At 35.6% G+C, this 44047-nt stretch carries 37 protein-coding genes and 4 tRNA genes; 19 read left to right on the top strand and 22 right to left on the bottom strand.

What is annotated here, in order from left to right; genetic code table 11:
• Nucleotides 1–1166: 1166 nt before the first annotated feature.
• From V6255_RS13795 to V6255_RS13750, 10 genes are all read right to left on the bottom strand, one after another.
• The gene (locus tag V6255_RS13795; RefSeq protein WP_341628678.1) at nt 1167–1790 is read right to left on the bottom strand and encodes a flagellar protein MotX; all 624 of its coding nucleotides are present in this window, start codon (nt 1788–1790) and stop codon (nt 1167–1169) included.
• 164 nt (nt 1791–1954) lie between these two features.
• The gene (locus tag V6255_RS13790; protein ID WP_341628677.1) at nt 1955–2719 is read right to left on the bottom strand and encodes a phosphoadenylyl-sulfate reductase; all 765 of its coding nucleotides are present in this window, start codon (nt 2717–2719) and stop codon (nt 1955–1957) included.
• The gene (cysI, locus tag V6255_RS13785; protein WP_341628676.1) at nt 2712–4463 is read right to left on the bottom strand and encodes an assimilatory sulfite reductase (NADPH) hemoprotein subunit; all 1752 of its coding nucleotides are present in this window, start codon (nt 4461–4463) and stop codon (nt 2712–2714) included. The genes V6255_RS13790 and cysI overlap by 8 nt, the downstream gene beginning before the upstream one ends.
• Nucleotides 4463–6262 carry an assimilatory sulfite reductase (NADPH) flavoprotein subunit gene (locus V6255_RS13780; RefSeq protein WP_341628675.1) on the bottom strand — a complete coding sequence of 600 codons (1800 nt, stop codon included), beginning with the start codon at nt 6260–6262 and terminating at the stop codon, nt 4463–4465. The genes cysI and V6255_RS13780 overlap by 1 nt, the downstream gene beginning before the upstream one ends.
• A 278-nt stretch (nt 6263–6540) precedes the next feature.
• Entirely contained in the window at nt 6541–7167 is a 627-nt protein-coding gene (locus tag V6255_RS13775; RefSeq protein WP_341628674.1) for a glutathione S-transferase, read from the bottom strand.
• Between the two features lie 439 nt (nt 7168–7606).
• Nucleotides 7607–8218 (bottom strand): TIGR04219 family outer membrane beta-barrel protein, encoded by a 612-nt coding sequence (locus V6255_RS13770; RefSeq protein WP_341628673.1) that lies wholly within the window; start codon nt 8216–8218, stop codon nt 7607–7609.
• A gap of 30 nt (nt 8219–8248) precedes the next feature.
• On the bottom strand, nt 8249–8704 hold the full coding sequence (locus tag V6255_RS13765) for a copper chaperone PCu(A)C (RefSeq protein ID WP_341628672.1): 456 nt from the start codon (nt 8702–8704) through the stop codon (nt 8249–8251).
• Nucleotides 8701–8910, bottom strand: a complete 210-nt coding sequence (locus V6255_RS13760; protein WP_025565347.1) for a hypothetical protein — start codon at nt 8908–8910, stop codon at nt 8701–8703. Before V6255_RS13760 ends, V6255_RS13765 begins: the two co-directional genes overlap by 4 nt.
• A 78-nt stretch (nt 8911–8988) precedes the next feature.
• Nucleotides 8989–9489: an acetolactate synthase small subunit gene (ilvN, locus tag V6255_RS13755; protein ID WP_341628671.1), complete on the bottom strand. Its 501-nt coding sequence runs from the start codon at nt 9487–9489 to the stop codon at nt 8989–8991.
• Complete coding sequence (locus V6255_RS13750) at nt 9482–11206, bottom strand: acetolactate synthase 3 large subunit (protein WP_341628670.1); 1725 nt, start codon at nt 11204–11206, stop codon at nt 9482–9484. The genes ilvN and V6255_RS13750 overlap by 8 nt, the downstream gene beginning before the upstream one ends.
• Before the next feature lie 518 nt (nt 11207–11724).
• Here V6255_RS13750 and prfB point away from each other — a divergent pair.
• The 4 genes from prfB to V6255_RS13730 all read left to right on the top strand — a co-directional run bounded on the left by prfB (nt 11725) and on the right by V6255_RS13730 (nt 16266).
• A protein-coding gene (gene prfB, locus V6255_RS13745) for a peptide chain release factor 2 (protein WP_341628669.1) occupies nt 11725–12823 on the top strand; the annotation gives its coding sequence in 2 pieces (ribosomal slippage) (nt 11725–11799 and nt 11801–12823; 1098 coding nt in all).
• A gap of 92 nt (nt 12824–12915) precedes the next feature.
• Nucleotides 12916–14433 (top strand): lysine--tRNA ligase, encoded by a 1518-nt coding sequence (gene lysS / locus V6255_RS13740; protein WP_341628668.1) that lies wholly within the window; start codon nt 12916–12918, stop codon nt 14431–14433.
• Nucleotides 14434–15043: 610 nt separating this feature from the next.
• The gene (locus V6255_RS13735) at nt 15044–15304 is read left to right on the top strand and encodes a hypothetical protein (RefSeq protein WP_341628667.1); all 261 of its coding nucleotides are present in this window, start codon (nt 15044–15046) and stop codon (nt 15302–15304) included.
• Between the two features lie 197 nt (nt 15305–15501).
• Nucleotides 15502–16266, top strand: a complete 765-nt coding sequence (locus tag V6255_RS13730) for a DUF6969 family protein (RefSeq protein ID WP_341628666.1) — start codon at nt 15502–15504, stop codon at nt 16264–16266.
• Between the two features lie 137 nt (nt 16267–16403).
• Here V6255_RS13730 and V6255_RS13725 read toward each other — a convergent pair whose 3' ends face one another.
• Complete coding sequence (locus tag V6255_RS13725; RefSeq protein ID WP_341628665.1) at nt 16404–16871, bottom strand: GAF domain-containing protein; 468 nt, start codon at nt 16869–16871, stop codon at nt 16404–16406.
• 218 nt (nt 16872–17089) lie between these two features.
• On the opposite strand from V6255_RS13725, the gene V6255_RS13720 reads away from it, so the two are divergent.
• From V6255_RS13720 to V6255_RS13710, 3 genes are all read left to right on the top strand, one after another.
• Entirely contained in the window at nt 17090–17377 is a 288-nt protein-coding gene (locus V6255_RS13720) for an EF-hand domain-containing protein (RefSeq protein WP_341628664.1), read from the top strand.
• An 886-nt stretch (nt 17378–18263) separates the two neighbouring features.
• The gene (locus V6255_RS13715; protein WP_341628663.1) at nt 18264–19727 is read left to right on the top strand and encodes an ATP-binding protein; all 1464 of its coding nucleotides are present in this window, start codon (nt 18264–18266) and stop codon (nt 19725–19727) included.
• Nucleotides 19728–20286: 559 nt separating this feature from the next.
• Nucleotides 20287–20955: a response regulator gene (locus V6255_RS13710; protein ID WP_341628662.1), complete on the top strand. Its 669-nt coding sequence runs from the start codon at nt 20287–20289 to the stop codon at nt 20953–20955.
• 396 nt (nt 20956–21351) lie between these two features.
• Here V6255_RS13710 and rplI read toward each other — a convergent pair whose 3' ends face one another.
• The 4 genes from rplI to rpsF are packed head-to-tail and all read right to left on the bottom strand — an operon-like array spanning nt 21352 to nt 22779.
• A complete protein-coding gene (rplI, locus tag V6255_RS13705; RefSeq protein WP_341628661.1) occupies nt 21352–21804 on the bottom strand; it encodes a 50S ribosomal protein L9 in 453 nt (150 codons plus the stop codon).
• A 16-nt stretch (nt 21805–21820) separates the two neighbouring features.
• The gene (gene rpsR, locus V6255_RS13700) at nt 21821–22048 is read right to left on the bottom strand and encodes a 30S ribosomal protein S18 (RefSeq protein ID WP_160063801.1); all 228 of its coding nucleotides are present in this window, start codon (nt 22046–22048) and stop codon (nt 21821–21823) included.
• A 9-nt stretch (nt 22049–22057) separates the two neighbouring features.
• Complete coding sequence (gene priB, locus V6255_RS13695; protein ID WP_025563296.1) at nt 22058–22363, bottom strand: primosomal replication protein N; 306 nt, start codon at nt 22361–22363, stop codon at nt 22058–22060.
• An 8-nt stretch (nt 22364–22371) separates the two neighbouring features.
• A complete protein-coding gene (gene rpsF, locus V6255_RS13690) occupies nt 22372–22779 on the bottom strand; it encodes a 30S ribosomal protein S6 (RefSeq protein WP_025563297.1) in 408 nt (135 codons plus the stop codon).
• 258 nt (nt 22780–23037) lie between these two features.
• Between rpsF and V6255_RS13685 the strand changes: the two genes are divergently transcribed.
• The gene (locus tag V6255_RS13685) at nt 23038–24372 is read left to right on the top strand and encodes a DUF481 domain-containing protein (RefSeq protein ID WP_341628660.1); all 1335 of its coding nucleotides are present in this window, start codon (nt 23038–23040) and stop codon (nt 24370–24372) included.
• Nucleotides 24373–24557: 185 nt separating this feature from the next.
• Here V6255_RS13685 and rlmB read toward each other — a convergent pair whose 3' ends face one another.
• Together rlmB and rnr are read right to left on the bottom strand one after the other, a co-directional pair.
• A complete protein-coding gene (gene rlmB, locus V6255_RS13680) occupies nt 24558–25298 on the bottom strand; it encodes a 23S rRNA (guanosine(2251)-2'-O)-methyltransferase RlmB (RefSeq protein ID WP_341628659.1) in 741 nt (246 codons plus the stop codon).
• 139 nt (nt 25299–25437) lie between these two features.
• Entirely contained in the window at nt 25438–27969 is a 2532-nt protein-coding gene (gene rnr, locus V6255_RS13675) for a ribonuclease R (protein WP_341628658.1), read from the bottom strand.
• 208 nt (nt 27970–28177) lie between these two features.
• On the opposite strand from rnr, the gene V6255_RS13670 reads away from it, so the two are divergent.
• The 7 genes from V6255_RS13670 (at nt 28178) to V6255_RS13640 (ending at nt 34960) form a co-directional block, all read left to right on the top strand.
• Nucleotides 28178–28254, top strand: a tRNA-Arg gene (locus tag V6255_RS13670).
• Between the two features lie 70 nt (nt 28255–28324).
• Nucleotides 28325–28400 (top strand) — tRNA-His (locus V6255_RS13665).
• Between the two features lie 145 nt (nt 28401–28545).
• Nucleotides 28546–28622 (top strand) — tRNA-Pro (locus tag V6255_RS13660).
• 208 nt (nt 28623–28830) lie between these two features.
• A tRNA-OTHER gene (locus V6255_RS13655) sits at nt 28831–28926 on the top strand.
• 818 nt (nt 28927–29744) lie between these two features.
• A complete protein-coding gene (locus V6255_RS13650) occupies nt 29745–30611 on the top strand; it encodes a hypothetical protein (RefSeq protein ID WP_341628657.1) in 867 nt (288 codons plus the stop codon).
• Between the two features lie 445 nt (nt 30612–31056).
• Nucleotides 31057–32808, top strand: coding sequence for a sensor domain-containing diguanylate cyclase (locus V6255_RS13645; RefSeq protein WP_341628656.1), 1752 nt, complete (start codon nt 31057–31059; stop codon nt 32806–32808).
• 1231 nt (nt 32809–34039) lie between these two features.
• Nucleotides 34040–34960: a porin gene (locus V6255_RS13640; protein WP_341628655.1), complete on the top strand. Its 921-nt coding sequence runs from the start codon at nt 34040–34042 to the stop codon at nt 34958–34960.
• Between the two features lie 1314 nt (nt 34961–36274).
• Here V6255_RS13640 and V6255_RS13635 read toward each other — a convergent pair.
• Entirely contained in the window at nt 36275–36823 is a 549-nt protein-coding gene (locus tag V6255_RS13635; RefSeq protein ID WP_341628654.1) for a peptide-methionine (R)-S-oxide reductase, read from the bottom strand.
• Between the two features lie 1056 nt (nt 36824–37879).
• Here V6255_RS13635 and V6255_RS13630 point away from each other — a divergent pair.
• Together V6255_RS13630 and V6255_RS13625 are read left to right on the top strand one after the other, a co-directional pair.
• Nucleotides 37880–38059: a hypothetical protein gene (locus V6255_RS13630; RefSeq protein ID WP_341628653.1), complete on the top strand. Its 180-nt coding sequence runs from the start codon at nt 37880–37882 to the stop codon at nt 38057–38059.
• 579 nt (nt 38060–38638) lie between these two features.
• The gene (locus V6255_RS13625; RefSeq protein ID WP_341628652.1) at nt 38639–39547 is read left to right on the top strand and encodes an aldo/keto reductase; all 909 of its coding nucleotides are present in this window, start codon (nt 38639–38641) and stop codon (nt 39545–39547) included.
• A gap of 200 nt (nt 39548–39747) precedes the next feature.
• Here V6255_RS13625 and V6255_RS13620 read toward each other — a convergent pair whose 3' ends face one another.
• Together V6255_RS13620 and V6255_RS13615 are read right to left on the bottom strand one after the other, a co-directional pair.
• Nucleotides 39748–40014 (bottom strand): LysE family transporter, encoded by a 267-nt coding sequence (locus V6255_RS13620; RefSeq protein ID WP_341628651.1) that lies wholly within the window; start codon nt 40012–40014, stop codon nt 39748–39750.
• Nucleotides 40011–40358, bottom strand: a complete 348-nt coding sequence (locus V6255_RS13615) for a LysE family translocator (protein WP_341628650.1) — start codon at nt 40356–40358, stop codon at nt 40011–40013. Before V6255_RS13615 ends, V6255_RS13620 begins: the two co-directional genes overlap by 4 nt.
• Before the next feature lie 107 nt (nt 40359–40465).
• Here V6255_RS13615 and mobB point away from each other — a divergent pair, with 107 nt between their 5' ends.
• Nucleotides 40466–40996, top strand: coding sequence for a molybdopterin-guanine dinucleotide biosynthesis protein B (mobB, locus tag V6255_RS13610; RefSeq protein WP_341628649.1), 531 nt, complete (start codon nt 40466–40468; stop codon nt 40994–40996).
• Between the two features lie 108 nt (nt 40997–41104).
• Here mobB and V6255_RS13605 read toward each other — a convergent pair whose 3' ends face one another.
• Nucleotides 41105–41851, bottom strand: coding sequence for a tRNA-uridine aminocarboxypropyltransferase (locus V6255_RS13605; protein ID WP_341628648.1), 747 nt, complete (start codon nt 41849–41851; stop codon nt 41105–41107).
• A 627-nt stretch (nt 41852–42478) separates the two neighbouring features.
• A complete protein-coding gene (locus tag V6255_RS13600; RefSeq protein ID WP_025564678.1) occupies nt 42479–43114 on the bottom strand; it encodes an alternative oxidase in 636 nt (211 codons plus the stop codon).
• A gap of 485 nt (nt 43115–43599) precedes the next feature.
• Between V6255_RS13600 and V6255_RS13595 the strand changes: the two genes are divergently transcribed.
• Nucleotides 43600–43935 carry a DUF1971 domain-containing protein gene (locus tag V6255_RS13595; RefSeq protein WP_341628647.1) on the top strand — a complete coding sequence of 112 codons (336 nt, stop codon included), beginning with the start codon at nt 43600–43602 and terminating at the stop codon, nt 43933–43935.
• Nucleotides 43936–44047: the final 112 nt, after the last annotated feature.

Raw genomic sequence — 44047 nt, 5'->3', positions numbered from 1 at the left:
ACATTGAATGACACGTTTTTAGTTAAACAATATTCAAAAAAGAGAGCTTAGGCTCCCTTTTTTTATGCCTGTAGAAAAGTTGAAAGTCTGCATTTCGCAATCCGCGAAGGTGGTGCTATACCAAGTGCATGTAGGTACTGGTGTTGTTTCTACTATCATCGAGTTCTTGTCGAAACATATAATTACACGTTTTTAGTTAAACAATATTCAAAAAAGAGAGCCTAGGCTCTCTTTTTTTATGCCTGTAGACGTGTAGAAAAGTTGAAAGTCTGCATTTCGCAATCCGTGAAGGTGGCGTTATATCAAAGTACCTTTCGGTGCAGGTGTTGTTTCTACTCTTTGATTTTTTGACCTTGGGGCGCTGACTTTAGTCTGCAGGGATTCTGGTGTTAAGATTTGTTCTTTTGTTCTTTTGATCTTGGTAACACGAATAATTAATTGAATAATCTATCTAATACCAATCACACTAATTAAGTTATCTATTTTACTTATTAAAATAACTTATTTCTTCGTTGTAAATTTCGTAAAGGGAACAATCATTTAGCTCAAATTTCGCCTTGAACTAAGTCATTTTTCCTGCGCAAAATTTAGATCACTTATTTAATGTAATCGGTATAACAATCAACACAAAAAAATCTGCAAGCTGAAAACAGGGCCGTGGAGTTCCTCCGCTCATAACACTAGGCTGTCGCCTAATTCACCATGCGCCCGAAAGTCAACTGTCTTGAAAAACACCGAACATTGCAACTTTTTGAAAGTCGCTGAACGGTTTGAGCTTTTGACCTCGGGGCGCTGACTTTAGTCTGCAGGATTTTTTGTGTTGGTTTTGGTTTGTTAACTTTCTTATTACAGGGTCAAAAGCAACACATGTAAACATTAAAGCCTGCAAGCTGAAAACAGAACTCGTAGAGCTGCTCTTGTTGATTTTATGTTTTAAGATAATTAAGTGTTGGGCGGCAGCTTGTTTTTGCATTAGGAGTGACTTTAGGTGCACTATATGCGACATTAAAACATTAAAACATTAAAACATTAAAACATTAAAACATTAAAACATTAAAGAAAGCTGAATGAATGATAACGAGTTAAAATTCGTTATCATTCTTGGTAATTTATATTGTTATATTTTGATTTTTTCTTGTTACTTATTACTTTTATAAAGTAATAAGTTAATCATTGTAATCTTTTCGTGCATTAGCAATGGCGTAGCCGGGCATCTTTTTAGCTAATTTAGCTAATAACCTTTCCGCTTCTTTTTTGGTTTTTGGATTTACAATGATGCTGCTATTTAACGCTCTGTATGCATCTTCATAATCAAGTGGACTGCCATAACCTTGATCGAGTAATTTGATATAACTGATTTTTGCAGGTAAGTAACCTTGTAATGCGGCTTCTCTGAAATACCTTGTGGCTTTATCTTTGTCTTTAATAACCAAAGTACCGTTATTGTAATAACGCCCTAATTGTTCTATCGCTGCCAATAAACCTTGTTTAGCGGCTTGATCTATATAATACATGCCTAACGTTGCATCACGCTCTACACAAACACCCCAGGCAAGCATATCACCCCATAAAAATACGTAAGAGGGTTCTTGTATTTTTAGCGCATGTGCTTCGATATCTTGTACTAATTGGCAATCATCTGCTTTGACTCTTTGTAAATGCTTATTTTTTTTAATCAGAGAATTGAGTTCATCTTGGGTATATACCTGTATCACTTCATAATCTTCAGCGATGGCTGTTACGCTATTTAATAAGCTAAATATTAGTAGTGATTGTATTATTTTTTTCATATAAACCCTTGGCTTTGATACTTTATCAAAATATTCATTATAGTTATTGATATTAAGTTATCGGCAACTAACCTTTTTTCTTAAGTAAAAAACAGGCAAAAAAAAGCCCCTAATATTATTAGAGGCTATTTATAGCAATCTTATTTAATCAATATCGAAAGTAATTAAATACCACTACCTTGTTCTTCAATAGGGTCTTCGTGTAATCCACACTCACGTTTTAAGCCAAAGAAGCGTGTTTCTTCTTCACTCATGCCTAATTCTAGTGGGCGTGATGTTTGTACATCGCCAACTGAAACATAACCTTGCTCCCATAGTGGGTGATAACTTAAACCGTTTTCTTCTAGGTAGTAATGTACTTCTTTATTACTCCAGTCGATAATAGGTAAAAATTTAAAGCAGTTATTTTGAATACTTAAAACGGGTAAATCTTCACGGCTTGATGATTGTGAACGACGTAAGCCAGAGAACCATGTTTTAGCATTTAATTCTTTTAGTGCCCGTTTCATCGGTTCAACTTTATTGATCAAATTGTACTTAGTTAAACCATCTACGCCTTGATCCCATAATTTACCATAACGAGCTTCTTGCCATGCAGAGCTTTGTTTTGCACTGTAAATTTTTAGGTTTAAGTTAAGTTGCTTTGTTAAGTCATCAATAAATTGATAGGTTTCAGGAAATAAGTATCCCGTATCAGTCAAGATAATTGGGGTATCGGCTTTTACACTGGTGACCATGTGTAAACAGACGGCGGCTTGAATACCAAAACTTGATGATAAAACAAATTCACTTTCTAAATTGTCGATCGCCCATTGAACACGCTGTTGAGCGGTCTGTTTTTCTAATAACTGATTAACTTCAGCTAAAGCAGCAGTCTGCTCGCCTTTAGATAATGTTAATAGATGGGCAAGATCTAACCTATTAGGCATGGAAATCCCTAGCTGAAATGACGACTTCAGCGACAATACCTGCGCGGATAACAAAATCACCGAAAGCTTCACCTTCATTGCGTTCTGCAGACCAACGAGCACTTAATGCGTCTATTTCGGCTAATATTGTTGATTCATCAACATTTTCTTTATAGATTTTAGGCACTCGAGTACCAGCTAAATCTGCACCTAGATACATGTTATATTTACCTGGACCTTTACCGACTAAACCGATTTCAGCCAACATTGCACGACCACAACCGTTCGGACAACCAGTCACACGTAGGATGATACTTTCGCCTGCTAAGTTGTTCTTTTCTAGAATCGCTTCAACATCATCAACAAGACCTGGTAAGTAACGCTCTGCTTCTGCCATTGCCAATGGGCAAGTAGGGAAAGCAACACAAGCCATTGAGCTCATACGTTGGTTCGATACTTTATCGCTGATTAAACCGTGCTCACGTGCGATTTTTTCGATTGTCGCTTTATTCTTAGGAGCAACGCCAGCAATAATTAAGTTTTGGTTTGCTGTTAAACGGAAATCACCTTCGTGAATTTTAGCGATTTCTCGCATACCTGTTTTTAACTGCTTACCTTCAAATTGATCTGCCGGGAAGTCAAGAATACGACCGTTTTCGATAAATAACGTTAAGTGTTCTTTACCATCAATCCCTTTTACCCAACCAAAGCTATCGCCACGGTGTGTAAATTTATAAGGACGAGAATCTTCAAATTTAATACCTGCACGCGCTTCAACTTCTTCGCGGAATGCATGTGCACCTACACGGTCTAATGTGTATTTCGTTTTAGCATTTTTACGGTTAACTCGGTTACCCCAGTCTCGTTGCGTGGTTACAACAGCTGCTGCTATGTCTAATGCTTTCTCTTTAGGAATAAAACCAAAGTCATCAGCACAACGTGGGTAAGTCGAATTGTCACCATGAGTCATGGCTAAACCACCACCTACAAGCACGTTAAAACCAATTAATTTACCGTCTTCACTAATTGCAACAAAGTTTAAATCATTGGCATGAAGATCGATATCGTTGTTAGGCGGAATCACTACCGTTGTTTTAAATTTACGTGGTAAGTAGTTGCTACCTAAAATTGGCTCAATAACGTCATCTTCTGTTGTTTCAACGCGTTCTTCATCTAACCAAATTTCGGCGTAAGCACGAGTCTTTGGTAGTAAATGTTCACTTAACTTAGTCGCCCACTCGTAAGCTTCTTGATGCAGCTCTGACTCAACTGGGTTAGAAGTACAAAGTACGTTACGGTTAACATCGCCAGCCGTTGCAATTGAATCAAGACCTACACTATTAAGTGTTTGGTGCATTAATTTAATGTTTGGCTTTAGTACGCCGTGAAATTGAAACGTTTGACGCGTAGTTAAACGAATGCTGCCGTAAGATGTATGATCATCAGCAAATTTATCAATCGCTAACCATTGCTCAGTATTAATAATACCGCCAGGTAAACGTGCTCTAAGCATTACGTTGTGTAATGGCTCAAGTTTTTGTTTTTGACGTTCAGCACGAATATCGCGATCGTCTTGTTGATACATACCGTGGGTACGAATCAATTGGAAATTATCTGGAGTAAAACCACCCGTCATACGATCTTGAAGATCTTCTAAAATAGTACCGCGAAGATAATCACTCTCAGCTTTTAAACGCTCATTGTCGGCATGTTTACCTTCAACAATCAGTACAGGGTTTTCAACTTTTGGTAAATCGTTGCTCATTAGTAAACATCCTTCTGGTAACGCTTGTTAGATCTAAGTGATTTTAAATAATCTTCTGCTTGTTCAGTACTTAATTTGCCGTGCTCCGCAATGATGTCTAACATGGTTTGGTGAACATCTTTTGCCATGCGGTTAGCATCGCCACATATGTATAAGTGTGCGCCACGTTCTAACCATGCGAATACTTCGCTAGCGTTTTCTTTTAAACGGTCTTGTACGTAAATTTTTTCAGCTTGGTCGCGTGAGAAAGCAACGTCCATTTTCGTTAACAAACCCGATTTTAAGTAATTCTGCCATTCAACTTGGTATAAGAAGTCTTGTGTGAAGGTTTGGTCACCAAAGAACATCCAGTTATCACCTGTTGCATCACGTGCTTCACGCTCTTGCATGAATGCTCTAAATGGCGCAACACCTGTACCTGGTCCGATCATAATAACAGGAGTGTCATCTGATGCAGGTAGACGGAAGTTATCGTTATGCTCAACAAAAACGCGTACTTTTTGGCTTTCTTCTAAACGGTTCGATAAGAAACCAGAAGCGCCACCTGTACGTGTTTTATCGTTAGCATCATAGCTCACTACACCTACAGTTAAGTGAACTTCTTCTTCTACTTCAGCTTGTGCCGAAGCGATAGAATATAGACGAGGTGTGATTTTACGTAAGGCGTCAACGAAAGTTTGTGCATCAACATCTGCTTTAGCTTGGTTAACAACATCGATAATTTGATGGTTACCTGAGAACTCACGTGCAGCATTTTTATCATTTGCGATAGCTTTTAGTTTATCGTCACCAGATTTCTCAGCCCAAAACTCAATAAATGAAGGCGCTGTTTGGGTAATTTCTAGTTGCGTTAATAGCGCTTCTTTTACGCTAAACTCTGTATCTTCACCAGAAATGCTTAAACTTATTTTGTCATCAGCGCTGTAACCTAATTCAGCGATTAGCTCATCAACCAATGCTTCATCGTTTTCAAACCAGACACCTAAAGCATCACCAGTTTGATAAGTTAAACCTGACTCACCTAAATCAATTTCTATGTGGCGAACGTCTTTCGCTGAATCGCGACCAGTAATTTTTTGGCTTAATGCAAACTCAGCAGCATACGGGTTCTGTTTAGAGTACTGACTTGCTGTGCTTGGTGCTGCAATACCTGCAACTGGTACAGATGTTGTTACTTGTGCCATTTCACCTTTTAAGGTTGTTACAACACTTGAGATCCAAGCTTCGCTTTCAGTCTCATAATCAACATCACAGTCAACGCGAGGTGCTAATTGACTTGCGCCTAACGCTTTTAAGCGTTCATCAAAGTCTTTACCTGTTTGACAGAAAAATTCGTAACTGCTGTCACCTAATGCTAATACGCTGTATTTTAGTTCAGGTAATTTAGGTGCTTTTTTACCTAATAAGAATTCGTGGAACTCAATCGCATCATCTGGCGCTTCACCTTCACCATTAGTACTAGCAACAATTAATAAATGAGTTTCATTTTTTAATGCTTTTGCTTTGTAGTCAGCGGTGTTTTTAAGGACCACATTAAGGCCTGCCGCTTTTGCGCTTTCAGCAAGTTGACTCGCTACACCTTTCGCATTACCTGTTTGTGATGCGTAAAGGATAGTTAACGTTTGACCTGCACTTTGTGTAGGAGCTGCAGCTGTTACTGGACCTTGGCTTACGCCTGCTAGGTAACCACTAACCCATGCAGTTTGTACTGCATCTAAGCCTGCTGTTGCTTGTTGCAACTGAGCCAGTTGAGACTCTGATAAAGGCGATGTTAAAGCCGATAAATTGTTAAGTGCCATGAAGTAATTTCCACTATTACATTAAGATGATTGGAGTTTACGCGAGCTTAGAACTAACACAAAAGAATAAAAGTTACTCTTTTATAACTAAATGCTATTTAAAAAGTGTGGTTAATAATCATTCGTATTTGGGTGTTTTTTTAGAGAGGGAAGTTGAAGACGATTATGCTTAATGTTGACCCCATTATAAATCTATTTAAAATGGGGCCAAGTCATTTTTTATTAATATACAGGGTTAAAAGTTTGATGCTATCAACCCATTAATATTTTCAAAAAAACTATATCGTTGTTTCTGCATCTAATTCGATTTCATTTGAGCGAGTAAAAGCAGGGTGGGTTGCTAATTGTTGAATATAAGTGGCTATGTTTTTATATTTATCTAATTCGCCATTGTTTTGAACTAACTCTGCAATGAATGACATCATGATGTCTGCACCAGTTAATTGGTCTGAGACTAAATAACGTTTACCTTGCAATGATTGATCGAAGAAACTAATTACTTTTTCAGTTTCTATATCTGCATATTGAGCTAAAAAGTTAGTTTCACAGCCATCTTTTGCAACAAACATTTTTAGTAACAAAGGTAAAATAGCAGAGCTCTCTGCAAAGTGTAGCCATTGAGAATATTCTACATATTCTTTTGTACCACGTGTTGGTGCTAATTGACCGTCTGCGTATTTATCAATAAGGTATTCAGTAATAGCCCCTGATTCTGCGATAACTAAACCATCATCTTCAATCACCGGTGATTTGCCTAACGGGTGAACTGATTTAAGCTCTGGTGGCGCAAGAAAACTGACGCTATCACGTTGGTATGGGACAATTTCATAGCTAATATTAAGTTCTTCTAATAACCAAATAATGCGTTTAGAACGTGATTTATTTAAATGATGTAATTTGATCATGATATTCCTAATTTTTATAATGGTTGATAATGTAAGAGAGAGTTGCTCAAAACTCTTTTATTCTACAATCCATTGCTGCCTATCAATGTAAACTCATCATAACGTTATTCAATACTTTTATATATCCACAAACAGAGTCATTGACTAATACCAATCACACTAATTAAGTTATCTATTTTACTTGTTAAAATAACTTATTTCTTCGTTGTAAATTTCGTAAAGGGAACAAACATTTAGCTCAATTTTCGCCTTGAACTAACTCATTTTTTCTGCGCAAAATTTAGATCACTTATTTAATGTAATCGGTATAACTATTTGGACGAGCCCAATTATCAGCCTCGGCATTCACGCCTACATCGCATGTGGACTTTAAACAAAAGGCCACAAATAGATAGCTATTTGTGGCCTTTAAATTTAATGTGTTATTTTTTAGTAGTGCTTAGAAATGAACTTCTACACCTGCAAATAAACCATCGATTTCTTGTTTGTTAGAAGTATGGTCTAAATCTAATTCTTGTACTCGGTAACCTGTACGAACAGCGACATTTAATAAGCTTGAATCAGGATTAAACGTATAAGCCAATCCAATTTCAGCACTCAATGCATCATCATCAGTTACTGAACCACCAATTACTTCTGCAAAAGCATGCATACTTACACCGGGTACGTGTACTTTAGCAGCACCGTATGCTTGAACAATTGAAGCACTTTCGTTGTAGCCTTCAGCGTCGGTATAAACAGCACCTAAATCAAGTTCAACTAGATCGTTATCAAGGATTTCGTAATACAAGATACCATTTGTCGTTGAGCTATTATCTTCATCAAAATGGTGGTTTGTTAGGTCATTATATTTAATTTTAATATTTGGTATTAATGGAATGAAATGTTCAAAAGCTACATAACCAGAAATATTGTTTGATCTGTCTGAATCATTGCCGAGCGTCGTATCATTCGTACTGTAATCAATACCTGCATAAACACCTAAGAAATCAGCCATTGCCGGCATGCTCATTGTAGCTACGATAGCAGCCGCTAAAACTTGTTTTTTCATAATTCGATATCCCTTTGTGAGCTTAATTATTTAATGATGTTTGTGTTCTGACATTTTGTGAGAAGGGTTAATCTTTTGTACTGGTGTATTTACTTTGATCTGTTCACCATTATCAAAATAAAGCATAAGATCGACGCTTTGTCCTTCTGTTAAGCTATTTTTTAAACCTATAAACATAACATGATAACCGCCTGGCTGTAATGATGTACTACTATTTGCTTTAATCATTATAGTGTCTACTTGACGCATTTTCATCAAGCCGTCTTCATTAATATTGGTGTGTATCTGAATCTGTTCTGCAATATCACTTTGTACTGCAACTAAATTAACATTCTTATTAGTATTGTTGGTGATAGTAAAAAATGCAGCGCTATTTTTTGCATGAGGCGGTGTAGCACGTATATGCTGCTCGCTAATGTCTAACTCACTAGCAAAGCTGTTTATTGAAAGTAATAACGTGCAAATTAAAAATGTTAGTTGTTTCATGATTTGTCCTTGTTATGCTGAAAGAAATAATAATAAATTAAATAAGCGGCTAATATCCAAATGCCAAATTTTAAGATAAAGGAGAGTGCGCCAATAAAGATAAAACAAGCAATCATGATGAAAGCGATAACACCGAGGCTAAGGATTGATATGCCAAACATAAAAAGTACAAATGCGGACATTAATAGCGCAAGCAATTCAAACATTTTATTCTCCTATAAAAAAATGCAAAGTACAGGAAACTGCACTTTGCATAAGTAAGGTTTTAACAATTATATTGGTATTTACGCACGCAGTGCTTTATCACCACGAGCAATACCACAAACCCCAGATCTAACGACTTCTACAATTTCACTTGCATCACAAATAGTTGCTACAAAAGCATCTAATTTTGAACCTACGCCAGTTAATTGTATGGTGTACAGGTGTTGAGTAATATCAACTATTTGACCACGGTAAATATCACAAGTGCGTTTAACTTCTTCACGTGCTTCGCTACCCACTGTGCGTACCTTTATTAACAATAGCTCACGTTCTACATGTGCACTTTGAGTTAATTCAGAAACACGTAACACATCAACCAGTTTGTGTAATTGCTTCATCATCTGTTCAAGTGTTGCATTGTCAACTACGTCAGTCGTAATGGTCATACGTGACAGTGTTAAGTCATTCGTTGGTGAAACGGTTAAAGACTCAATGTTATAACCACGTTGTGCAAATAAACCAACAACACGTGCAAGTGCACCAGATTCATTTTCTAATAATACAGAAATTATTCTACGCATCAGTTTGCTCCGTTTTGCTTAGGTACATGTCTTGCATACTGCCAAATTTAACTTGCATAGGGTAAACGTGCTCTTCAGGGTCAATCGCAACGTCAACAAATACAACACGATCTTTTAATTCAAACGCACGTATTAATGCAGGTTCAAGCTCTTCAATTTTATCTACCTTAATACCGATATGGTTATACGCTTCTGATAATTTAACAAAATCAGGCACACTATCCATATAAGAATGAGATTGACGACCACCGTAGAACATTTTTTGCCACTGTTTTACCATACCTAGTGAACGGTTGTTTAATAACAAGATAACAACTGGAATGTTGTATTGCATACAAGTTGATAGCTCTTGAATATTCATTTGAATAGAGCCATCGCCTGTTACACAAACAACGGGACGATCTGGGAAGGCTATTTTACAACCCATTGCAGCAGGTAAGCCAAAGCCCATTGTTCCGGCACCACCTGAGTTAATCCATTGACGAGGTTCTTTAAATGGATAATATTGAGCGGCAACCATTTGATGTTGACCAACGTCAGAAGTAACAATTGCATCGCCTTTTGTTACTTTATATAAACATTGGATTACTTGCTGTGGTTTGATATGCGTTTCTGATGTTTTGTAAGCAAGACAATCTTTAGCGCGCCATTCGTTAATTTGATCCCACCAAAGATTAATACTTTCGCTATCATTGTTTGCTTGAGTTTCTTGAATCAGATCTAACATCTGTTGTAACACCACTTCAACACTACCTACAATCGGTAAATCTGCATGGATATTTTTTGAGATAGATGTTGGGTCGATATCAATATGCATGATTTTTGCGTTTGGACAGAATTTATCAACATTATTGGTTACACGATCATCGAAGCGTGCACCACAAGAAAAAATCAAATCAGCATTATGCATTGATTTGTTTGCTTCATAAGTGCCGTGCATACCTAACATACCGATAAATTGTTTGTGCTCGCCAGGGAATGCACCCAAACCCATTAAGGTATTGGTTACTGGTAAGTTTAATTTTTCAGCAAGCTCTAATACTTGTTTTGATGCATTGGCAATAATGGCGCCACCACCTACGTATAAAACAGGTTTTTTAGCACTTGTTAACGCAGCAACTGCACGTTTTATTTGTCCTTTATGTCCGCTTAACGTTGGGTTATATGAACGTAAGCTAACCGTTTCAGGATATTCATAAGGGAATTTATTTAGTGGGTTTTGTACATCTTTTGGAAGATCAATAACCACAGGGCCAGGTCGGCCTGTTGATGCAATATAAAATGCTTTTTTGATAGCAATTGGGATTTCTTCAGCGGTACGACATGAAAAACTATGCTTAACGACTGGGCGAGAAACACCAATCATATCCGTTTCTTGGAAGGCATCGTCGCCAATCCAGAAAGTAGGAACTTGACCTGCTAAAACAACTAATGGAATCGAATCCATGTAAGCCGTTGCAATACCAGTAATACAGTTTGTTGCGCCAGGGCCAGCTGTTACTAATACACAACCTACTTTGCCTGTTGCACGTGAATAAGCATCTGCCATATGTACTGCAGCTTGCTCATGACGTACTAAATAATGTTCGATTTTGTCAGATTGAAAAATCGCATCGTAAATATCTAAAACTGAACCACCAGGGTAACCAAAGATATGTTCTATACCTTCGTCCTGTAGTGAGCGCACAACCATTTCTGCGCCAGAGAGCATTTCCATAATTTGTATCCTTATACAATCGGTTAATTGCGTCGTTTTCTATCTGTATCGGATAGAAGCGAACTTTGCTTAAATGAGTTTTTAACTTTACGTTAATGAAAATAAAATGCATCTAAAAAACACTTAAATATCGCATTTTTTTAACTTATTTGCTGTATTTCTGATTTTTTTGTAAAGCTTATTAACATTTTATGCTTTTCAATGTAGTGGAGCATTTTCCGCGCTATTTTGGTTTTTCTCAATACAGTGTGATTTTTTAATAATAATCTTTTAAAGCAATCTACAAACAACCTAAAAAAGAACCTTATTTAAATGCTTTTTAGGCATCATTTTATCCGTCCTTCCTTTTAATCTAAGTGCATAAACCCCATTTCCTTAGCTGGGCTGAGCACTGCGTTATTACTTTAGTTGATAAAAGCACCGCTAAGCGGCTATTAATTTTAATTGTTCTCTATTTATTTCGATGATAATTGGTTAAAATTCGCCTCTTTTTACGAATATACTAATAGCGAGCCTCAATGTTTGAAGTAAATCCTATTCTTAATCAACTTAAAGACCTAACTGAGCGTGCTGAAATGCTTAGGGGGTACCTTTGACTACGACGCCAAAGTAGAGCGACTCGAAGAAGTTAGCCGTGAGCTTGAATCGTCTGAAGTTTGGAACGATCCTGAACATGCACAAGCATTAGGAAAAGAGCGTAGTAGCCTTGAATTAGTAGTGAAAACGATTGATGCCTTAACAGAAGGTACTGACGAAGTTGAAATGCTAGTGGAAATGGCGGTAGAAGAAAGCGATCAAGACAGTTTTGATGAAGCGATTAAAGAAGCCAATGATCTTGAAAAGCAATTAGAAATATTAGAGTTTCGTCGTATGTTTTCGGGTAAACAAGATGCTTGCTCTTGTTACCTTGATATTCAATCTGGGTCTGGTGGTACTGAAGCACAAGACTGGGCTAATATGCTATTACGTATGTATTTACGTTGGGGTGAAGCCAATGGATATAAAACCGAATTAATGGAAGCAACGCCTGGCGATGTCGCAGGTATTAAAGGCGCTACTATTCGTTTTAGTGGTGAATATGCTTATGGCTGGTTGCGTACTGAAACAGGTGTGCATCGTTTAGTGCGTAAATCGCCATTCGATTCATCGGGTAAACGTCATACGTCTTTTGCTTCTGCGTTTATTTATCCTGAAATTGATGACAATATTGATATTCAAATTAACCCTGCAGATTTACGTATTGATGTATATCGTGCATCGGGTGCAGGTGGTCAACATGTTAATACCACTGAGTCAGCGGTTCGTATTACCCACGTGCCAACTAATATAGTAGTGCAATGTCAAAATGACCGTTCGCAGCATAAAAATAAAGATCAAGCGATGAAGCAACTTCGCGCGAAACTTTATGAGCATGAAGTACAATTGCAAAATGTAGAAAAGCAGATTAATGAAGATGGTAAGTCGGATATTGGCTGGGGCAGTCAAATTCGTTCATACGTATTAGATGATTCGCGTATTAAAGATTTACGTACCGGTGTTGAAAATCGCAATACTCAAGTCGTATTAGATGGCGATTTAAATAAATTTATTGAAGCAAGCCTAAAGTCTGGATTGTAAATAAAATAAACAGCATAAGCCTTATATTGATTTACTTTATGTAAGGCTCATTTAGAAAAATAATGTAAGACACTAAACCGATAGGAACTATCATGTCAGAGCAAAATAAAGCAGAAGCACCACAAGAAGAGTTGAACGATATTTTAACCGCACGTCTAGAAAAACTAGATGCTATGCGTGAAAAGGGACAAGCATTCCCAAATGACTTCCGTCGTAAAAATATCTCAGATGAACTGCATAAGCTTTATGACGAAAAGAGCAAAGAAGAGCTAGAAGAATTAGCCGTTGAAGTGAGTGTTGCTGGTCGTATGATGACACGTCGTATTATGGGTAAAGCAAGCTTTGCAACTATTCAAGATATGGGCGGTCAGGTTCAAGTTTACGTTGCACGTGATAACTTAGCGGAAGGTTTTTACAATACTGAATTCAAAAAATGGGATTTAGGCGATATTGTGGGTGCTACAGGTGTTTTATTTAAAACTAAGACAGACGAACTAAGTATTAAAGTATCAGAAATCCGTATTCTGACTAAAGCACTACGTCCATTACCAGATAAGTTCCACGGTTTATCTGATACTGAAGCTTGTTACCGTCAACGTTACCTTGACTTAATTGCTAACGAATCATCACGTAAAACATTTATTTTACGTAACAAAATCGTAACGGCTATTCGTACTTACTTAAATGAACGTAATTTTATGGAAGTAGAAACGCCAATGTTACAAGCAATCCCAGGTGGCGCTACAGCTCGTCCATTTGAAACGTTTCATAATGCATTAGATTTACCAATGTATTTACGTATTGCACCAGAATTAAACCTTAAGCGTTTAGTGGTTGGTGGTTTTGAGCGAGTATTCGAAATTAACCGTAGCTTCCGTAACGAAGGTGTTTCAACGCGTCATAACCCAGAATTCACTATGATCGAGTTCTACCAAGCTTACGCTGATTACATTGACCTAATGAACTTAACAGAAGATATGTTACGTACTATTACTGAAAACGTATTAGGTTCAAGCATTGTTAAATATGGTGAAGAAACGTTTGATTTTGGCCAACCTTTTATACGCTTAACAATGAAAGAATCAATTCTTGAATACAATGAAGGCATTGAAGCATCTGAACTAGATAGCATGGAAGGATTAAAAGCCTTAGCAAAACGTTTAGATATCCACTTAAAAGACAGCTGGGGCGAAGGTAAAGTCTTAACTGAGATCTTTGAAGAAACGGCTGAACATAAACTAATGCAGCCAACGTTCATTACCGCTTACCCAGCTGAAGTATCACCATTAGCACGTCGTAATGATGAGAATCCAGATGTAACGGATCGTTTTGAATTCTTCGTTGGTGGTCGTGAGTTAGCGAATGGGTTCTCTGAGCTAAATGACTCACAAGACCAAGCGCAACGTTTCATGGATCAAGTCGCACAGAAAGAATCTGGTGATGATGAAGCTATGTTCTACGATGCAGACTATATTACTGCTCTTGAACATGGTTTACCACCAACAGCAGGTGAAGGCATTGGTATCGACCGTTTAGTGATGTTGTTTACTGATAGCCATACTATCCGTGACGTATTACTATTCCCACACATGCGCCCACAAGCTAAATAATAAATACACGTTATTATTTCAACGTTGTTATTTCACAACATTAAGCCTCGTTATTCGAGGCTTTTTTTGCCCATTTTTTTATGACGAAAGTATTTTTTATTGCATTTAATACTTATTAAAATTGACGCTTAGTGTATTTAATTAAAAGAATAACTTAATCAGTCAAAGCCATTCAGTTCATTATAAAAATAACAAAATAAATAAGAACTCACTTATACAAAGCAGTTAATACTATTATTTATTTCTTTTATTTTTAATTAAGTTACCTAATCAAAATAATGAGTATTAAAGTAAAATATTCATGTCATTTTTTTATTCTCTTTAAATTGTTTTTTAACCAATTGATTTTTAAAGTTTTAATAAATAAGCGTTAAGTTATTTGTTATATTTTTTATATGTTAAATACTTATTTTTTTGTAAACAATATCAAAAGTACTTAACAAACTTATCTTTATTCTCATTTATTTTGAAATTTTCAGTAAACGGGGTGGGTCTTTTGAGGGGACAGTAACTTACACTCAATTGATGACGAGTTATTGTTTACAGTTTTTTTACTCATAACTTGTTTTAAAACATTACGTCTTAACCCATTACATTAAGGTCAATTATCATGAAAAAAATATTAAAAAACAAACCTGCTATCATCGCTGCTGGTATCTTTACTGCTGCTTTAACTATTAACCCAGCATATGCTGGTTGTGGTGGTGCTGATTTCGATGATTATTGTTCGCCTTGTTCAGCTAAGGTGACTAAAGTGGTTAACCCGTGTGCTGTTAAAAACCCGTGTGCTGCTAAAAACCCGTGTGCTGCTAAAAACCCATGTGCTGCTAAAAACCCATGTGCTGCTAAAAATCCATGTGCTGCTAAATAAGCACTTTATTAGTTAGTTAATTATTGGTAAACAACGTATTCTAATAAGCGTTAATAGATGTTGATTAAAAAAATAGGTAACTTAGTTGGTACCAAATTTTAGAGACTTCTAGGCGAAATCAGCACATTTTTTTGCTATAACATTTTACTAGAATACGCTGTTTTATCTTTTTAACCTTTAATATTAAGTTTTATATTATGCATAAAATTTCTTGGTCTGCTTGTGAAGCGAATATTCCCCTTGAAGCTCCTTCGTTAGAGTCAATTGATAATATCGATGCTCTATTAGTCGCTGCTAAAAAAGTGAAAGAGTGCCATCGCCTTTTAGAGAGAGGGGGGATCAATATTGTTAGTGAATTGCTTAAAGGGGAGGGGACATTTTACCAATTAAACCATTACCCTGAAGAAGATGTTTATGACAATGAAACACACAGTCAATATTATTACCATAATCATCGTGGAATAGAGTCTGAGCATGGCCACTTTCATACTTTTTTACGTTCACCATCAATTCCTGAGTCGATTAAACCGATGGAAGGGTTTATGCATTCAGAGCCGTGGCCTGCAGGTGAGAAGGCTGTTGCACACTTTGTTTGTATTTCAATGGATGATGAAGGTTTCCCTGTTGGCTTTTTTGCGGTAAACCGATGGGTCGCTGCACAAACATGGTATTCTGCTAAAGATACCATTGCATTATTAGATCGTTTTTATATTGAGCATGCTTATCCTAATTTAGTCGTCAACCAATGGTTATCAGCGATGTTTGTTTTGTTTAGACCACATATCGTTGCTTTATTAGAGCATAGAGATAAAGTGATTGAGTTTATGCATAAAACAAACCCAGAAGTTGATGTATTAGAAGATCGTTCATTAGATATGACAGGCTCATTGTCTATAACAATAGATGAGTGGGTACTGCAATTGACAGAGAAAGCTGAAACGCTTAATCATAACATCGACTAACAATGCCGAGTAATAACGATACCTAGTAAATTTTATTATCGAAAATAACCGTAATGGTATCAATGATATGAATTTTTTGGTTATCAAAGAATAGAGTTGAATAAGCTAGGCAATAAGCTCACCTAGCTCAGTTTTTATTAGTAAGAAAAATTAAGTTTACCTTGTAATTGCTCAATAAAGTGATTTAAACCTGCCTCATCCACTTCGTTAAAGCGCTCTGTTATTGGGCTATCAATATCTAATACTGCTATCGTTTTTCCATTGTAATTAATAGGTACTACAATCTCTGACTGGCTTGCTGCATCGCAAGCAATATGTCCTGGAAACTCATGTACGTCACCGATACGCTGCGTTTTATTTGTGCTAAACGCTTTACCACAAACTCCTTTATCTAAATCGATACGCACACAAGCAACATTACCTTGGAATGGACCCAATACAAGTTGATTGTTTTTTAATAGATAAAAACCTACCCAGTTTATATTCGATAAGTTCATATTAAGCAGAGCACTTACATTAGATAGATTAGCTGTTAAATCTTTTTCATCTTCTATAAGAGCAATAGCTTGTTTTGTGAGTAATTGGTAGTCGGCTAATGTTTTCATTTTTTACCTGCTTATTAATTAATTATATAAAGAGAGAATAAATATTTTTATGGTTAACGCAAGAGAGAATTAAGCTTGGTTAGGGGAGATTGATGAAAATAAAAGAGAATCTTTAATAAAATAATACTTTTTATAAAAAAGTATTATTTTATGCACATTTTTTGCACATTCAATGGTTATTGTATGAATCTTGTTTTTAGTCTTATAAGGTTTTCTAAATGAAACAATGTTCAAAAGTTTTACTTGCTTTCGCTCTTTCAATTGGTTTTATCGGTCAGAGTTACGCAGCTGGTTCTGAGCAAGGAGATCGTCCTCAAGGTGGTCCGCCTGCATTTTCATCGATCGATACTGATGGTAACGGCGAAATTAGTTTTACAGAGTTTTCTGCTAAAGACATTCCACATGGTGACCATCAAACAGTCTTTGATGAAATAGATTCAGATAGTGATGGTGTCATCACTGAAAGTGAATTTAGCAGCCACAAGCCACCTCGTCGAGAAAATTAAAAATATAGATTGTTGTTCTTTTAATCATATCGAATGAGTTCACGGTCTAAATATTTTTTCGGTATTTTTATAAACGAAAACATAGGTATTTTCCATGTTGACCTGAACGGAAAGAAATAATCACTGAATAAGTGTGGAAGGAGGCGTAAGATCTCCTCCACATTTATCATCACATAGTATCAGTACATGAAACAAGCTAACATTAATATATCTGAACGTGTTTTGGATATATTATTATTGGTGAATTTCTGTTGTTAAATTAAGCTGTTTTATTAATTTAAATAACTTTAGATATTTGATGATGTGAAAATTGGTATCGAAGTGGGTGATTCGACTATCAATACTGCTACATAATATTGTAATAGTATATTTAATGAGATAGGCCCGTTAGTTTTGTTAAATGCTAACGGGTTTATTTTTATTATTTAATTTTAATTCTGGCTAATAAAATATAAATTATATTTAAAATCATGAGGTTATATTTTTTATTCTACAGTGCCGTTAGTTTTGTGTCGTTCAAAGCGAATTATTGAAGCAATAACTGGTTATTGATAGATAATTTAACGCAGAAATCCGCATAAATAGCAGTGTTGTATTGCTTTGCTTATTCAGAATTGAGGTTATTTACTTATTTAATCTGCTAAGTAGACCTTTATTACCATTCTATTTTTATATTGTATTGCCTTATTTAATATTTTTTAACTTACTTATTCGGAATGCTTCGATGGTTATATCAATGGTATTAAATAAGTTGTTCTAATAAGTAAAATAGATTAGTTAATTAGTGTGATTATTAGTTAATCCCTTGTTGAAGTAAAAGGTCTGTTAATATTGTTTATCTGGTTCTTACAAATTAAAACCGTAATACAAGCATGAGATTGCTGATATGAAAATCCACAATAAATTATTTTTTGTTTTTTTTAGCTTTAGCTTGTTATTAGTGAGTGCTTTAGTCTTGTTAATACAATGGAGTATTAATAAGGGAGTTATTGATTATGTTAATAGTAAAGATATAGAAGCATTAAAACCTCTCGTTACTCAGCTTGAAAAAGAATATAAAAAAGAAAATAGCTGGCAAGATTTAAGAGGTCATCATAAAAGATTTGGAGATATACTTTTTTTGCACTTACAAGGTGAATTTAGTGTGTCAGAATTACCAGGACGACCTAACCACCCACCAAGAGATCGACAAGATCGTATTTCCCAACCTGATCCTATGCTCAGAGATGGCCATCCTATAGAAAGTAACCGCCCACCAAGAGGTCAAGCAAGTTTTGCTTTATTTGATCATAATAAAAATCTTATCGCTGGTTATTATGATGAAAATATTGAGTACAATAAAACCCCTATCAATGCCAATGAAGTTAATGTTGGTTGGTTAATGATCCCTAAAAAAAAGCAAATTACAGACGGTTACGAGCTTGATCTTATCGAACAATTGCAAAGTTACTTATGGGTAATAGCGATCTTTACCATGTTTTTAGTCGCCTTGATTACTTTTCCTATCGCACGCCATATAGCAGAACCAATTAAGAAAATTATTCTAGGCATGCATAAATTAACGCAAGGTGATTATCAACAGAATATAGCTCTGAACAGAAAAGATGAATTAGGTGAACTTAGTCGAGACTTTAATGAGTTAGCATTAACCTTGCATGAAAACGAAGGTGCTCGTAAACGCTGGCTAGCAAATATATCCCATGAATTGCGAACCCCTGTCGCGATCTTACGTGGTGAGTTAGAGGCGATGTTAGATGGTGTTAGACCAATCAATGAAAAAAATATTGACTCTGCTAATGATGAAGTTAAACACTTACAGCATCTTATTGATGATTTAGACCAGCTTAGCAGTGCCGATATAGGTGGTATGCATTACCGAAAGAAAACAGTTAATCTTGGTACATGGTTCAAGTCAGAAGTTGATAAATATACAGGCTTTCTAGCGGCAGCTAATATAGTCTTAGTTGTGGATAATAATGAGACAGAAGCGAATGTTTTTGTCGATACAACAAGGTTATGTCAGTTATTTGAAAACTTAATTAATAATTGTATTAAATATTCAGAAGCTAGCGTTGTAAAGATTTCAATTGAACTATACACATCATTAACAGGAAGCTTGATACGCATTAAAGTCGAAGATGATGGTGTTGGTGTCGAAGAGCAACATCTACAGCGCCTTTTTGAGTACTTATACCGAATTGAAAGCTCAAGAAATAGGAAGACAGGTGGAGCCGGGCTTGGTTTGTCTATTTGTGCACATATAGTGACGGCACATCAAGGTAGTATTAAAGCGTTAGCATCAGATTTAGGCGGGTTAGCAATCGTGATTGAGCTTCCGTTGGATCAATAATATTTTCTAACGGTTAAGTATTTTAATACTGCTTATACGTAGTATTAAAATAGAACCTACCAACTTAATAAACTATACCCGTTATCACTCAAGGTGCTTTGTTCAATCGTTAGCATTGACTCTAAATCAAGGCACAAGATGATGACAATAGTGAGTCCTTCTCAAAGGTTGTAACGCAGTGTTAGTTTTAAAGCTAACGATCTGGAGGGAAACCGTGAAGCAAATCATTGTTTGCTGAGTTTTTCACCTTGAATGATAACAGGTCTATATTAAAGTAGAATTGTATAACCTTTATAATTCTCAAAACTAATCTTTGATTAAAGTGACTTATTATGGAGTTGAAAATTTGGTAAATGGAATAGCCATTAATAATACCGATTACATTAAATAGGTTATTTTAACAAGTAAAATAGATAACTTAATTAGTGTGATTGGTATAAATTAAACGTTTTTAATGTAGCGATAAAGGATTAACTTACCTTTGAAATTAAGCTATTTTTCTGCATAAAATTAAGACATTACCTAACTAGGTTACTAGTAATATGATAAGGAACAATCAATGTTAAATTCTATATTAATTGTAGAGGATGAAATTAAACTCGCTAATTTGTTAGCAGATTATTTTAAATTAACAGAATATACCCCTCATATAATAGATAACGGTGATGACGTTATTGCTTGGGTAAAAAGCCACAAGCCAAGTGTTATTCTATTAGATATCATGTTACCCGGTAAAAATGGTATTACCTTGTGTCAAGAGATCCGTCAGTTTTCAAATGTCCCTATCTTAATAGTCTCTGCAAAAGTCGATGAATTAGATCGATTATTAGGGTTAGATTTAGGTGCTGATGATTATATCTGTAAGCCTTTTAGTCCGAGAGAAGTGGTGGCTAGAGTGAAAGCTGTATTAAGAAGAGCAGGTTCATCTACTGTTCTTAGCAATGACTTTCTATTAAATGAAAATCATTTAACGGCTACATTTAAGCGTAATGTTATTGTATTTACATCTATCGAGTTCCAGTTGCTTAAGCTGTTAGCTAATAAATCTGGTCGTATCTTCACGCGAGAACAGTTGATGCAAAATATGTATTCAGATGATCGTATTGTTAATAACCGAACCATCGATAGTCATATTAAAAAACTAAGAAAAAAGTTAATTATAATTAGTGAAGGTGAAGATTTAATTCAGTCGGTTTACGGGGCAGGTTATCGTTTAGTGTTAGCTTAAAAATAGTTACTTTACTGGCACTAATATCGCTTTAATGAGATGGTTAAAACAAATCGTTATTATATCAATCACACTAATTAACAGATCTATTTTACTTGTTAAAATAATATATTTCTTCGTTGTAAGCTTCGTAAAGAGAATAGCCATTTACGTCTTGAATGGAACTGTTTTTAACCAGCAAGAATGATCACCTTATTAATTCTCCGACAGACGATTAACGAAGTTAAATTTCCAAAAACCTCAACTTATACCTTAAATTAAGTCACTTTTCCTGCGCAAAATTTAGATTACTTATTTAATGTAATCGGCATTATCAAATATATCTTTATTAAATTTTAGGCAAAAAAATACCCGCTCGAAAGCAGGTATTTTTTAACGTCAAGTTATTGTTACTGATTACTCAGCTTCAACAATCTCAAGGTTTACAACTGAAGTTACGTCAGAGTGTACTGTAACAGTAATCTCGTAAGAACCAGTTGTACGTAAAGCGCCTTCAGGAAGACGAACTTCACTTTTAGCAACAGCTACACCAGCAGCAGTGATTGCATCAGCAATATCACGCGTACCGATTGAACCGAATAGTTTACCAGCATCACCAGCTTTAGAAGTGATTGTAACCGCTTCTAATGCAGAGATAGCTTCACCACGTGCTTGAGCAGCAGCTAGGTTAGCAGCTTGCTTAGCTTCTAATTCAGCACGACGTGCTTCAAAAGCTTCTAAGTTTGCTTTGTTTGCTGGTACAGCTTTTTGCTGTGGGAAAAGAAAGTTACGTGCGTAACCTGCTTTAACATTAACTTTATCGCCAAGTTTACCAAGGTTAGCAACTGTATCTTGTAGAATAATTTCCATAATATATAGCTCCTATTTACTTGTGTAAATCTGTGTAAGGTAAAAGCGACAAGTAACGTGCACGTTTGATAGCGCGCGCTAGTTGGCGTTGGTATTTTGCACATGTGCCAGTAATACGGCTAGGTACGATTTTACCACTTTCAGTGATGTAGTTTTTTAATGTAACAACGTCTTTGTAATCAATCTCAACAACATTTTCTGCTGTGAATCGACAGAATTTACGACGGCGAAAATAACGAGCCATGGTAGTTCCTTAAATTTGTTCTATGTACTGAGCATGTAACACCAATTTACCAAGATTACTCTTGCTTTGGTGGTAAGTGATAAAACCACTTACTTTAATTTGCATACCTTTCGATAATTTATTTTTCAACTGACTTGCTAATGGTCCACTTGTTGCAATTGGCATATAACAATATGTATTGCGTGGTAATCCAGCTTCTTCTTGCACTGAACGATGTTCTATCGTCAGATTACAGTGTTCAATACCACTTGGGCTTGTTTTATGTATCGGCTTTTCAGTTACGATACCTGTAAGTTGCAAAAAGTTATCAGTCACTCAGTTTCTTATGCTTCAGCTTCTGTTGCAGCAGGCGCAGCTGGTGCAGCATCAAAATCTGGACGTGGAGCACGAGGAGCACGTTCAACACGTTCTTCTTTTGCTTTAGCCACTACAGATGCTTCAGTTACAGCAGATTTAGTACGCATGATCATGTTACGGATCACAGCATCGTTGAAACGGAAAGCAGTTTCCAAATCATCGATTACTTTTTGCTCAGCTTCAATATTCATAAGAACATAGTGTGCTTTGTGTAGTTTGTTGATTGGGTAAGCCAGTTGACGACGGCCCCAGTCTTCTAGACGATGAACAGTACCACCAGCTTCTGTGATAGAAGTAGTGTAACGCTCGATCATACCATTAACTTGTTCACTCTGATCTGGGTGAACCATAAATACGATTTCATAATGACGCATATAAAAATCGCTCCTTACGGGTTAGTAGCTTCTTAATTTGGCTCAGCCGTACCAATAGAAGCAAGGAACAAAAAGGGTGGCTGATTTAAGGCGGCAGATTGTACAATTTAGAGTCAACTTACGCAAGTGACAAAAGTAATATAACCGATAATAAATAATATGAGCTTAAATTGTTGGGAACTTTTATTGATCGTTTGCATCTATAGCTTAACAACATAAAATACCCTTTTCTTAAATTATATAAATGAGCTGGTTTTATTGAACTCTCCATTCTTTTACATTTTAATGGTTAATCTTGTCGTTTTTAGTGCTAATGCTTGGTTTTTTATGGAGCCTGAAGGGCTTATAGCAAAAGAAAATTCTGTTACAGTTGATGATGAAGACGCTAATATAAAGGAGACTCATGATAAAGTTCTAGAAGATGAAAAGCCGCTTACGATAGACGATATTTTATTAAATTTAACCGCAGAAGAAACGCTTGCAGTCATCAAATCTCAGACAGATGCACAACAAAAGATAGAAACGTTAAAAGCACAGTTACAGGCAGAGCTAAAAAAAACGGCTCAAAGACAACAAGCTCAAGAATTACAAGAAATCAAACTGACGACTTTAGAAGAAGAAAATCAGCGTCTCGCGGATAAAGTATCGACTTTAGATAATCAGGTTAACATTCAAGAATCTTATCTAGCCGAAAGCCTTAAGCGTGAAAGGCAGCTTAACGATGCATTACAAAAAGAGCTATTAAAACATGCAAGCTTATTAAGCTCACCCATTGATCAAATTAAGACCTCTATCGATCAGAAATCTGATTTATTAAAAACAAAGAAAACATCACCAGGGAGAAATGGGATTTCTGATGCTGAGTTTATTGATGTGGCGGTTCAAACAAATAATATTCAGACAGATATAGTTGATGGAAATGAAGAAATAACATTAGAAGAAAAACATTTTAGCGGCGCTGTTGAATTTGGCTTTAATTATGAACAAGAAAATGAATTAACTAAAAGTGCAGAAGGGCGGTTGATTTTAGATTACAACGTTGTTGATCGATATAATATTAATAATGATATTAAATTTGAGTTTGAAGATGAAGAAGACGAAGAAACGGAAAATGAATGGCGTTGGCAGTTACAAGGGAATTATAATTTAGATCCTGTTAATTTAATTTTTCTGCGTAGTGATATTCAACGCAGTCAATCTGCTTCATATGGCAAAGAAGATACATTTACAGCAGGATATGGTCATATTTTCTTTAATGAAAATAATCATAAATTTAATACTGAATTTGGGCCAGGTTACAAGCTTGCAGAGCCTAATGATGGAGAAGATGAAGTTTCTTTTAATGAATTCATCATACGAACGAAGCTAAACTATGAAAGAATAGTCACAGAAAGCTTACAGGTTACATTAGGTAGCGTGTTTGAATTAGGGCATAAAAATAGTGTTTATGGCGTTGAGTTCAAAGCCCAAAATAGAATATATCAAGAGCTGTATTTGATTTTTGATATCAATTATAAATACAATCAAAATGTTCCAGAAGAAAGTGAAAATGACGAACTTTCAACAGGTTTTAATCTTCAATATGCTTTTTAAAACAAAGCATAGAATACTAGAAAGAATAACTTTGGAGGGAGAAATGAAACAACTCTTCTTTTAAAAGTGATCAAATAAAAAGACCAGAAGGAGATTACTCTATCTTCTGGCCTTTTTGTCGATTTTTTAATGCAGTTTATTTCTTTAAATTGCAGTACTTAATTATCGTTGCTTAATGTCATTATTTATCGACGCTGGCGAACCACTTCAAACAAACAAATACCTGTTGCAACAGATACATTCAAACTTGAAACTGCACCCGCCATTGGTAATTTAATTAGCTCATCACAATGCTCACGAGTTAAACGACGTAAGCCTTTGCCTTCAGCGCCCATTGCTAATGCCATACCACTTTCTAATTTACAATCATAAAGGCTTTGTTCTGCTTCACCGGCTGTGCCGTAAATCCAAATACCTTTATCCTGCAAATTACGCATAGCACGTGCTAAGTTAGTTACATGGATTAATGGAATTGATTCTGCTGCACCACAAGCTACTTTACGTACAACAGGCGTTAAACTTGCCGAGTTATCCTTAGGAATGATTACAGCGTGTACACCAGCAGCTTCAGCACTTCGTAAACAAGCACCTAAGTTATGCGGGTCAGTCACGCCATCTAAAATCAATAAGAATGGTGGAACATCTAATGCTGCTAAAATCGGCTCTAAATCATTGTCCGTTAATACTTTCAATGTTTTTACTCGCGCCATAATACCTTGATGCTGTTCACCATCAGATTTTTCATCTAATGCTTTACGTTGCATGAATTGTACTGACACACCCCATTCTTTCGCTTTATTAAGCACGTCATTTAAACGTTCATCATCACGGCCTTTTAGGGCGTAAATTTCTATCACACGTTCTGGTTGTTTTTCTAATAGGGCATCAACGGCGTGCATACCGTAAATAATTTCACTTTTACTCATGTTACTCATCTCTTTATAAAAAAGGTGAAGCAAAGAGCTTCACCTGTCATCACTGTTTATTGCTATTTAGGTCGATACCTAAATATTGCACCTAGGTAATATAGCTAAGTACCAGATCACTCAGTACCATAGCTAAGCATTATGTTTTAGTGTTACTCGCTTTTGCTTTAGAGCGAGCGGCACGACCTGGGCGTTTCGTTTTAGACGTTGTTTTTTTCTTTTTAGAAGACGCAGTATTCTTTTCACCTTGCGCTACTTTGCGTTGAGGCTTTTTCTTTTGCTTATTGGCTGCTTTTCTTTTTGCTAAAAGCTCTTCTTCTGTCAGTTTTACAACAGGCTTTGCATCACGCTTATCATTTGCTTTACCGTCTGCTTTGCTTTTTTCTTTATTACGTGAACGTTTGTCGATAGGGCGATCTGAACCTTTAGTTTCAGATTTACGGCCTTCTGGCTTACGAGCTCGTTTACGTTGCCCAGCTACCGCTTCATCAGCAAGTTCAAAATCAATTTTCTTATCATCTAAGTTAACTGATAATACTTTCACTTCTAATACATCGCCGATACGATAAATGCGGCCTGTACGCTCACCTTTTAGGGTTTGCTTACCTGCATCAAAAATATAGTAATCAGAAATCAAGCCAGTAACATGCACTAAACCATCGATATGAATGTCATTCAGGCGTACAAAGAAACCGAAATTGGTCACCGCGGCAATCGTACCCACCATGGTATCGCCAATATGATCTTGCATATATTCACATTTAAGCGCATCAGCGACATCACGTGTTGCATCATCTGCACGACGCTCGGTCATTGAACAATGTTCGCCTAATTGGCTAACTTCTTCAGTTTGGTAGTTATAACCGCCAGTTTCAGTCCATTTCGCTTTTAATTGATTGTTTGCTTGATGTGCGACTAAGTACTTAATGGCACGATGTAAAATCAAATCAGGGTAACGGCGAATTGGCGACGTAAAGTGAGCGTATTCTTCTAACGCTAAACCAAAGTGACCTAGGTTTTCGTCTTGATAAACCGCTTGCTTCATTGAGCGCAGTAGCATGGTTTGTAACAGTTCTTTATCATCACGTTCTGCAAAGGTTTCTGCTAAATCAGCGTAATCGCGCGGCGCAGGTTTTTCACCACCGTTAAGGCTTAAACCTAATTCACCTAAGAAAGAGCGGAAGTTAGCGAGTTTTTCTTCACTTGGTGTTTCATGAACACGGAATAACGCAGATGCGCCGGCTGACTCGATGAAACGTGCTGAAGCAACATTCGCTTGAATCATACATTCTTCAATGATCTTATGCGCATCGTTACGTACTAGCGGCACAATCGCATCAATTTTACGTGCTTCATTAAATAAGAAACGTACTTCTAACGTTTCAAATTCCATGCCGCCACGGATTTTACGTGCTTTTTTGAACGCTTTATAAAGGTTCTCTAACTCTTCCAAATGTGGCACTAATGGTGAGTATTGTTCACGTAATGCTTCATCACCTTTTAAAATAGAGGCTACTTTTGTATAAGTAAAACGAGCGTGAGAATTCATTACCGCTTCGTAGAATTTATAATCTTTTAAATGACCGTCTTGTCCAATCACCATTTCGCTAACCATACAGAGACGGTCAACTTGTGGGTTTAATGAACATAAACCGTTTGATAACACTTCAGGTAGCATTGGAATAACTTGATCTGGGAAATAAACAGAGTTACCACGATTAACCGCTTCTTTATCTAGGATAGTGCCAGTGCGAACGTAAGAGCTCACATCGGCAATCGCTACCCATAAGCGCCAACCGCCCCCCGGTTCTTTTTGACAGAAAACTGCATCATCAAAGTCACGTGCATCTTCACCGTCAATAGTAACTAATGGTAAATCACGTAGGTCAACACGGCCTTTTTTAGTTTCTTCTGGTACGAACTCGCCAAAAGGTTCAAGTTCTTTATCTAAACCTTCTGGCCATTCATGTGGGATATCATGTGTACGCAGTGCAATTTCAACTTCCATACCCGGTTCCATATCTTGGCCGAGTACTTCTGTGATTTTACCCGTTGCAGTAAAGCGGGCTTTAGGACGTTGAATTATTTCAACTACGACTATTTGTCCATGACGAGCACCGCCATTATTTTCTTTACTAATAGTAATTTCTTGATTAATACGAGAATCGTCAGGTATCACTGATGAAACACCATCTTCTACAAAGTAACGACCTACAATCGTTTCTTTACGTGCTTCTACTAAACGCACAAAACGTGCTTCAGTACGGCCACGTGAATCAACCTTAACTGGTTGCGCTAATATAGTGTCTCCGTGAAAGAGGAAACGCATTTGGTGATTCGGTAAGAAAAGGTCTTTACTATCATCTTCTGTTTTTAAGAAACCAAAACCATCTTTATGGCCGATCACTTTACCTGTTGCAAGGTCAAGTTTATCAGGTATCTGATACGTTGCATTGCGGCACCAAATTAATTGGCCATCACGTTCCATCGCTTTTAAACGACGACGTAGGCCTTCAGCTTCTTCTTCGCTGCTCAATGAGAATGCTTTAAACATCGCATCACGTGTGATTGGTTTACCGTGTTTTTCAATGAAAGCTAGAATAAACTCGCGGTCAGGTACAGGGTGTTCATAGGTTTTGGGTTCTTGATCTACAGTAGGATCTAGGGTCATATTTGGAACTCTTTATAAGGCAATTAGTTAAAGTATATCTGAAAATCAGTCAAAGCTTTGGATTAATCAATAAAAGGCTGTTTTTTTTATTTTTTAGGCAAATTGGTTATTGATTAAGCAAGCAGAACCATTTTAGCAAAAAAAATGCAGAAAAGACTAGACAGCTTTTGCAGTGTTCAGTATTATCCGCGCCACGCTAAAGACGTGAGCACCCGTAGCTCAGCTGGATAGAGCGTTGCCCTCCGGAGGCAAAGGCCACAGGTTCGAATCCTGTCTGGTGCACCATTACTTCGAGAAGCAATTGTTTTAAAAAGTAATATTACGGATGTGTAGAAGTTCTTTAGTTGTTGTAGTGGCGGATGTAGCTCAGTTGGTAGAGCCCCGGATTGTGATTCCGGTTGTCGCGGGTTCAAACCCCGTCATTCGCCCCATCTTTTCTCGATGTTAAATTGAAGCAGAAACAAACTGTAAATACGTCTCGGTGATTAGCGCAGCTTGGTAGCGCATCTCATTGGGTTTATAAAGAGTTGGACCAGAGGGTCTGACCCACAGAAACAAACTGTAAAATAAAATACTCGGTGATTAGCGCAGCTTGGTAGCGCATCTGGTTTGGGACCAGAGGGTCAGAGGTTCGAATCCTCTATCACCGACCACATTTGAATAATCCGCTTAGCTCTTAGAGTTAAGCGGATTTTTTCGTTTCTGACCCTGAAGATTTTCTTTCAATGGTTTGACCTTACAGGACTGCTCAGACACCAAGCTGTCGCTTGTTCGCTCCATCTATCACCGACCACATATAGAAAGGCCGTAACATTGTAAAATGTTACGGCCTTTTGCATTTCCGAAGCCTTTAAAAATACTCGGTGATTAGTTCAGTTTGGTAGGGCATCTGCATGGTTTCATAAAAAGTTGGACCAGAGAGTGGGTTTTTAGGTTCGGATCTTCTATCACCGACCACTGTTTTAGGTAATAACTCGTCTGCGCTCGTCGGAGCATCTAGATCATTATTTACAGTGTTTTCGCCCTGTCGGCGACTCTACTTTTTCTGAACAGCAGAAAAAGTAAGCAAAAAGACTGTTCCCGATTCGTTTTTTAATCTGAATGAATAACAGCCTTCTAAACGCACCGCTCATACGCGGCGTCCATGCCGCGAAGTTCGCTAGCAACGGCATCCATGCCTATGCTTGCTGAAGTCAGTGATTAATTCAGAAAAACTCAACGGGAGAATTGTCGTAGCCATGTTAAGTATCGCTTTTTGGGGAGCAGGATTCGTACTGCCTATTTTAATATGTTGAATTTAGTTAATTCGTTAAGTTATAGCTCGTTTGCGTTCGTTCAATCAGTTTGATATTTCATTGCTTGGTGTTTCGCCCTTGCGACGACTTTACTTTTCTTGGTCAGAAGAAAAAGTAAGCAAAAAGAATGACACTGAATCACTTTCTAATCCAATCTATTAACGCATTTTAAACGTACCGTTTCGAACGTACAAAGGATACGCAGAGCTTAATCCGCTCATAAACTATGCTATTGCATAAATCGCTCCATTTATTAGCTTCAACTACCCCAAACATCCTGTTTGGTTTTACTAAAATGCATTAATAGCTTGGGAAAGTTCGACGGTGGCACTGTTGTAGCCATGTTTAGCATCATTTTTGCCTATAAAATCTTTTATATGTTTATCGATTTACAGTTGATAAAGGAATGATTTACTTTGTTGCTGCTAGTATTGTTAATGATGATCTGATTTCTAAATACAAATGTTGTGGTGAGTTGTGATGAATAAAATTGAAAAAAATTTCAATGAAGATAAATTAATTAAATCTAGTGTTCTTTGGATGATAATTAGTATTGGAGTAGGTATCGCTTTGTTAATCGCAGGAGTGATCGTTTATAACGCTTGGGGACTTGAATTATGTAGACCTATTTTTTCAGCTTATTGTCTGAATAATTTTTCAGAAAATATGCAATTTCCAATAGCTTTGATTACGGCAACGTTTGCTTTAGCTGGATTTTGGGCATTAATTTTCAGGAGTAATCAAACACAGAAACAAATTCAAGTAGCAATTGATAATAATACTTTTAATAACTTCATCGCTCATAAAAAAGAATTTAATGAAATATTAAAAGAAATTGAAGAACAAAATAAATGTATAATCATAGATAAAATTTTTCTCTATGAAAAAATTTTTCCTATAAATTCTCCTGTATTTATGACATTTGAGAGTGATGGACTTTATCTCAAAAAACAAGATGAAAAATACTTAGAATTTTTAGAAGAGTTATACCCTAAAGCTATAAAAATAGCTGAAGTAGATCCTAGGGTAGATCCCGAAATAGGGTTAGATTCAAATCAAATAAATGCTTTTTTTGATGCGAATGAAAGTATGGAATATTTAAGTCATTTTCTATATTCGTTACATATAAAAGGTACTGAGTTTCAATCTTGTAATTATAATGAGCAAGGAGAAACCTTCACTATAAAGGCTCCTATGGATTTAAAAAACTTATTCTTAGCTCTTAATAACTTGCAGGTGAGAATTTCAAGGTTTTCAAATACATCTTATAAACCCAAAACCCCCAATGATAGGTTAGTTAAAGCTGTACACGTATATACTGCCTTGGCAAAAGCGTTTAATATTTAGTTTCCAATATACAAAAATTTGAGGATTGAATTCTCCTTTAACTATTAATGAATTAACAATCAAACCAAAACTCAATGCGGCTACAATTCCTCACCACTGATCTTTCCCAAGCAATGGATTCATTTTAGTAAAACCAAACAGGATGTTTGGGTTAGTTGACGTTAATGAATTCAGTGAATGGCTGTGCAATAGTTTTATGATTGATAGTTTACCTATAATAAATACGTCTTTATTTTCGTTTTTCGACGTTTATTCCGTGTAAGGGTGCTTCTTAAGTTGGCTTGTTGTGCTCTATAACGCAGAATTTGAAGGTTATAATAGGTGGATAAAATTAAGTTAAACAACAACGGCTACTTTTCCTATATAATTGATTGATAATTATACTTTATATATGGTGAATCAGTGTTGCCTTCTTTCCTAACTATTATTGTTGCAACGAAATAATATGACTAAATTATCACTCCGTTCTGTGCTTATTTTTCCCTATGTCGTACTTGTTGTTTGCTTAGCGCTTGCCATCGGTTCCCTTTCCTATAGTGCTGGTTATCATGCGGTGCAAACCGTATCGAAACATTTACTTGAAGAAACGGTTAGTCGCATTAGTCAGGCGATAGATAGGCATGTTGTTGGGTCTGTGGCAACGTTAGAAGTTGCTTTTCCTGATGGTATGCTGATGGATGCGGATATCAAAAGTAATTTAAATAATATAAGAGATCGTTTTTGGAGTGCCTCATCGCTTCACTTAGACCCCAATAATTATGTCTATTATGGCAACAAGGCTGGCCAAGCAATAGGTCTTTATCGATATTCCATTAAGAAAGGTGAATTAAGAGTTAAATATACACCTGAAGAGCATCGAAAATTCTATGAGATTAATGGCATAAATAGTACTCCAACACTTTTATCTATTGAAGAAAAAAACTTTGATCCAAGAATTAGACCTTGGTTCCATGTAGGTTCTCGTAATAGTAATAGTAATAGTAATAGTAATAGTAATAATGATACTTGGACTTCGGTTTATATTGATTTTAGAACCCATGATTTAATTGCTACGCGCGCGCGCCAGGTAATAGGCCGTGATGGAACGTTTGAAGGTGTCGTGGCGACAGATATGTCATTAAAGTCATTAAATGACTTTGTCAGTAACCTTAATATTTCAGAGAATGCTATCGCCTTTATTATTGAGACTGACGGTCAATTAATTGCCTCTTCTGTGAGCTCGAATATTAAACATAATAAAGATGGAATCAAAATAAGAGTGAAAGCAGACCAAAGTGGTAATGCCTTACTCTCTGATATTTATTCACAAATGGTTCCTCTCATTTCAGAAAAAGTAACCAATGATAAGCCAGAAACCTTTAGTTTTACTGATGATTTACAACGTGAAATATATGTTGCCTATAATAAATTTGAAGATGGTGCCGGATTAGAGTGGATCAATGTCGTGGCGATACCCAGTTCTGATTTTATGGGGGACATTAAAAATAATAATTTTCAAACGATTTTACTTGGTATTTTAGCAACTGGGTTAGCGGGGATTATTGGCTTCATCATACTTCAATGGGTGACTAAGGATTTGAAAGTATTGTCAGATGCGGTTAATAATGTGAATAGTGGGTATATTGAAGAGCCTATTAATATTCAAAGAAATGATGAAATAGGGGATTTAGCAAAGAACTTCTCAGCGATGCAACGAAGATTACATACTGATTACCTTACTGGTTTACCTAATCGATATGCCTTTGAGCAACACTTAAAAACAAAAATAGAACAGTATAATTCAGGAGAAAATACTAACCCATTTTCCATCTTTTTTATCGACTTAAATGATTTTAAAAAAATAAATGACGTTTATGGTCACGATGTTGGCGATCAAGTATTAATTCAGTTCGCTGACAGGGTGCGCTCTGCTATTGACCATGGTGATCTTGCTGCTAGGTTTGCTGGGGATGAGTTTGTTATTGTCATTAATGATGTTAATAATAAAGGTGACTTAGAAACTGTCTTGTCTAGGGTAAAACAAACATTATCAGAGCCTCTTAATTCATCAGATACTTTTACTGATAGTTTCGGTGGTGCGATTGGCGTCGCGAATTACCCTGAAGATGGGAAAACTATCGATCAACTATTGGTGGTTGCTGACAATAATATGTATGCAAATAAAGCAGAGATTAAAAAAATAATAAAACATCTTTAATCGAAGAAAGCGATAAGTCTTAATGCTTAATGATAAAAGGGGATTATTTGCTTAGCGATTAATGATCTCGGGGCAGATATTGCCTTTTATCTAGAGATAAAATCAGCACTTCAATGAAACTCAACGTGCTTACTGTATGGATGCACGTTAGAAACGAGTTGTTTAAAATGATGGTATTGATGGGTATTCAGTGGCGATTATGCGACAGCATCGTCCTACGAGCGAATTAAGCTCTGTGTATCCTGTTCAATCTTTTTGCGTGTTTGTGGGTAAACGTTTTCTTCTGATAAGAAAAAGTAAGATAGCCGATAGAGCGAAAACACTATTAATAAGTATCAACATGGCAGGATAATTGGAAACGAATTAAATTATTAAATAATTTAGAGTAATCTTTCTCCACATCACCGCTAAAAACCATCATCAACAACCTATATCAACTCTTTAATTACATTACATTACGTAACATAGCCACATGAGCAAATGAATTGTGTGAATCCTTTTTTGCCTAGAATCTGTTCATTTTATTGCTTTTTGAATTTTTCGGCTTGAATGGTAACGGGTATACAAAAAGAAGAAAAGTATCAGGAAGAATAGTAAAAAGTGTCTTATGCTAACTATCGATTAATTTAGTTAAAATTTTTTTAATGTCAGTAAGCCTTCCATTCATCATGCATACATTTTAAAAGAACAATTAATGACTGGTACATTTAAGAAATTTATTAGCAATATGCCTCTACTAATCATTTTTATCGTTAATAGAAGGAGTCTTTGATATCTCATTTCTGCTTAAGCTCGTTAATTAAAACGACTAAGTGAAATGATTTTATAAGGATTATTGAGTAAATATGAGTGCTAAACGACTGATCTTTTAATGAGCTTTATACGTAAACGGCGCTTTTATTCTTTTTTCTTAGTCCATACAGCTATTAGTAATACTAATAAAGTTCAATATTTAATTTATTTTTCCTCTAAAAAATAAAAAAATGCAGCATTGACCGCCTAATTCCTTATTTAATTCCATCTTTTTTTGAGATCTAGATCACAATGCCTTTCTTTAGTGTCGATTTTTATGTGATGTTTCGTCATATAACCACGTTTCCTATTTCCGCCTTCAATTTTGTGTGGTAATTTTATTTTGCGCTTAAAACACTGTGACGCGTTGTTAACGCTAAAAGTATTTAAGTATTTAAGGACTCAATTATTATTATCAATAGCCACAAGGTGATGGAAAATGAAAAAAACAATATTAGCAACAATGCTTACTTCTTTATTCGCAGCAACTACTGCACATAGTGCAACGATGCATGACGCTGACGGTATTATTGTTGAGCTATACGGTGATGTTGAAGTGCAAGCTATTAACACTACCGATGAAGACGAAGGTAAAAAAATCCAGCTTGATGAAGCAAACTTCGGTGTAAAAACAGCTTACGACATTACTGATGATGTAGCAGCTATTGGTGTTATATCGTTTGAATCAATTACAGATAACGACAATGACAACGGCGCAACACTAGATGATGCATACGTTGGTTTCTCTTCTGGTAAATACGGTACAATAACAGTTGGTAAGCAAGTTACTATATTCGATGATGCCGGCATCGGTGGTGATTACCAGTTTGGTTTTAACGATTTCTACGAGCAAACTACCTCTAGTGAGCAAGTAATTAAATATACTGTTGATAAAGGTAACTACTACGGTGGTATCGCTTACATTGTAAATGGTCAAGATGACGATGGTCTTCGTGCTATAGATGGTAAATTAGGTGTTCGCTTTTCTGGTGTTGATTTAACTGTATTTTACGGCGAATCAGACCTTGCTGCTGGCGGTGAAACGAAAAACTTAAACTTAGAAGCGCGTTACACAATTGACAAATTAACATTAGCCGCTGCTTATGCAACGACTGAAATGGATGGTGGTAATGACATCGACTCTTTAGGTCTTGCTGCTACTTACCAAGTTAACTCAAAAGTTCAACTTGCTGTTGGTTACGCAAACTTCGATGAAGATAATGGTGATGATGAAAATCAATACTACGCAAATGCTTCTTACGCATTTAGCAGTAACGTAACCACTTACTTTGAAATTGGTGGTACTGATGAAGATAACACTGAGTTAGGTTATGTTGCTGGTATGGCAATCTCTTTCTAAGATAAGTTTATTATAAATCAGGTTGTTTTTATCTAATAAGTTAAAAATTAAAAGCTGATACCATAATAAATTATAAAATTTGCTTATTCATTTTAAATGGATAAGCATTTTTTTTATGCTTTTAAAGGCATAAAACATAAAGTTTTACTTGTTAGCTAATATGAAATATATATAAGGTTAATTGTTACAATATGAGTAATCTCACAAGCTATTTTTGACTAGCATCCGCATTAAATACTTTTTTCGCAACGCTCAATATCTTTTGTTGGATAAAACGAGAAGCAATACATTCAACGGACTGTCTGTCGACCTATTCAAGCTATGTGTTTATGTTCTTAATTTAAGCAACACCAACTATCAGTTCCATTAATAACTGGTCGCATTTGTTCAATCTCTTGAAAAATGCAATAAAACTTTATTTCTATCTTTCATGAAGCAGTTTCAAATTGTTGCATATCTATCAACCATCTATTCATTACCATCGAAGATTCTATTGGTTATGTTATTTTGTCTTATCCAATACCAAACTTATACCGATTACATTAAATAAGTGATCTAAATTTTGCGCAATAAAAATGAGTTAGTTCAGGCGAAAATTGAGCTAAATGGTGTTCCCTTTACGAAATTTACAACGAAGAAATAAGTTATTTTAACAAGCAAAATAGATAACTTAATTAGTGTGATTGGTATTACTTCAATAATTCGCCTTGAACTACGCAAAACTAACTGCACAGTAGAGTAAAAATATATAACTTTATGATTTTAAGTGTAATTCTGCTTTCATTAATCAGAATTGAGGTTAGATAAGCTATTTATTTTGATTGGTATTACTCTATTGTATTCAATTTAGGAGAATAAGAGGGGGATGAATGCTGCTTATACCAATTTCGCTAAATATTTGATTACTCTTGTTGGTTTAAACGCATCACTTTTACGTTAGAAATTTTGCAAAGGGAACAATCATTTGAGGAAATTTTTGTCTTAAATTGAAGTATCTTCCTTACCAATAATTGATCATATACTTAAGAAAATTAGTACTAGATATGAACAACGCATCTAGTTTAGCGTAGCTTCAACAGTTATTTTGGTTAGTATTTAGGTGAAATTTTACAGGTCTTTTAGGTACTTTAAGGCCTTTGATGCTTTAAAGGCGAATACTTCTAGTTCTTCTTTATTCATAATTACCTATCCTTAATAGAATTAAATTAATGATAGGTAATTACATAGATTTCAGGGCTTAATTAAAAATTTTATCTGTATGCACTTGTTTTTTCTATGTAATTATTAGAATACATATTTAATGGTTTGTAATAATTAAACTGTTGGTTTGAAAATAAGTGACGCACCATTGATACAGTGAAGAATCTGTTTATTTATATAAAGTATATGGCCTAAATGACTACCACAACGTCGGCAATGAGACTCTATTACTTTATCTTCTTTAGGCTCGCCACGACTGTAATGTGTGAACAAATCTATCCCCGTGAGTACTGTATCAGGCTTGCTATGTCTGAAGAAAACCCACCCTTTACTCAATACAGTTTTCTCTTTTGATTCATAAACAGTCAATTCACAACCTTTACAGTGGTATAAACCCTCACGTTTTTCTTTCCAAAGTGGGCTACTTTTTGCTTCTTCTGTTTCACCTTCTCGAAGGATGGTAAATTCAGCTTCAGTTAGGCGTTCCTTCCATTCTGCATCTGTATAATTAACTTCATATGTATAATCTTCACTCGTGCTGACTTGGTCAGTCGTCGCTTTAGTTGTGGGCTCTGCTGCAAATGCTTTAGTAGCTATTTGGCTGACTGCGACGACTGCTGAACTAGTTAGAAACTTTCGTCTTGTAATATTTATTTTCATCATTATTCTCCATTTTTAACTTTGTTTTTTTCATAAATCAAATATAGAAATATATTATTTATAAAAAGCTTAGTCGAAATTTAATTACTCACCTACAATTTTAATGCTTTTTTGTTCTATAAGCATCGTATTTTTCTAAAGCCTGTTGATGCATAAGAAGCATTACTAGGTTTTATATATATGGACATTGGCTATTAAGGTAACGCAAGTCGTACTTTTCTTTGTCATTGTAGTCTCACATTTGTAAGTAATAATTTGGTGAGATTTTACATAATTTTTTTCTGCTTAATAATTAACTGATTTTTATCATAAAATTAATTCTTTCTGTTCAGTTAGTTTTGTGCGATTCAGATTACTTTAGCATAATGGCTATTTTAAATTTTTTGATTATTCTTCGTAAATTTTATTCATATTTAAAAAATACTAAAAGTAGTCTATTAAAGACCGTTGAGTATAGTTATAAATTTCACATTTTTTACATGTAGCACTTTTATTTTAAATTGGTACATAAAATGAAGAGTTTTTTGGGGATCTTAATTACGTTTATCATTATTTAAAATTTAATTTTTGAGAATCGCTTTAAAGAATTAATAGGCTTAAGTTATTTTTATTCAAAATGAAAATTATTATAAATTAGCCTCATACGGTGATGTTGAAGTTCAATACAAAATAATACCAATCTAAGTCATTATCTAACCTCAATTCTGGTTAATAAAATAGAATTGTATTTAAAATCATAAGGTTATATTTTTTACTGGTCAGTGCCGTTAATTTTGCTAAGTTCAAGGCGAATTATTGAAGCAATAACGGGTTATTGAGAGATAATTTAACGCAGAAATCCGCAGAAATAGCGGTGTTGTATCGCTTTGCTTATCCAGAACTGAGGTTATCTAGTCATTTATGCTTGTTAAAATGAATGCTAGCTTCGTTGTTTATTTTGTAATGAGAATACTAGTGACTGCAATCAACGCTTTGTTAGTATCCATTTTCCTTCTTGCCTAAATAGACCCTTTATTTATCCAGATTGGTATGACTAAAACAAACTAAGAGCTTGTCTTAATGCTCGATGATGCTGACTTTTTTGTTAAATCTGTGCACGTTGTTGTCGAACAATTATCTGACATAGGTGTTATGACATTTACTGCAGAATCAGATGATGAAGCAAGTTATGCTAATTTAGAAAAAAGTTATGTAGATTTTTCAACTATAAATTGGGAAACGCTAACTTTTGATAAATAATATTTTATTTATGATGATTTAAGCATTGGTAGTGTTTTTGAGGCGAGCATAGGTAATATAGCCACATATCCTCAATTTAAATTCAAGTTGTAAAGTATAAAAATGATTATGGTAATATTTATAGCAATAACGTTTACGTATTAGATGATCATGATGCTATCGATGGTAATACTATTGTTCGTTTTGATTTAACTGAATATTACAATATCGACGATGACTGCTTATATTAAAGTCGCCAAAGATGATTCAGATTTTGCGGTGTGGTCCTGTATTTAATTAAGCCTCGTATGTGACTAAACGTTTCTTTAATAAAGCCTTATGCTTCATCAATAAGAAATCGAAAATTTATCTCTAATACTGCCATCTATTTTTCTTTCGCTTACTTTTTCTTGTTACTTCTCATTTTATTTCATTTTCTCTGCCGTTTGAAGATTATCTATTTAACTGATTTTGTTTATATTGTTACCTATACCTCATTATATATATTTTTCATTTTTAAAAAGAATGTTAATGCTTATTTTTTATGTTATTTTGATGTTGTTGTGGCTATCCAGTTCTCTTTTGATTTTTGAGGTATTTATGAGTTTTGTTGAAAAAGTGGTAATGGCATCTGAAGGACCTTCTTTTTCTAAATTAATACAAGGCTATTGGCGATTAAACGATTGGAGAATGTCACCTCAGGCTCGCCTAACTTTTTTAAAACAACATCTTGAACTTGGTATTAGTACCGTTGATAATGCGGCAATCTATGGTAATAGTGAGATGTTATTCGGTGAAGCATTAAAGCTAGATCCTAGCATGCGAGACAAAATTGAAATTATTTCTAAGTTTGGTATTAATGGCATTGCTTCTTCACCTAACGAAAAGCGTGTGTCGCATTACGATAGTAGCAAAGCAGCAATTATTAGTTCCACAGAGAATTCATTACGTCGATTAGGTGTTGAAAAACTAGATGCATTGTTAGTGCATAGGCCTGACTTTTTGATGCATGCAGATCAAGTTGCAGCGGCTTTTTATGAATTGAAGCGTTCAGGTAAAGTCGACCATTTTGGTGTCTCAAATTTTACACCTTCTCAATTCTCTCTTTTACAATCCCGCTTAGATAAACCGTTAATTACTAACCAAGTTGAAATAAATCAAATCAATACACATAACATTGAAAATGGCGTCTTAGACCAATTGCAGGAATATCGTGTACGCCCTATGGCATGGTCATGTTTAGCAGGTGGTGCTATTTTTAATGAGCAAAGCCCGCAAATTTCACGATTATGTAGCTGCTTAAAAGAAGTTGCTAAAGAGACTGGCGCGACTTCTATTACACAGGTTATCTTTGCTTGGGTACTTAAGCATCCATCAAAACCGGTTGCATTAATTGGTTCAGGTAAAATTACTCGGGTACATAATGTCGTTGCAGCATTAACATTAAAAATGACGACAGAGCAGTGGTATCGTATTTGGGTTGCCTCTAAAGGCTTTCCTGTTCCATAGGCTTATCATAGTAGTTCATCATAATAGTAGAATTGAAGATGAACACTAACTTAATAACGATATCGTATTTTTTGGGATAAAGGCTTATTTGTTGATGAAACTGCTATTCCTAAGTTATTAAATATAAATAAGCGCCTTATTAGTATTTTGAAAACAGACGCTAATCTGATGATCGTTAATAATTAGACCAGAATAATCAATTAAATCATTTCAATTATTAGTTTTGCGGCAAACAGTAATAGAACTAATCCCATCACCCGATCAAACCAATGACCATGGTTTAAGAATTTTTTTCTCACAGATTGCTGTGAAAATAGAAAAGACACTAAACAGAACCAAGCTGCTGTTGTCACGATGATCCATAACCCATAAAGAGATTGCACGGCAAGGGGGGTACTTGCACTGACGATTGTTGTGAAAATAGCTAAGAAAAACAGCGTTGCTTTAGGGTTTAATACATTGGTCATAAAGCCAACCATAAACGCTTTCTTCTGATGTTTTTTGTTGTTATCAAGTGTGATAGATGATGATTGATTTGGTTTGGTTTGGCTTTACTGCGTAATAAGTTAACGGCTAAATAGGTGATATAAGCTGCACCTAATATTTTAGCGACCATCATTAAAGAATTTGATTGTGAGATCAAAATACCTACACCTAGAAGAGTGTATAACACATGCACCGATATGCCTGCACCTATCCCTAAGCTGGTGATGATTGCCGTTTTACGACCAAAGCTAATACTTTGTCTCAGTACGATTGCAAAGTCTGGCCCAGGGCTCATGACGGCGAGGAGATGGATGATAGTAAGCATAATAAATTCTTGAAAGTAGGGCATGTTTTACTTTTAACTCTAATTGGTGAGGAGACATTTAATCGATTATGATAACGTGTCTTTAATTATTTTCATAAGGTTAAATCATGACGTCAGTGACGAAATTCCCAGTACCTTTACTAGGCTTTGCTGCCTTTAGTGGTACGGGTAAAACAACCCTAATAGAGCTGTTAATCCCTTTGTTGATTGAACAAGGTTTACGTATCGCTTTGGTGAAACACAGTCACCATGACATTGAAATGGATAAACCTGGAAAAGACAGTTATCGCTTGCGTAAAGCAGGTGCATCACAAGTTGTATTAGCTGGGACACATCGTTCAATTTGCTTTCATGAACATGAGCAAGCACATGATAGTCAGTTAAATGAACAGCTCGCCTTATTAAATACAGATTGTTTAGATTTAGTGCTGGTGGAAGGTTATCGTGACCAAGCTTTTCCTAAAATAGAGTTACATCGTAATGTGTTAGAAAAGCCATTTTTATATCCAAACGATAGCAATATTATTGCCTTGGTGTGCGACCAATATGTTGAAGCGGGTGATTTACCACTGTTTGATTTTACGCAACTACAACAACTCGTTACATTTATCTTAAAGCGCATTGTGACAGTGCTTTGATAAAGTTCTTTTACTAAAAAAACATTGATTTAAACATCGAGCTATTTGTCTATTTTCTGTTATTTTCCAAAAAAGGGTATTAGTAACGAATAAATGGTTGATTCATTTTTATACTTTTAGAGGCTGTCGTTGAGTAAAAGCTGATATTAAGCGTTGTTGGCAGTTCTCTTCTGGTAATTGTTGGCGTGATTTACCGAGTAAGTAGTTTTCTTTAAAAGTTGAAAATAATAACGTTAAGAGATGCGCATTCTCTACCTCACCTAAGCTATCTAATACTAAACTCGCTACTTCAGCGGTCGCTAATTGGTTGTCTTTAGTTGCTTTACGCATGATGTATTGCGATAGTTTTTCTGGTGAAAAAGACAATACAGGGAATGCATCTAAGTATGGGCTTTTACGAAACATCTTCTTCGCTTGTGCCCATGTACCATCCAACAAAATAAACAATGGTCGTTTATCTTCATTTAAATGAGAAGCAATAGGCGATGACATTAACGTTCTCTCTGCTGTGGCATATTCAGCAGGAAATATAACGATTGGTTGCCATGTTGGGTCGGCTAATAACGCTAACATAGTTGGGTTCGGTTCAGTGCGAGACCAAATATAGGCATGAGTATCAGGAATGATGTCCGCAATTAAACGTCCTGTATTACTTGGTTTTAAGATCTCATCGTCATACATCAATAATAGAAATGCACTTTGGCTCTCAACCGTTTGCTTGATTGAGCATATACATAAGTAGGGTAATAACATGCAATGCTTACAGCGTGGAATACTTCCACCACGGGCTAAAAAAGGGCGAGTGCTTTGACTTAAACGGTGATCGTATAGTGTATGAACGGCATGAATTCGCATAATTAACTCTATTATTAAGAGGGGGGATTATACCCGTCACCATTCAAGATGCAAAAATCAGAAAATCGTGAGGTCAACAGATTCTAGGCATAAAGGAAAAGATCTAACGAGTTAAATCGAGACGTTATTCTTTATACCAATCACACTAATTAACTGATCTATTTTACTGGTTAAAATAACTTATTTCTTCGTTGTAAATTTCGTAAAGGGGACAACCATTTAGCTTAATTTACGCCTTAAACTAAGTCATTTTTCCTGCGCAAAATTTAGAACACTTATTTAATGTAATTGGTATTGCTATGACAGGACCTGCCTCACAACTGCCCTGTGGGTCGAAAAATAGAAAACCAATACTAGGTTGTAACATTTGATAAGGAGTCGTCATTGTTATCATGTTACGCCTTGTCTTGGTGTCCGAGTTAGCGACTGAATAATGCATATTGTTTCGTCACGTGTATATAGGCAAAAAAGTGACTATAAAGAACAGATTAACTGTGTTTATTAAGCATCATGAGGGGAATAGGTGATGTAAGAAGTAGAATAAAAAAAAGGGATGATATTAATCATCCCCTTCGATTTCATTTTGTTAGTGCTTAGTTTGTTAGTGCTTAGCTTATTGGATGACGTTTACTGTTGATGTGATGGTAAGTCATTACTTTCAAATGAATCTGCAAACTCGTGGTTACGGTCACGGTGCTGTGCTTCATCTTCACGAATACGCAATACAACATCACGTAACAATGCATCTTGTGGCAACTTATAATAGTCTTTAGCAATTTTAGGCGCAGCGACATTTTCAACAACACCTTCATCTATTTTATCTAGAAATTCGGTATAACTTTTACAGGCTTCTTCTTCAAAATAACCGACGACTCTGTGTGCTGTTTTAGACGATAGAATATATAAAAAAGTGTACACAAAGAGGAACGCGCCTTGCCCTAGTAATACTAATGTTCGTTCAATCCATGTAGGTTTAGCAATGTCTAAAAATATCATTAAATGCATGCGTTCATTTTCAGCTTCATCTAATAATTCTCGCACCCATCCTTCGTCATCACGCATACGACGTAATGCTTTTAAATGGTTGAGCATACCAGCGACCATACCTGGTACAGCGGCAATCGTTTCTAAGATAACGGCACGTTTAGCGTACTTAGTGCCGTAAAAAAGGTTTAGTGTGAATTTCAATACCTGAGTGATTTTATAGGCGATAGACTCAGACATTTTACTTGGCTTTTGGTGCAGTAATTCAAAGTTTGACATAGTATCTCTCTAAGTAAGTTAAAAGTAATTCTACTGATAAATTAATACTAAATGTGATCTGGGTCAATGCATGTTCAGGTTGAAAAAAAGCTGATTTTTGTCATGTAAACAACCATTAACAAGTCTGGAAATAGTCCATTAACATTTGTGAATGGTTTTGCATTTTAACTAATTGAAATACGCTCTATTGATCGCTATTTGTTAGTGTTTTGTAATTAAATTACTTTTTTAACAATAAAAATAATTGACGTAAAATTGACTTAATAAGCTTAGGTTTACCATAAGAACAAAGATTTTCATCTTTTAAATTGGATATTTAGCTGTTTTAGTAAATATTTTGATGCAGAAAAATATGATATTTACTTTTACTAATATGAAATGAGGTTAAATAAGGTGGCGGTAATAGCATTGGTTTAGGTTACGTGTCATGGTGACGACTATAATAAAAATCTATTTCTTAATTAAGAAGGGAGTTAACCATTCATATGAATATTCCAGATGACTTTGTACATTATAAAACGACGCCACTTTTTACTAAAAACAATATCCCCAAGTTGTTCTTATTTGAACATAATACAAAGGCGGGCGTGTTTGGAAAAATATGTGTATCCTTCGGGCGCTTAACGTTTTATGGCTTTAGTGAACGACGTGGCTCAATAGAGAAAGAGTTTGTCATCTTGGCTGGTGAGCATGCTATATCACCACCTGAATACTGGCATAAAGTAGAGTTCTTAACAGATGATACTGAATTTAAAGTAGAATTTTATGCACATAAAGACTCTGATACCGTTAAACAAAATTTATCAGAAAGAAACGAATGATTTAACGGTTATGTTTAACTTTCATGATTAAGAAAAACTATTAGCAACAACTATAAACAACAACTATAAACAACAACTATAAACAACAACTATAAACAACAACTATAAACAA

This window comes from Psychromonas arctica (genome assembly GCF_038155225.1).
GTDB classification, from domain to species: Bacteria; Pseudomonadota; Gammaproteobacteria; order Enterobacterales; family Psychromonadaceae; genus Psychromonas; species Psychromonas arctica_B.
The sequence above is the reverse complement of the archived record's forward strand: the minus strand, read 5'-3'. Positions and strand labels throughout refer to the sequence as shown.

Coding starts and splice junctions, on each gene's coding strand:
- V6255_RS13795 (WP_341628678.1), bottom strand. CDS start 1,790: ATGAAAAAAATAATACAATCACTACTAATATTTAGCTTATTAAATAGC.
- V6255_RS13790 (WP_341628677.1), bottom strand. CDS start 2,719: ATGCCTAATAGGTTAGATCTTGCCCATCTATTAACATTATCTAAAGGC.
- cysI (WP_341628676.1), bottom strand. CDS start 4,463: ATGAGCAACGATTTACCAAAAGTTGAAAACCCTGTACTGATTGTTGAA.
- V6255_RS13780 (WP_341628675.1), bottom strand. CDS start 6,262: ATGGCACTTAACAATTTATCGGCTTTAACATCGCCTTTATCAGAGTCT.
- V6255_RS13775 (WP_341628674.1), bottom strand. CDS start 7,167: ATGATCAAATTACATCATTTAAATAAATCACGTTCTAAACGCATTATT.
- V6255_RS13770 (WP_341628673.1), bottom strand. CDS start 8,218: ATGAAAAAACAAGTTTTAGCGGCTGCTATCGTAGCTACAATGAGCATG.
- V6255_RS13765 (WP_341628672.1), bottom strand. CDS start 8,704: ATGAAACAACTAACATTTTTAATTTGCACGTTATTACTTTCAATAAAC.
- V6255_RS13760 (WP_025565347.1), bottom strand. CDS start 8,910: ATGTTTGAATTGCTTGCGCTATTAATGTCCGCATTTGTACTTTTTATG.
- ilvN (WP_341628671.1), bottom strand. CDS start 9,489: ATGCGTAGAATAATTTCTGTATTATTAGAAAATGAATCTGGTGCACTT.
- V6255_RS13750 (WP_341628670.1), bottom strand. CDS start 11,206: ATGGAAATGCTCTCTGGCGCAGAAATGGTTGTGCGCTCACTACAGGAC.
- lysS (WP_341628668.1), top strand. CDS start 12,916: ATGTCAGAGCAAAATAAAGCAGAAGCACCACAAGAAGAGTTGAACGAT.
- V6255_RS13735 (WP_341628667.1), top strand. CDS start 15,044: ATGAAAAAAATATTAAAAAACAAACCTGCTATCATCGCTGCTGGTATC.
- V6255_RS13730 (WP_341628666.1), top strand. CDS start 15,502: ATGCATAAAATTTCTTGGTCTGCTTGTGAAGCGAATATTCCCCTTGAA.
- V6255_RS13725 (WP_341628665.1), bottom strand. CDS start 16,871: ATGAAAACATTAGCCGACTACCAATTACTCACAAAACAAGCTATTGCT.
- V6255_RS13720 (WP_341628664.1), top strand. CDS start 17,090: ATGAAACAATGTTCAAAAGTTTTACTTGCTTTCGCTCTTTCAATTGGT.
- V6255_RS13715 (WP_341628663.1), top strand. CDS start 18,264: ATGAAAATCCACAATAAATTATTTTTTGTTTTTTTTAGCTTTAGCTTG.
- V6255_RS13710 (WP_341628662.1), top strand. CDS start 20,287: ATGTTAAATTCTATATTAATTGTAGAGGATGAAATTAAACTCGCTAAT.
- rplI (WP_341628661.1), bottom strand. CDS start 21,804: ATGGAAATTATTCTACAAGATACAGTTGCTAACCTTGGTAAACTTGGC.
- rpsR (WP_160063801.1), bottom strand. CDS start 22,048: ATGGCTCGTTATTTTCGCCGTCGTAAATTCTGTCGATTCACAGCAGAA.
- rpsF (WP_025563297.1), bottom strand. CDS start 22,779: ATGCGTCATTATGAAATCGTATTTATGGTTCACCCAGATCAGAGTGAA.
- rlmB (WP_341628659.1), bottom strand. CDS start 25,298: ATGAGTAAAAGTGAAATTATTTACGGTATGCACGCCGTTGATGCCCTA.
- rnr (WP_341628658.1), bottom strand. CDS start 27,969: ATGACCCTAGATCCTACTGTAGATCAAGAACCCAAAACCTATGAACAC.
- V6255_RS13650 (WP_341628657.1), top strand. CDS start 29,745: ATGAATAAAATTGAAAAAAATTTCAATGAAGATAAATTAATTAAATCT.
- V6255_RS13645 (WP_341628656.1), top strand. CDS start 31,057: ATGACTAAATTATCACTCCGTTCTGTGCTTATTTTTCCCTATGTCGTA.
- V6255_RS13640 (WP_341628655.1), top strand. CDS start 34,040: ATGAAAAAAACAATATTAGCAACAATGCTTACTTCTTTATTCGCAGCA.
- V6255_RS13635 (WP_341628654.1), bottom strand. CDS start 36,823: ATGATGAAAATAAATATTACAAGACGAAAGTTTCTAACTAGTTCAGCA.
- V6255_RS13630 (WP_341628653.1), top strand. CDS start 37,880: ATGCTCGATGATGCTGACTTTTTTGTTAAATCTGTGCACGTTGTTGTC.
- V6255_RS13625 (WP_341628652.1), top strand. CDS start 38,639: ATGAGTTTTGTTGAAAAAGTGGTAATGGCATCTGAAGGACCTTCTTTT.
- V6255_RS13620 (WP_341628651.1), bottom strand. CDS start 40,014: ATGACCAATGTATTAAACCCTAAAGCAACGCTGTTTTTCTTAGCTATT.
- V6255_RS13615 (WP_341628650.1), bottom strand. CDS start 40,358: ATGCTTACTATCATCCATCTCCTCGCCGTCATGAGCCCTGGGCCAGAC.
- mobB (WP_341628649.1), top strand. CDS start 40,466: ATGACGTCAGTGACGAAATTCCCAGTACCTTTACTAGGCTTTGCTGCC.
- V6255_RS13605 (WP_341628648.1), bottom strand. CDS start 41,851: ATGCGAATTCATGCCGTTCATACACTATACGATCACCGTTTAAGTCAA.
- V6255_RS13600 (WP_025564678.1), bottom strand. CDS start 43,114: ATGTCAAACTTTGAATTACTGCACCAAAAGCCAAGTAAAATGTCTGAG.
- V6255_RS13595 (WP_341628647.1), top strand. CDS start 43,600: ATGAATATTCCAGATGACTTTGTACATTATAAAACGACGCCACTTTTT.